The 57,671-nt window shown below is 57.5% G+C and carries 50 protein-coding genes and 1 riboswitch (1 of these 51 running past the window's edge); of the genes, 21 read left to right on the top strand and 29 right to left on the bottom strand.

Annotation, left to right across the window (positions count from 1 at the left end; genetic code table 11):
• A protein-coding gene (locus MKS11_RS19150) for a TonB-dependent siderophore receptor (RefSeq protein ID WP_087771147.1) crosses the window boundary here: on the bottom strand, positions 1 to 1,513 show its 5' portion. 746 nt of this gene lie to the left of the window's left edge; only the first 1,513 of its 2,259 coding nucleotides appear in the window; it begins with the start codon at positions 1,511 to 1,513; its stop codon lies beyond the left edge, outside the window.
• Between MKS11_RS19150 and MKS11_RS19145 the strand changes: the two genes are divergently transcribed.
• On the top strand, positions 1,503 to 1,670 hold the full coding sequence (locus MKS11_RS19145; protein ID WP_158238013.1) for a hypothetical protein: 168 nt from the start codon (positions 1,503 to 1,505) through the stop codon (positions 1,668 to 1,670). The genes MKS11_RS19150 and MKS11_RS19145 overlap by 11 nt on opposite strands.
• A gap of 432 nt (positions 1,671 to 2,102) precedes the next feature.
• A complete protein-coding gene (locus MKS11_RS19140; protein WP_087771148.1) occupies positions 2,103 to 3,683 on the top strand; it encodes a lytic transglycosylase F in 1,581 nt (526 codons plus the stop codon).
• Positions 3,684 to 3,804: 121 nt separating this feature from the next.
• On the opposite strand, the gene ssb1 is transcribed toward MKS11_RS19140, so the two are convergent.
• Positions 3,805 to 4,329 (bottom strand): single-stranded DNA-binding protein SSB1, encoded by a 525-nt coding sequence (ssb1, locus tag MKS11_RS19135; RefSeq protein ID WP_004151744.1) that lies wholly within the window; start codon positions 4,327 to 4,329, stop codon positions 3,805 to 3,807.
• A gap of 251 nt (positions 4,330 to 4,580) precedes the next feature.
• Between ssb1 and uvrA the strand changes: the two genes are divergently transcribed.
• Positions 4,581 to 7,406, top strand: coding sequence for an excinuclease ABC subunit UvrA (uvrA, locus tag MKS11_RS19130; RefSeq protein WP_023291635.1), 2,826 nt, complete (start codon positions 4,581 to 4,583; stop codon positions 7,404 to 7,406).
• On the opposite strand, the gene MKS11_RS19125 is transcribed toward uvrA, so the two are convergent.
• From MKS11_RS19125 to dnaB, 6 genes are all read right to left on the bottom strand, one after another.
• Positions 7,407 to 7,763: an MmcQ/YjbR family DNA-binding protein gene (locus MKS11_RS19125; RefSeq protein WP_004206305.1), complete on the bottom strand. Its 357-nt coding sequence runs from the start codon at positions 7,761 to 7,763 to the stop codon at positions 7,407 to 7,409.
• Positions 7,764 to 7,766: 3 nt separating this feature from the next.
• Positions 7,767 to 8,183 carry a secondary thiamine-phosphate synthase enzyme YjbQ gene (locus MKS11_RS19120; RefSeq protein ID WP_004206303.1) on the bottom strand — a complete coding sequence of 139 codons (417 nt, stop codon included), beginning with the start codon at positions 8,181 to 8,183 and terminating at the stop codon, positions 7,767 to 7,769.
• 131 nt (positions 8,184 to 8,314) lie between these two features.
• The gene (gene aphA / locus MKS11_RS19115) at positions 8,315 to 9,028 is read right to left on the bottom strand and encodes an acid phosphatase AphA (RefSeq protein ID WP_284109653.1); all 714 of its coding nucleotides are present in this window, start codon (positions 9,026 to 9,028) and stop codon (positions 8,315 to 8,317) included.
• 191 nt (positions 9,029 to 9,219) lie between these two features.
• The gene (gene tyrB / locus MKS11_RS19110) at positions 9,220 to 10,413 is read right to left on the bottom strand and encodes an aromatic amino acid transaminase (protein WP_043519217.1); all 1,194 of its coding nucleotides are present in this window, start codon (positions 10,411 to 10,413) and stop codon (positions 9,220 to 9,222) included.
• 177 nt (positions 10,414 to 10,590) lie between these two features.
• A complete protein-coding gene (gene alr / locus MKS11_RS19105; RefSeq protein WP_064151094.1) occupies positions 10,591 to 11,670 on the bottom strand; it encodes an alanine racemase in 1,080 nt (359 codons plus the stop codon).
• Between the two features lie 31 nt (positions 11,671 to 11,701).
• Positions 11,702 to 13,117, bottom strand: a complete 1,416-nt coding sequence (gene dnaB, locus MKS11_RS19100) for a replicative DNA helicase (protein WP_002884942.1) — start codon at positions 13,115 to 13,117, stop codon at positions 11,702 to 11,704.
• Between the two features lie 169 nt (positions 13,118 to 13,286).
• On the opposite strand from dnaB, the gene MKS11_RS19095 reads away from it, so the two are divergent.
• Positions 13,287 to 14,270 (top strand): quinone oxidoreductase, encoded by a 984-nt coding sequence (locus MKS11_RS19095; RefSeq protein WP_004206298.1) that lies wholly within the window; start codon positions 13,287 to 13,289, stop codon positions 14,268 to 14,270.
• A 205-nt stretch (positions 14,271 to 14,475) separates the two neighbouring features.
• Here the strand turns inward: MKS11_RS19095 and pspG are convergent, their stop codons facing one another.
• The 3 genes from pspG to MKS11_RS19080 all read right to left on the bottom strand — a co-directional run bounded on the left by pspG (position 14,476) and on the right by MKS11_RS19080 (position 16,446).
• Positions 14,476 to 14,718 carry an envelope stress response protein PspG gene (gene pspG, locus MKS11_RS19090; RefSeq protein WP_087771149.1) on the bottom strand — a complete coding sequence of 81 codons (243 nt, stop codon included), beginning with the start codon at positions 14,716 to 14,718 and terminating at the stop codon, positions 14,476 to 14,478.
• A 140-nt stretch (positions 14,719 to 14,858) separates the two neighbouring features.
• Entirely contained in the window at positions 14,859 to 15,857 is a 999-nt protein-coding gene (dusA, locus tag MKS11_RS19085; RefSeq protein WP_017900120.1) for a tRNA dihydrouridine(20/20a) synthase DusA, read from the bottom strand.
• Between the two features lie 100 nt (positions 15,858 to 15,957).
• A complete protein-coding gene (locus MKS11_RS19080; protein WP_004206295.1) occupies positions 15,958 to 16,446 on the bottom strand; it encodes a cupin domain-containing protein in 489 nt (162 codons plus the stop codon).
• A gap of 248 nt (positions 16,447 to 16,694) precedes the next feature.
• Between MKS11_RS19080 and zur the strand changes: the two genes are divergently transcribed.
• Positions 16,695 to 17,210, top strand: coding sequence for a zinc uptake transcriptional repressor Zur (zur, locus tag MKS11_RS19075; protein WP_004206294.1), 516 nt, complete (start codon positions 16,695 to 16,697; stop codon positions 17,208 to 17,210).
• A 95-nt stretch (positions 17,211 to 17,305) separates the two neighbouring features.
• Here zur and MKS11_RS19070 read toward each other — a convergent pair whose 3' ends face one another.
• From MKS11_RS19070 to MKS11_RS19055, 4 genes are all read right to left on the bottom strand, one after another.
• Positions 17,306 to 17,515, bottom strand: coding sequence for a CsbD family protein (locus MKS11_RS19070; protein WP_004206293.1), 210 nt, complete (start codon positions 17,513 to 17,515; stop codon positions 17,306 to 17,308).
• Positions 17,516 to 17,750: 235 nt separating this feature from the next.
• Positions 17,751 to 19,067 (bottom strand): MATE family efflux transporter DinF, encoded by a 1,317-nt coding sequence (gene dinF / locus MKS11_RS19065; protein WP_043519212.1) that lies wholly within the window; start codon positions 19,065 to 19,067, stop codon positions 17,751 to 17,753.
• Positions 19,068 to 19,136: 69 nt separating this feature from the next.
• A complete protein-coding gene (gene lexA, locus MKS11_RS19060; RefSeq protein WP_004206291.1) occupies positions 19,137 to 19,745 on the bottom strand; it encodes a transcriptional repressor LexA in 609 nt (202 codons plus the stop codon).
• A gap of 122 nt (positions 19,746 to 19,867) precedes the next feature.
• Positions 19,868 to 20,236, bottom strand: a complete 369-nt coding sequence (locus MKS11_RS19055; RefSeq protein ID WP_004206290.1) for a diacylglycerol kinase — start codon at positions 20,234 to 20,236, stop codon at positions 19,868 to 19,870.
• A 129-nt stretch (positions 20,237 to 20,365) separates the two neighbouring features.
• Between MKS11_RS19055 and plsB the strand changes: the two genes are divergently transcribed.
• The gene (gene plsB, locus MKS11_RS19050) at positions 20,366 to 22,789 is read left to right on the top strand and encodes a glycerol-3-phosphate 1-O-acyltransferase PlsB (RefSeq protein WP_004206289.1); all 2,424 of its coding nucleotides are present in this window, start codon (positions 20,366 to 20,368) and stop codon (positions 22,787 to 22,789) included.
• Between the two features lie 58 nt (positions 22,790 to 22,847).
• Here the strand turns inward: plsB and ubiA are convergent, their stop codons facing one another.
• The 5 genes from ubiA to malK all read right to left on the bottom strand — a co-directional run bounded on the left by ubiA (position 22,848) and on the right by malK (position 27,943).
• Complete coding sequence (gene ubiA / locus MKS11_RS19045) at positions 22,848 to 23,714, bottom strand: 4-hydroxybenzoate octaprenyltransferase (protein ID WP_002884808.1); 867 nt, start codon at positions 23,712 to 23,714, stop codon at positions 22,848 to 22,850.
• Between the two features lie 12 nt (positions 23,715 to 23,726).
• Positions 23,727 to 24,224 (bottom strand): chorismate lyase, encoded by a 498-nt coding sequence (ubiC, locus tag MKS11_RS19040; RefSeq protein ID WP_017900123.1) that lies wholly within the window; start codon positions 24,222 to 24,224, stop codon positions 23,727 to 23,729.
• 187 nt (positions 24,225 to 24,411) lie between these two features.
• Positions 24,412 to 25,341, bottom strand: coding sequence for a maltose operon protein MalM (gene malM, locus MKS11_RS19035; protein WP_008807310.1), 930 nt, complete (start codon positions 25,339 to 25,341; stop codon positions 24,412 to 24,414).
• A 114-nt stretch (positions 25,342 to 25,455) separates the two neighbouring features.
• A complete protein-coding gene (locus MKS11_RS19030) occupies positions 25,456 to 26,748 on the bottom strand; it encodes a maltoporin (RefSeq protein WP_284109652.1) in 1,293 nt (430 codons plus the stop codon).
• Between the two features lie 85 nt (positions 26,749 to 26,833).
• Positions 26,834 to 27,943 (bottom strand): maltose/maltodextrin ABC transporter ATP-binding protein MalK, encoded by a 1,110-nt coding sequence (gene malK, locus MKS11_RS19025; RefSeq protein WP_002884743.1) that lies wholly within the window; start codon positions 27,941 to 27,943, stop codon positions 26,834 to 26,836.
• A 370-nt stretch (positions 27,944 to 28,313) separates the two neighbouring features.
• On the opposite strand from malK, the gene malE reads away from it, so the two are divergent.
• The 3 genes from malE to malG all read left to right on the top strand — a co-directional run bounded on the left by malE (position 28,314) and on the right by malG (position 32,213).
• A complete protein-coding gene (malE, locus tag MKS11_RS19020) occupies positions 28,314 to 29,504 on the top strand; it encodes a maltose/maltodextrin ABC transporter substrate-binding protein MalE (protein WP_004206285.1) in 1,191 nt (396 codons plus the stop codon).
• Between the two features lie 117 nt (positions 29,505 to 29,621).
• Positions 29,622 to 31,166 (top strand): maltose ABC transporter permease MalF, encoded by a 1,545-nt coding sequence (gene malF / locus MKS11_RS19015; protein ID WP_017900124.1) that lies wholly within the window; start codon positions 29,622 to 29,624, stop codon positions 31,164 to 31,166.
• A gap of 156 nt (positions 31,167 to 31,322) precedes the next feature.
• A complete protein-coding gene (gene malG, locus MKS11_RS19010) occupies positions 31,323 to 32,213 on the top strand; it encodes a maltose ABC transporter permease MalG (protein ID WP_002884725.1) in 891 nt (296 codons plus the stop codon).
• 191 nt (positions 32,214 to 32,404) lie between these two features.
• Here the strand turns inward: malG and psiE are convergent, their stop codons facing one another.
• Positions 32,405 to 32,815: a phosphate-starvation-inducible protein PsiE gene (psiE, locus tag MKS11_RS19005; protein ID WP_284109651.1), complete on the bottom strand. Its 411-nt coding sequence runs from the start codon at positions 32,813 to 32,815 to the stop codon at positions 32,405 to 32,407.
• 370 nt (positions 32,816 to 33,185) lie between these two features.
• Between psiE and MKS11_RS19000 the strand changes: the two genes are divergently transcribed.
• From MKS11_RS19000 to MKS11_RS18975, 6 genes are all read left to right on the top strand, one after another.
• Positions 33,186 to 34,463 (top strand): serine dehydratase subunit alpha family protein, encoded by a 1,278-nt coding sequence (locus tag MKS11_RS19000; RefSeq protein WP_004206279.1) that lies wholly within the window; start codon positions 33,186 to 33,188, stop codon positions 34,461 to 34,463.
• Positions 34,464 to 34,525: 62 nt separating this feature from the next.
• Positions 34,526 to 35,266, top strand: a complete 741-nt coding sequence (locus tag MKS11_RS18995) for an AzlC family ABC transporter permease (protein WP_004206277.1) — start codon at positions 34,526 to 34,528, stop codon at positions 35,264 to 35,266.
• Positions 35,259 to 35,579 carry an AzlD domain-containing protein gene (locus MKS11_RS18990; protein WP_004206276.1) on the top strand — a complete coding sequence of 107 codons (321 nt, stop codon included), beginning with the start codon at positions 35,259 to 35,261 and terminating at the stop codon, positions 35,577 to 35,579. The genes MKS11_RS18995 and MKS11_RS18990 overlap by 8 nt, the downstream gene beginning before the upstream one ends.
• 19 nt (positions 35,580 to 35,598) lie before the next feature.
• Positions 35,599 to 35,979 carry a RidA family protein gene (locus tag MKS11_RS18985; RefSeq protein WP_043519204.1) on the top strand — a complete coding sequence of 127 codons (381 nt, stop codon included), beginning with the start codon at positions 35,599 to 35,601 and terminating at the stop codon, positions 35,977 to 35,979.
• Positions 35,980 to 36,087: 108 nt separating this feature from the next.
• Positions 36,088 to 36,597, top strand: a complete 510-nt coding sequence (locus MKS11_RS18980) for a GNAT family N-acetyltransferase (protein ID WP_087771152.1) — start codon at positions 36,088 to 36,090, stop codon at positions 36,595 to 36,597.
• A gap of 8 nt (positions 36,598 to 36,605) precedes the next feature.
• Complete coding sequence (locus MKS11_RS18975; protein ID WP_032454553.1) at positions 36,606 to 37,061, top strand: acyltransferase; 456 nt, start codon at positions 36,606 to 36,608, stop codon at positions 37,059 to 37,061.
• Between the two features lie 47 nt (positions 37,062 to 37,108).
• Here MKS11_RS18975 and pgi read toward each other — a convergent pair whose 3' ends face one another.
• A complete protein-coding gene (gene pgi / locus MKS11_RS18970) occupies positions 37,109 to 38,758 on the bottom strand; it encodes a glucose-6-phosphate isomerase (RefSeq protein ID WP_004206271.1) in 1,650 nt (549 codons plus the stop codon).
• 348 nt (positions 38,759 to 39,106) lie between these two features.
• Positions 39,107 to 39,342: riboswitch (Lysine riboswitch) on the top strand.
• Positions 39,343 to 39,521: 179 nt separating this feature from the next.
• Between pgi and lysC the strand changes: the two genes are divergently transcribed.
• The 3 genes from lysC to MKS11_RS18955 all read left to right on the top strand — a co-directional run bounded on the left by lysC (position 39,522) and on the right by MKS11_RS18955 (position 42,328).
• Positions 39,522 to 40,871 carry a lysine-sensitive aspartokinase 3 gene (lysC, locus tag MKS11_RS18965; RefSeq protein WP_017900129.1) on the top strand — a complete coding sequence of 450 codons (1,350 nt, stop codon included), beginning with the start codon at positions 39,522 to 39,524 and terminating at the stop codon, positions 40,869 to 40,871.
• Positions 40,872 to 41,009: 138 nt separating this feature from the next.
• Positions 41,010 to 41,939 (top strand): ketopantoate/pantoate/pantothenate transporter PanS, encoded by a 930-nt coding sequence (gene panS / locus MKS11_RS18960; RefSeq protein ID WP_017900130.1) that lies wholly within the window; start codon positions 41,010 to 41,012, stop codon positions 41,937 to 41,939.
• A 116-nt stretch (positions 41,940 to 42,055) separates the two neighbouring features.
• Positions 42,056 to 42,328, top strand: a complete 273-nt coding sequence (locus tag MKS11_RS18955) for a DUF3811 domain-containing protein (RefSeq protein ID WP_004177859.1) — start codon at positions 42,056 to 42,058, stop codon at positions 42,326 to 42,328.
• On the opposite strand, the gene rluF is transcribed toward MKS11_RS18955, so the two are convergent.
• The gene (gene rluF / locus MKS11_RS18950; RefSeq protein WP_087771153.1) at positions 42,325 to 43,200 is read right to left on the bottom strand and encodes a 23S rRNA pseudouridine(2604) synthase RluF; all 876 of its coding nucleotides are present in this window, start codon (positions 43,198 to 43,200) and stop codon (positions 42,325 to 42,327) included. The genes MKS11_RS18955 and rluF overlap by 4 nt on opposite strands.
• A gap of 198 nt (positions 43,201 to 43,398) precedes the next feature.
• Between rluF and pepE the strand changes: the two genes are divergently transcribed.
• Positions 43,399 to 44,088: a dipeptidase PepE gene (pepE, locus tag MKS11_RS18945; protein ID WP_004895000.1), complete on the top strand. Its 690-nt coding sequence runs from the start codon at positions 43,399 to 43,401 to the stop codon at positions 44,086 to 44,088.
• Between the two features lie 112 nt (positions 44,089 to 44,200).
• Here pepE and MKS11_RS18940 read toward each other — a convergent pair whose 3' ends face one another.
• Entirely contained in the window at positions 44,201 to 45,832 is a 1,632-nt protein-coding gene (locus MKS11_RS18940; protein ID WP_004206824.1) for a Na/Pi cotransporter family protein, read from the bottom strand.
• A 129-nt stretch (positions 45,833 to 45,961) separates the two neighbouring features.
• Positions 45,962 to 49,645: a methionine synthase gene (gene metH / locus MKS11_RS18935; RefSeq protein ID WP_049093091.1), complete on the bottom strand. Its 3,684-nt coding sequence runs from the start codon at positions 49,643 to 49,645 to the stop codon at positions 45,962 to 45,964.
• A 194-nt stretch (positions 49,646 to 49,839) separates the two neighbouring features.
• On the opposite strand from metH, the gene iclR reads away from it, so the two are divergent.
• On the top strand, positions 49,840 to 50,670 hold the full coding sequence (gene iclR / locus MKS11_RS18930; protein ID WP_004206826.1) for a glyoxylate bypass operon transcriptional repressor IclR: 831 nt from the start codon (positions 49,840 to 49,842) through the stop codon (positions 50,668 to 50,670).
• Between the two features lie 50 nt (positions 50,671 to 50,720).
• Here the strand turns inward: iclR and aceK are convergent, their stop codons facing one another.
• The 4 genes from aceK to metA form a co-directional block, all read right to left on the bottom strand.
• Positions 50,721 to 52,505 carry a bifunctional isocitrate dehydrogenase kinase/phosphatase gene (gene aceK / locus MKS11_RS18925; protein ID WP_087771155.1) on the bottom strand — a complete coding sequence of 595 codons (1,785 nt, stop codon included), beginning with the start codon at positions 52,503 to 52,505 and terminating at the stop codon, positions 50,721 to 50,723.
• 102 nt (positions 52,506 to 52,607) lie between these two features.
• Positions 52,608 to 53,912 (bottom strand): isocitrate lyase, encoded by a 1,305-nt coding sequence (gene aceA, locus MKS11_RS18920; RefSeq protein ID WP_004206828.1) that lies wholly within the window; start codon positions 53,910 to 53,912, stop codon positions 52,608 to 52,610.
• Positions 53,913 to 53,991: 79 nt separating this feature from the next.
• Positions 53,992 to 55,593, bottom strand: coding sequence for a malate synthase A (gene aceB, locus MKS11_RS18915; protein WP_032456808.1), 1,602 nt, complete (start codon positions 55,591 to 55,593; stop codon positions 53,992 to 53,994).
• Between the two features lie 260 nt (positions 55,594 to 55,853).
• Positions 55,854 to 56,783, bottom strand: coding sequence for a homoserine O-succinyltransferase (gene metA, locus MKS11_RS18910; RefSeq protein ID WP_004206830.1), 930 nt, complete (start codon positions 56,781 to 56,783; stop codon positions 55,854 to 55,856).
• 156 nt (positions 56,784 to 56,939) lie between these two features.
• Here metA and MKS11_RS18905 point away from each other — a divergent pair, with 156 nt between their 5' ends.
• Positions 56,940 to 57,395, top strand: coding sequence for an acetyltransferase (locus tag MKS11_RS18905; RefSeq protein WP_004206832.1), 456 nt, complete (start codon positions 56,940 to 56,942; stop codon positions 57,393 to 57,395).
• Positions 57,396 to 57,671: the final 276 nt, after the last annotated feature.

Genomic DNA, 57,671 nt, shown 5'->3' with positions numbered 1-57,671 from the left:
AGTTCGGGTTCAACTGGTAGAGGTTAGGCGCCTTGTAAGCGCGGGCAATGCCCAGCTTCAGCGTCCAGTCGTCCGTCAGCTCCTGGGACAGGTTCAGTGAGGGGCTCCAGTTATTGCCGACGATGCTGTGGTGGTCGAAGCGCAGAGCGGATGTCAGCATGGTACTGTCCGTTAGCGCCATATTATCTTCGGTAAACAGCGAGAAGATCTCGGCGCTGGAGTACGGGCTACGACCGGTAGCCGATACGCCATCGATAGTTCCGTAAGAGAGCGCCTGGGTTGTCGATACGCCATCTTTCATCCGCTGCTGATTCCATTCTGTCCCCAGCGTCAGATTCTGATCGACCCCCAGCGTAAACGGAATATTCACTTCGCTATGTAGCAGAACATCGGCCAGATCGATATCTGAAAACTCGCTACTGGAGAAGATCCCTTCCGTCCCCCCCGCCAGCCCTTCATTCATTCGCGAGTTGCGGGTGTGTTCGTACTGGGCATAGCTGTTGCTGGTCACGCCATTATCCCAGCCGCCGGTCCATGTCACGCCATAAGTTTGCCGGTAGAGACGGTTAGTCTCTTTCCCGTACATACTCTTCACCAGCGTACTGGTATTGGTGTTTTGTGTGTCGCCGGCATAGAGGTTGCCCTGTCGGCTGTAGCCGGCCTCAAACTCCAGGGCCTGCATCGGGGCGAACTCCCAGCGCAGCTTACTGTGAATATCTTTGTTCACCACCCCTTCACGTCCGGCAGGATAAGAGCCCGCGTAGGAGCCTGTACGCTCGGCTTCATGCCCGGCGTTAATGTCCTGAGCATCGGCCTGGGTTTTACTCAGATTACCCCAGAGATTGAAGCTGACACTGTCTGACAGCGGACCATTGAGGCTAAAGTTGGTACGTTTCGTCGACCCTTCTTTACGATGCTGCGGAGCATTCATATAGGTATTCCACGACCCATGCCATTCAGGCGTGGTCGGTTTGGTCACGATGTTGACGACCCCGCCCATCGCGCCATTACCATAGCGCGCCGCCGCCGGGCCGCGGATCACATCGATATGATCGATCATCTCTGCCGGCACCCAGTTGGTATCGCCACGGGAATCACGATCGCCGCGCCAGCCATACCGCACCGAGTTACGGCTGGTGACCGGTTTTCCATCGACCAGCACCAGAGTGTTCTCTGGTCCCATCCCACGGATATCAATTTGCCGGTTGTTGCCTCGCTGACCGCTGGTGGAGTTACCGGTCAGATTGACTCCGGGTTGCGTGCGAATTAACTCCGACACATCGCGGGCGGGGGGATGTTTGCGAATCTCGTCCGCAGTAATGGTCGACACGCCCGGCGCCTGCAGGTTCTGCCTGGCGGCAGTCACCACCATCGTTTCCTCGTGATGTTCAGCAGTGGGGGTGCTCTCGTCAGACGTCGATGGTTCGATAACGCTCTCTGTCGCCTGCAGCGGCACGCTACAGGCAAACAGAGGAATGGCGATCCCCAGCGGGAAGAGAGACGTGTATTTCATAGAATATGCCCTGTTTTCTGTTGCTGTCGGGCATAACGCCTTCCCCCAATTGAAAAAACAATGGGATAAAATACTTGCCTCAGCGCCTCACCAGATTTTGGCGCAGGCCAGCGCCTTCCCGGCATTAATGGGAATAAGAAGACAGCGTGAGGCATAATAAAATTAAGTGCCCTGTTTCATCATTAGAGAAAAAGCGCTGCGCGCTATTCTTTGATAGCGTAATCCAGACAGCGTGTCATTAGAGTAATGTGCCGTGTTACGGTAATAAAAATGAGATTCATTATCAAGATGATAATAATCAATATCAGAGAAAAATAAAATAACATTTACCAATCAGCTGGTTACCAAAAAACAAACGGAAGAGAATAAAGTAAAAATAAAATCATCACTTTCTATTCATCATTAAAAAAACATATTTTTATCATATTATCTCCATAGTTAAATTAAAGACAAAAGCACATTAATAGTAAGTAATACTATTTGCGAAAGACTCTTTGTCGGTATCGTTACACCTTTTCCCCCATGTCATACCCAGCTAACGGCGGCCGTTCTGCTAAAATAAACACATCCCCCTGCGGAGTGCTCCTCCATGAACGCCAATTCGCTATCACGCCTGTTTATCGCCTGGCTTACCTGCCTCGCGACGCTGTTATTCGCCCCTTTTCTGCCGGCGGCGGAGGCGGAAATCGCGCCGCCGGTGGCAACCGAAGACAACACGCTGTCGATCCATATCGACGACATGCTGCAGCCGTGGAAAGGCGATCTGCCTGGCATGCTCGATCGGCGCACCATCCGGGTATTAACCACCTACAGCAAGACCTTCTTTTTTATTGATAAAGGCACCCAGCGCGGGGCAACGCACGACATTTTTATCGCGCTGGAAAACGATCTGAATAAACAGCTGGCGAAAGATAAAAAGCTAAAACAGCGCCACCTGAAGCTGCATATCGTTTTTGTGCCGGTCAGTCGGGATAATCTCTTTACCGCGCTTAATGAAGGTAAAGGGGATATCGCCGCCGCCAACCTGACTATCACGCCCTCGCGGGAAGCCCAGGTCGATTTCGCCCAACCGCTCTACAGCAACGTGAAAGAATTACTGATCTCCGGCCCGGCATCGCCGAAGGTCGACAGTCTGGAGCAGCTCTCCGGTCAAACGGTCTTTGTTCGCCGCTCCTCCAGCTATTACGAAAGTCTGCAAGCGCTGAACGCCCGATTTGCCAGCGAGTCACGACCGCCGGTTACCCTGGAAGCGGCGCCGGAAGCGCTGGAGGATGAAGATCTGCTGGAAATGCTCAACGCCGGGCTGGTGCCGTTGATCGTCGTCGATCAGCATAAAGCGGTTTTCTGGAAACAGGTATTTCCGAAAATCCAGGTCCATGACAACGTGGTGCTGCGCGACGGCGGCAACATTGCGTGGGCGGTACGCCAGGACAGCCCGCAGCTGCTGGCGCTGCTGAACAACTTCGTGAAAAAGAATCGTCAGGGCACCACGCTGGGTAATACCCTGCTGCTGCGTTACCTGAAAAATGACCAATATGTTAAAAATGCCGCAGCGAGTAAGGAACGGCGCAAGTTCCTCGCCATGGTGGACGTCTTCCGTAAATATGGCGATCGCTATGATGTCGACTGGCTGCTGATGGCAGCCCAGGGATACCAGGAGTCGCGGCTGAACCAGTCGGTTCGAAGCCACGTTGGCGCCGTCGGAGTGATGCAGGTGATGCCCCGCACCGGAAAAGAGCTGAAGGTGGGCGATATTAAACAGCTGGATCCCAATATTCATGCTGGCGTGAAATATATGCGCTGGATGATAGATCGTTACTATGCTGATGAGCCCATGACCCGGCTGGATAAAGCGCTATTTGCCTTTGCCTCCTACAACGCCGGTCCGGCGCGTATCGCCCGCCTGCGCACCATGACCAAACAGCGCGGGTTTGATCCAAACGTCTGGTTCGGTAACGTCGAAAATCTGGCGGCAGAAAAAATCGGCGCGGAAACGGTGACCTACGTCAGCAATATCTATAAGTATTACATCGCCTATCGGCTGATCGTCGATGACATGGCCCGCAAACAGAAAGCGACGGCGGCGCCGCGGCAGGAGCCGGTGGCGCCGCCAGCCAAACCGCAGCCCAGCGTGGCGATGCCCGCGACCGCTCAGGTGCCCGCGGCCTGAAGCGCTTGCGGCCAGCGGTCAAAACCACTTCTGAGGCGGTGGTGAAATAATCATAAAAAAAGCCCCGGCGAAACCGGGGCTTTCTGTGTTAACTACGTGGATATTGCGTTTAAGGCAGGCCTTAGAACGGGATATCGTCGTCGAAGTCCATCGGCGGTTCGTTGGAAGGCGCTGCCGGAGCCTGCTGCTGCGGACGGGACTGCGCGCCGCCGCTGAACTGGTTGCCGCCCTGCGGCTGCTGAGGCTGACCCCAACCGCCCTGCTGCTGTCCGCCGCCTGCCGGTGCGCCGCCGCCCTGACGGCCGCCCAGCATCTGCATGGTGCCGCCAACGTTTACCACCACTTCAGTGGTGTATTTGTCCTGACCGGATTGATCGGTCCACTTGCGGGTACGCAGTTGGCCTTCAATGTACACCTGAGAGCCTTTACGCAGATACTCACCAGCGACTTCAGCCAGTTTGCCGAACAGCACAACGCGGTGCCATTCAGTCTGCTCTTTCATTTCGCCGGTCTGCTTGTCACGCCAGGATTCGGAAGTTGCCAGCGTGAAGTTGGCGACTGCGCCGCCACTTGGCATGTAGCGTACTTCCGGGTCCTGCCCCAGATTACCGACGAGAATCACCTTGTTTACGCCTCTGCTGGCCATGTTCGTGTCTCCTGAATACGTTTCTTAATAGTGTAAACGCGCGAGTGTACCATTTCCACGTAGCATTTTAATAGCTGCGAGGCTGATTCCAGAGATAGTACCCGGCTACGACATTGTTGCACACTCGACCTGAATTTGCATTCCGATACTGTATATTCATTCAGGTTAAATTGTGTCATAATTAGCCGTTTCTGCCGTTTGTCCTTCAAGCAAACCAGGCAATCCGTGTATCTACCTACCGGGAAAGGTGAATGGATAAGATCGAAGTTCGGGGCGCCCGCACCCATAATCTCAAAAACATCAACCTCGTTATCCCGCGCGACAAACTCATTGTCGTCACCGGGCTTTCCGGGTCTGGCAAATCTTCACTGGCTTTCGACACCCTGTATGCCGAAGGCCAGCGTCGCTACGTCGAATCGCTCTCCGCCTATGCGCGACAGTTCCTGTCGCTGATGGAGAAGCCGGACGTCGACCATATCGAAGGGCTGTCGCCGGCGATTTCCATCGAACAGAAATCAACCTCTCACAACCCCCGCTCGACGGTGGGTACTATTACCGAAATTCACGACTACCTGCGTCTGCTGTACGCCCGCGTCGGCGAGCCGCGCTGTCCGGACCACGACGTGCCGCTGGCGGCGCAGACCGTCAGCCAGATGGTCGATAACGTCCTCGCCCAGCCGGAAGGCCTGCGTCTGATGCTGCTGGCGCCCATTATTAAAGAGCGTAAAGGCGAGCACACCAAAACCCTGGAAAACCTCGCCAGCCAGGGCTATATCCGCGCACGGATCGACGGCGAAGTCTGCGATCTCTCGGATCCGCCGAAGCTGGAGCTGCAGAAGAAACACACCATCGAGGTGGTCATCGACCGCTTCAAGGTCCGCGACGATCTGGCGCAACGTCTGGCCGAGTCGTTTGAAACCGCGCTGGAGCTCTCCGGCGGTACCGCCATCGTGGCCAATATGGATGATGAGAAAGCGGAAGAGCTGCTGTTTTCCGCCAACTTCGCCTGCCCGATCTGCGGCTACAGCATGCGCGAGCTGGAGCCGCGCCTGTTCTCCTTCAACAACCCGGCGGGTGCCTGCCCGACCTGCGACGGTCTCGGCGTGCAGCAATATTTCGACCCCGATCGCGTGGTGCAAAATCCGGAGCTGTCGCTGGCGGGCGGCGCCATCCGCGGCTGGGATCGGCGTAACTTCTACTACTTCCAGATGCTGAAGTCGCTGGCGGAGCACTATAAGTTTGACGTTGAAGCGCCGTGGGGCACCCTCAGCGCCAGCGTGCAGAAAGTGGTCCTGTACGGTTCCGGTAAAGAGAATATTGAATTCAAATACATGAACGACCGCGGCGACACCTCGGTGCGCCGCCATCCGTTCGAAGGCGTGCTGCATAACATGGAGCGCCGCTACAAAGAGACGGAATCCAGCGCGGTGCGCGAAGAGCTGGCGAAGTTCATCAGCAATCGCCCGTGCGCCAGCTGCGACGGTACGCGTCTGCGCCGTGAGGCGCGCCACGTGTTTGTGGAAAACACCCCGCTGCCGACCATTTCCGATATGAGCATCGGCCACGCGATGGACTTCTTTAACAATCTGAAGCTCTCCGGCCAGCGGGCAAAAATCGCCGAAAAAGTGCTGAAAGAGATTGGCGATCGCCTGAAGTTCCTCGTCAACGTCGGCCTCAACTACCTGACGCTCTCCCGCTCGGCGGAAACGCTCTCCGGCGGCGAGGCCCAGCGTATCCGTCTGGCGAGCCAGATTGGCGCCGGACTGGTTGGCGTGATGTACGTCCTGGATGAGCCCTCCATCGGCCTGCACCAGCGCGATAACGAGCGCCTGCTCGGGACCCTGATCCACCTGCGTAATTTAGGCAACACGGTGATCGTGGTTGAGCATGACGAAGACGCCATTCGCGCCGCCGACCATGTGATCGATATCGGCCCCGGGGCCGGAGTCCACGGCGGCCAGGTGGTGGCGGAAGGGCCGCTGGAGGCCATTATGGCGGTACCGGAATCCCTGACCGGCCAGTTCATGAGCGGCAAGCGCAAAATTGAAGTGCCGAAGCAGCGCGTGCCCGCCGATCCGGAGAAAGTCCTCAAGCTAACCGGCGCGCGCGGCAACAACCTGAAAGACGTGACGCTGACCCTGCCGGTGGGCCTGTTTACCTGCATCACCGGCGTCTCCGGCTCGGGTAAATCCACGCTGATCAACGACACCCTGTTCCCCATTGCCCAGCGTCAGCTTAACGGCGCGACCATCGCCGAACCGGCGCCGTATCGCGATATTCAGGGGCTGGAGCACTTCGATAAAGTCATCGATATCGACCAGAGCCCGATCGGCCGCACGCCGCGCTCCAACCCCGCGACCTATACCGGGGTGTTTACGCCGGTGCGCGAGCTGTTCGCCGGGGTGCCGGAATCACGTTCCCGCGGCTATACGCCGGGCCGTTTCAGTTTTAACGTCCGCGGCGGTCGCTGCGAAGCCTGCCAGGGCGACGGGGTGATCAAGGTCGAAATGCACTTCCTGCCGGATATCTACGTACCGTGCGACCAGTGCAAAGGTAAGCGCTATAACCGCGAAACGCTGGAGATTAAGTACAAAGGCAAAACCATCCACGAAGTGCTGGATATGACTATCGAAGAAGCGCGCGAGTTCTTTGATGCCGTACCGGCGCTGGCGCGTAAACTGCAAACCCTGATGGACGTGGGTCTGACCTATATCCGTCTCGGCCAGTCGGCGACGACCCTGTCCGGCGGCGAGGCGCAGCGCGTCAAGCTGGCGCGCGAGCTGTCCAAGCGCGGTACCGGCCAGACGCTGTATATCCTCGATGAGCCGACCACCGGTCTGCACTTCGCCGATATCCAGCAGCTGCTGGAAGTGCTGCACCAGCTGCGCGATCAGGGCAATACCATCGTGGTGATTGAGCACAATCTCGACGTGATAAAAACGGCCGACTGGATTGTCGATCTCGGCCCGGAAGGCGGCAGCGGCGGCGGCGAAATTCTGGTTTCCGGTACCCCGGAAACCGTCGCCGAGTGCGAAGCCTCGCACACCGCGCGCTTCCTGAAGCCGATGCTAAAATAATTAGCGAGAAAGCTGCTGCCGGACCGGCTCCGGCAGCATTTTCACCGCCTGCTGATAAGACGCATCGACCAGGTAGTAGATTTGCGAATCCGGCAGCGAGCCATCCAGAAAGACGGTGCTCCAGTGCGCTTTATTGAGATGCTGGCTGGGCCGGACGTCGCGATGCTGCTGCCGTAGCAGCTCCGCCAGCTCCGGGCTCGCCTTCAGCGCAACCGCCGGCCGCTGGTCTTCGACCTCCTTCACCATGGCAAACAGCACGTCCGAGACCTTAATCTGCGTGGCTTTCCAGTCGCTGTGGACGCTCTGCTCTGCTCCCGGCTTCGCCATGCAGTACTGCAATAACTCCGAAATTGTCATCTTTTATTCCCCCATGAGCGTCGCAACGATGTGCCGCGAACCGCCGTGTATCCGATGCTCCCCCAGCCAGATGCCCTGCCAGGTCCCCAGCCTGACGCGTCCGTCCTCAACCGGCAGCATCAGCGACACGCCAAGCATCGATGATTTGATGTGCGACGGCATATCGTCAGGGCCTTCATAATCATGTTCGTACGGCGCATTGTCCGGCACGGCGTTAAGAAAATACTGCTCCATGTCATACCGGACGGTGGGATCGCAGTTTTCGTTGAGCGTCAGGGAAGCGGAAGTATGCTGGAGCAGGAGGTGTAGCAGGCCGACCTTCACCCCGGACAGCCCGCGGATCTGGCCGAGGATTTCGTCGGTGACCAGATGAAAACCACGGGATTTAGGCCCAAGCGTCAGGGTTTGCTGATACCACATCATCGACTCCTTTTTGCGAATGAATCCCTCTAAGTGTGCAGCAATACGTGAAAAGGTAAAACCTTCCACCCCGGATTTTGCATAAAAAAACGGCAGCGTCACCGCTGCCGTTTATCACGTTCTGACGCCTGTCAGTATTCGGAATTGACGATCACTTCTTCGCCCAGCGCGCCGGCCATCGGCAGCGGCTTATAGGAGGAGTTGGCGGCACGCAGCACGCGGATCCCGCGGGCGCCCGCCTCGCGGGCGGCGGTAATATCGTTATCCGAGTCGCCATAGAAAACCTTTATCTGCTTCGTCTGCAGCCACTGGGTCTTGGTATTCTGACCCGGCTTATCGCCAGCGAAAATCACCGGGTTCATATTGGCGGCGGGGATAAGAAAATCATCCTGCAGGGTTTTAGAAACGGTTTCTGTTTTGGTCTGGCTGCGGCCGGTGAGGAACCAGATGCTGTCGCCACGCTTCACATGCATGGCAATCAGCTGGCGCGCCACCTCTTTTGGCATGCTGAATTCGTCCCAGCCGTTGTTCATTTTTTCCCAGAACTGCGGGTTTTTCAGGTAATCCTCACTGCCGGGAGAGAAGGTTTTTTGCCCGCGCCAGAAACCAGGACTGGAGAAGAGAACGGTGTCATCGATATCAAAGCCGACGGCCATCGGCGGACGCCCCAGCAGGCTGTTCTCAATTTGCGCCACCGAAACCCAGTGGATCGGCGCCTGCTCGGCCAACTGGGCCACGTTGGTGCCGACCCACAGCGGCTGTGGCGTGGAGGCGCGCGCGACTACGGCGCTGTTCAGCGTGAACAGGAGAGAAGCCGCCGCAAGGGCGAGAGTAAGTTTGCGCATATTTATCCCTAAATCTATCAATCATTATTGTTTTCAATAATGTGCATGCTTAGTAACGCCCCGACCTTACCCGCAGGCGACAGGGATGAAAAGCCTTTTTCGCGTAGATGTCATAGAAAAAGAGGATGATCACAATCAGAGGGGGTTGCCCCTGCCCGTTGACCGGCAGAGACAACCTGCTGGAGAGCGGCTTACATTACCGCGGCAAAGGCTTTCGCGACCTGCTGAACATTACGTGAGTTTAACCCCGCCACGCACATGCGTCCGCTGGCAATCAGGTAGACGCCAAACTCGTCGCGCAGGCGATCCACCTGCGCCGCACTGAAGCCGGTGTAGCTGAACATCCCGCGCTGCTTGAGCAGGTAATCCACATCGCTGCCCGGGGCAACCTGCTGCAGCGCGTCGACCAGCGCCTGACGCATAGTCAGGATATGCGCGCGCATGGCGTCCACTTCCGCCTGCCAGGTGGATTTCAGCCCGGCATCGTTCAGCACCGTCGCCACCACCTGCGCGCCAAAGCTCGGCGGGCTGGAGTAGTTGCGGCGCACGGTGGCCTTCAGTTGGCCAAGCACGCGGCCTGCGGTTTCACTGTCTTCACAGACCACCGACAGGCCGCCGACGCGCTCCCCGTACAGGGAGAAAATTTTGGAGAACGAGTTGCTGACCAGCATCGGCATCCCGGCGCTGGCGATGGCGCGAATGGCGTAGGCATCCTCTTCCAGCCCTGCGCCAAAGCCCTGGTAGGCGATGTCGAGGAACGGGATCAGCTGACGCGCTTTCAGGATCTCCACCACACGATCCCACTGTTCCGGCGTCAGGTCGGCGCCGGTCGGGTTGTGGCAGCAGGGGTGCAGCAGCACAATGTCGCGCGCCGGCAGCGTTTGCAGCGTCGCCAGCAGCGCTTCAAAGCGCACGCCGTTGGTGGCTTTATCAAACCAGGGGTAAGTACTTACTTCGAAGCCAGCCCCTTCAAATATGGCAATGTGGTTTTCCCAGGTCGGGTCGCTGACCCAGACATGAGACTCAGGAAAGTAGCGTTTGAGGAAGTCGGCCCCGACCTTCAGCGCGCCCGAACCGCCGACCGTCTGAATGGAGGCGATGCGGTTTTGCTTAAGCGCGCTATGCTCCGCGCCAAACAGCAGCGGCGCAATTGCCTGGCGGTAGCCGCTCAGCCCTTCCATCGGCAGATACAGCGAGGCGCCGTGCGGCTCGGCGTTCAGGCGCGCTTCCGCTTCCGCCACCGCCTGCAGCTGCGGGATAATGCCGTCATCGTTGTAATACAGCCCGATACTCAGGTTGACTTTGTCGCTTCGCGGGTCTTCTTTGAAGCGTTCCATCAGAGAAAGAATAGGGTCGCCGGCGTAGGCGTCAACTTTTTGAAACACGCGATGTATCTCCAGGTTTACATGGGGCAGGTTCTTACACAATAAACCGGATATGACGGCAGGTCGAGAGGATGTTGAGGGGAAAGTGACCGCGCAGCGGTATAAACCGCTTTTTTGTCCGCGGCTATACCGATAGCGTACCGGATAAGCGTCTGAGCTATCCGGTACGAACAAGGCTTAGTCGAGGTATTTCATGGCGACGCGGGAGGTCAGTCGCGTAATAAGTTCGTAAGCACTCACTTTCGTGATCTCGGCGATGCGCTCTACCGGGAGTCCCTCTCCCCACAGCACCACCGCGTCGCCGGCTTTATCCTGGGCCTGCGGGCCGAGGTCAACGCAGATCATATCCATCGCCACCCGGCCGACAATCGGCACTTCGCGGCCATTGACCAGCACCGGGGTGCCCGACGGCGCGGCGCGCGGATAACCGTCGCCATAGCCCATCGCGACCACGCCGAGACGCGTGTCGCGTTCGCTGATCCAGGTGCCGCCGTAGCCGACGGACTCCCCTGCTTTATGTTCGCGCACAGCAATCAGGCTGGACGTCAGGGTCATCACCGGCTGACAGCCAAAATCTTTCCCGGTGGAGCGATCGTCCAGCGGCGACACGCCATACAGGATAATGCCCGGACGCACCCAGTCATAATGCGACTGCGGCCACAGCAGGATACCGCCCGAGGCGGCGATCGAGCGCAATCCCGGCTTGCCTTCGGTAAAGGTGGTGAAGATATCCAGCTGGCGTTCGGTTGCGCCGCAGGTCGGCTCATCGGCGCGGGCGAAGTGGCTCACCACGTTAACCGGCTGGCGGACGTTTTTGCACTGGCTCAGACGCTGATAAAACGCCTCGGCTTCCTCCGGACGCACCCCTAAGCGATGCATGCCGGTATCCAGCTTCATCCACACGGTCACCGGCTCGGGGAGATCGGCTTGCTCCAGGGCCGCCAGCTGTTCGGGGCTATGCACCGCGGTATGCAGACGCTGAGCGGCGATCACCGCCAGGTCTTCCGCCGCAAAAAAGCCTTCCAGCAGGAGGATCGGCTGCGCGATCCCCCCCGCTCGCAGGCGCAGCGCCTCTTCCAGGCGGGCGACGCCAAAAGCGTCGGCGTCGGTCAGCGTTCGCGCGGTCTCAAGAAGACCGTGTCCGTAGGCGTTCGCTTTCACCACCGCAACCAGTTTGCTGGCAGGCGCCAGTTCACGCAGACGTTGCAGGTTGTGTCGCAGAGCGCGGCGGTTGATAACTACAGTTGCCGCTTGCATTTGAATTCCTTAATAAAAGAAGGAGGAAGGGTTACTCATCATCATACTGAGGACCGGCATAATTATCGAAACGCGACCACTGACCGTTGAAGGTCAGTCGCACGGTGCCGATCGGGCCGTTACGTTGTTTACCAATGATAATTTCCGCGATGCCCTTAAGATCGCTGTTCTCGTGATAGACCTCATCACGGTAAATGAACATGATTAAGTCGGCATCCTGTTCGATAGAGCCGGACTCACGCAGGTCGGAGTTGACCGGACGTTTATCGGCACGTTGTTCCAGTGAGCGGTTCAGCTGCGACAGCGCCACCACCGGCACCTGTAGCTCTTTGGCCAGCGCCTTCAGCGAGCGGGAGATTTCGGCGATCTCCAGGGTACGGTTGTCAGAGAGCGACGGCACGCGCATCAGCTGCAGGTAGTCGATCATAATCAGCCCGATGCCGCCATGCTCGCGGGCGATACGCCGCGCGCGGGAACGCACTTCCGTCGGCGTCAGGCCGGAGGAGTCATCGATATAGATGTTACGTTTTTCCAGCAGAATGCCCATTGTGCCGGAGATCCGCGCCCAGTCTTCATCGTCCAGCTGACCGGTACGAATGCGGGTCTGATCGACGCGCGACAGCGAGGCCAGAGAACGCATCATGATCTGCTCGGAGGGCATCTCGAGACTGAAGATGAGTACCGGTTTGTCCTGCAGCATCGCTGCGTTTTCCACGAGGTTCATCGCGAAGGTCGTTTTACCCATCGACGGACGGGCGGCGACGATAATCAGATCCGACGGCTGCAGGCCGGCGGTCTTTTTGTTGAGGTCGTCGTAGCCGGTGTTGACCCCGGTAACGCCGTCATGCGGCTGCTGGAACAGCTGTTCGATACGGGCGACGGTGGCGTCGAGGACATCGGCGATGTTTTTCGGCCCTTCGTCTTTATTGGCCCGGCTTTCAGCGATTTTAAAGACGCGGGACTCGGCGAGATCGAGCAGATCTTCGCTGGTTCGCCCCTGCGGGTCGAAGCCGGCCTCGGCGATCTCATTGGCCACCGAGATCATCTCGCGCACGACCGCGCGTTCGCGCACGATGTCGGCATAGGCGCTGATGTTCGCCGCGCTGGGGGTATTTTTGGACAGTTCCGCCAGATAGGCAAAGCCGCCCACGCTGTCCAGCTGTCCCTGACGCTCCAGCGACTCCGCAAGGGTGATCAGGTCAATCGGGCTGCCCGACTCCTGCAGGCGCGCCATCTCGGTAAAGATATGACGATGCGGACGGGTATAAAAGTCGTCGGCAACGACGCGTTCGGCGACGTCGTCCCAGCGCTCGTTATCCAGCATTAAACCGCCCAACACCGACTGCTCCGCTTCAATCGAGTGCGGCGGGACTTTCAGCCCGGCGAGCTGCGGATCGCGTTCGCGGGTTTCTGTCTGTGGTTTGTTGAAGGGTTTATTTCCTGCCATAGCCTAACATTTCACCGATACGGAAAAGAGCGTGACAGTATAGCGAGAAAGCCATTGCCGCTAAAGAACCCATTAAGCGTGGCTGGCCTGAGGCGGGTAAGAAAATCCGTCGCTGCCGCCGCAGGCTGTTAAGCTTACTGGATAATCTCAGAACAACACAGGAGCGAACATGGCAACACGCATCGAATTTTCAAAACACGGGGGGCCGGAGGTGCTTCAGGCGGTTGAGTTTACCCCTCGCGATCCTGCGGAGCATGAAATTCAGGTCGAAAACAAAGCTATCGGCATCAATTATATCGACACCTATGTTCGCAGCGGCCTCTATCCGCCGCCGTCGCTGCCGAGCGGTCTGGGCACCGAGGCGGCCGGCATCGTCAGTAAAGTCGGCCATGGGGTGACGCACATTAAGGCAGGCGATCGGGTGGTGTACGCCCAGTCGGCGCTCGGCGCCTACAGCACGGTGCACAATGTGCTGGCCGATAAAGCGGCGGTCTTGCCGGACGCCATCTCTTTCGAACAGGCCGCCGCGTCGTTCCTCAAAGGATTAACGGTCTGGTATCTGTTGCGTAAAACTTACGAAATTAAGCCTGATGAGATGTTCCTGTTTCATGCCGCCGCCGGCGGCGTGGGGCTGATTGCCTGTCAGTGGGCGAAAGCGCTGGGGGCGAAACTTATCGGCACCGTCGGCAGCGCGCAGAAGGCGCAGCGCGCCAAAGCGGCGGGCGCCTGGCAGGTGATTAACTATCGCGAAGAACCTATCGCGGAGCGGCTCAAAGCGCTCACCGACGGTAAGAAAGTCGCCGTAGTCTATGACTCGGTAGGGAAAGATACCTGGGAAGCCTCTCTGGACTGTCTGCAGCGCCGCGGCCTGATGGTCAGTTTTGGCAACTCCTCCGGCCCGGTGACCGGCGTTAATCTGGGGATCCTGAATCAGAAAGGTTCTCTGTACGTCACCCGCCCATCGCTGCAGGGCTATATCACCAACCGGGAAGAGCTGGCTGAAGCCTGCAGTGAGCTGTTTTCGCTGATCGCCAGTGGAGTAATCAAAGTGGACGTGCCGGAGAGTCAGACCTATCCGCTGATCGAAGCGCGACGAGCGCATGAAGTTCTGGAGAGCCGGGTGACACAGGGGTCGAGTCTGCTGCTGCCGTAAGCGGTCAAAAGGACAAAAGGACAAAAGGACAAAAGGACAAAAGTTTAGGGCTTCCACCTGGGAAGCCCTTACTTTTTTTTAGTTCGGCTGTATGTAGGGTACAGCGCGATGAATTCGTTAACGCGCTAATAGTGACAGATTTGCATAGCGATGCCTACGCGGTTCTGTGCAAAATTGTTCAGGTTGTGACACACCCCTCAATACCTTAGTAACGCCAACGGTTATTGTCGCGAAAAGCGTTTCCGTCCGGGGTTTTCAGCGCCCCAATAACCCACACCACCACCACCGCCAACAGCAGCCACGGCAGCAATTTGATCATTAAAGCAAACAAACCGCCGACGAACATCAGCGCCGTAGCCACCACGATGGCGGCGATAATCCCCAACAGCGATACGCCGGTGACCAGCAGCATGACAAAAAATCCGATGACAAATAACAGTTCCAGCATGGCTCTCTCCCCACAGTCATTAATATGTCGCTCTGCAGGTATTACAAAAAACATGCCAACAATAACAAACTGAATTTAAAAGAAAACGCCCCGCAATAGTGTGCGAGGCGTGGTCAATTTCACCAGGTTTTGGTGAGAAACTAACGCTTATCGGCCACCAGCTTTAGGGCCTGCTCCAGCACCGCAATGTCGGCGCCGGGTTTATGCGCATTTTCGCTCAGGTAGCGACGCCACTGGCGGGCGCCTGGGATACCCTGAAACAGTCCCAGCATATGACGGGTGATATGGCCCAGATAGGTGCCCTTGCTGAGCTCGCGCTCAATATACGGGTACATGGCCCGCACGACGGCCACCGGATCGGCATCCGCGCCGGCGACGCCGAAAATCTCCCGGTCGACCGAAGCCAGAATACCCGGATTCTGATAGGCCTCACGCCCGACCATCACCCCATCCATATGCTCAAGCTGCATTCTGGCTTCATCCAGCGATTTGATACCGCCGTTAATCGCCATCGTCAGGTGGGGGAAGTCACGCTTCAGCTGCCAGACGCGGGGGTAATCCAGCGGCGGGATCTCGCGGTTCTCTTTCGGGCTCAGACCGGAGAGCCAGGCTTTGCGGGCGTGAATAATAAACATCTCACATTCGCCCTTGCCGGAGACCGTCTCAATGAAATCACAGAGGAATTCATAGCTATCCTGGTCGTCGATGCCGATACGGGTCTTCACCGTGACCGGGATCGACACCACATCGCGCATCGCTTTGATACAGTCGGCCACCAGCGGCGCGTTACCCATCAGGCAGGCGCCAAACATCCCGTTCTGCACGCGATCGGAGGGGCAGCCGACGTTGAGATTGATCTCGTCATAGCCGCGCGCCTCGGCCAGCTTCGCGCACTGCGCCAGGGCCTGCGGGTCGCTGCCGCCGAGCTGCAGTGCGACCGGGTGCTCTTCTTCGCTATACGCCAGGTAGTCGCCTTTGCCATGAATAATCGCCCCGGTGGTCACCATTTCGGTATACAGCAGCGTATGCCGCGACAGCAGCCGCAGGAAGTAGCGGCAATGTCGGTCAGTCCAGTCGAGCATCGGCGCGATGGAGAAGCGATGAGCAGGGAAAACAGGTGACGTTGATTCAGGCATCATGGCGAATAAATAAGCATCCGGGTAAAAAGGGGCGCTACTATAGCATAAAGATAAACCACAGGCGCGTAGTGCGCCGCGCTTCGCCCCTTCCCGGTGTCGATTACTTTATCCGCGGTTTGCCGTCATGTGGGCCAAAGAACTGCGGCGGATGGTCAACCCAGCGATCCTGGCGCGTCGCGGCATAGCCAGGATTGAGCGGGTAGTAAATTCGGTTGTACTTTTTGTTGGCCTCACCCACCACCAACAGACGAACCTCCTGCTCGGTGTTATTGAGAAAAGTGTGGCAGATGCCGGTACCAGCGGGAAAACCCACGCTGTCCCCCGGCTCCAGTTTCCAGAGATAGCCGTTTATCCACACTTCCGGATAGCCCTCCAGCACATAGATGAACTCTTCCTCATCGCTCTCCGCGTGCGGGTAAGAGGTGCGCCGCCCGGGCGGCAGTCTCTCGTGGTGGATCCCCAACCGATTGAGGCGTAAACCGCGCCCCAGCGGCGCGCCAATGGAAAAACGCTCCGGGCTGTCGGGATAAGTGGCATCGTCGGGCCCTTCCAGTTCGCGCCAGTGGCGAATGCAATCAGGTCGTTTCATCGTTTTCTCCCGAAAATGAGACACTTCAGATATAGCATACCTGGGTCAGGCGTGTTGCGATTAAATCGGGCATGACGGTTTTAGCGGCCGGCTAAGGCGCAGCCTCCACGAGCGTCAGCGGCCAGCACCCGGAACTGGCGCAGGCACCGACAACCTGAAGTATGACCCGCATCACCCGTCGGGTCTCGGCGTTTTCCGCGGAACGTGATAAAGTAACAGATTCAATTTCACGCAACCTGAGGATGCTCATGGATAAGACCCCTTCGCAAGAGATGTTAGCGCATGCTGAAAAGCTGTGTGCGCAACGCGGCGTACGCCTGACCCCACAGCGTCTGGAAGTGTTGCGCCTGATGAGCCTGCAGCAAGGGGCAATCAGCGCCTACGACCTGCTGGATCTGCTGCGCGAGAAAGAGCCGCAGGCGAAGCCGCCGACGGTCTACCGCGCGCTGGAGTTCTTACTCGAGCAGGGTTTTGTCCACAAGGTGGAATCGACCAACAGCTATGTGCTGTGTCATCTCTTTGACCAGCCGACCCACAGCTCGGCCATGTTTATCTGCGACCGCTGCGGCGTGGTGAAGGAAGAAGCGGCTGAAGGGGTGGAAGATATCATGCATACGCTGGCGGCCAGAATGGGCTTCGCCCTGCGCCACAACGTGATTGAAGCCCACGGCCTCTGCGCGAGCTGCGTGGAAGTAGAAGCCTGCAGCACGCCGGGACACTGCCACCACGATCATACTATTCAGCTCAAAAAGAAAGCCCGCTGAGCGGCAGCCGCAGCGGGAAAAAGGGTTAACGGCGCGTCCCTGCGCCATTCAGACAGGCACTAACACAAATGCTTCTTTCTTCGGATCAAGGAACGCTACCAGCGATAGTCGTTCTTATGCTCCCAGTCTGAGACTTCTTTCTCAGCCTGATCTTTCGCATAGCCGTAACGCTCCTGAATTTTGCCGACCAGCTGGTCGCGCTTCCCTTCGATTACGGTCATATCATCATCGGTAAGTTTGCCCCACTGTTCCTTGGCTTTACCTTTCAACTGTTTCCAGTTACCGCCGATTTCGTCTTTATTCATGATAACGTCCTCATCATTCGGTGGGTTTACAGCCCGTTTTGTGCCGGACATGGTATTAACTATAGATGAGAATGCTGGCGCCGATTCGTTATTCGGAATTTTTAACCACCATACCGATGGATAAGGCTGAGGAGATTTCCCCGGCTTGCGCTACGCTGAGCCGGGCTACTGAGTTGCCCCGGTAAGCGGTGCGCAACCGCGGGAATTCATGGATAGCCGTTATGAACGTCAATAACTAGCTAAACCAGGTGCCGCGTCGCCAGTGGCGGCGCCAGATCAGCGCCAGCGACAGGCCGCGCAGGGCGAGAAACACGGCCAGCGCCAGCCACAGGCCGTGATTGCCGAGCACCGGGACCGTAAGCAGCGTCACGGCGAAGCCGGCCGCGGCGACCGCCATGCTGTTCCGCATCTCCGCGCCGCGCGTCGCGCCGATAAACATGCCGTCCAGCAGATAGCACCAGACCCCGACCACCGGCAGGATCGTCTGCCAGATCAGATAGCGATCGGCCAGTTGCTGCAGGGAAGGCAGCGAGGTTAACAGCGCGATGATGTGCCCCCCCGCCAGGCTGTAAACCAGGGCAAACGCCAGCGCCACCATACCGGACTGCCGGCAGGCCGCCCGCCACACCTCCAGCAGCTGGCTGCCGTCGCGCGCGCCGTAGGCCTGGCCGGAGTGGGCCTCCACGGCATAGGCAAAGCCATCCAGCGCGTAGGCGGTAAAAGTCAGCATGGTCATCAGTACGGCGTTGACCGCCACGATATCGCTGCCCAGCCGGGCGCCGAAGACGGTCAGCGCGCCAAAGCACAGCTGCAGCAGCAGGGAGCGCAGCATGATGTCGCGATTCAACGCCAGCAGACGGCGCATGTCTCCGCGCCAGGCGTTTTTCAGCATCGCCAGCGACACGCCGCGCAGCGTTAGCACCCGCTTCGCCATCATCAGACCGATAATCAGGGTCGCGTACTCCGCGGTGACCGTGGCCAGCGCCGCCCCCTGGACGTTCATCCGCAGGCCCATCACCAGCCACAGGTCGAGCACAATATTCAACAGATTACCGACCACCAGCAAAATCACCGGCGCCCGGGCGTACTGGACCCCCAGCAGCCAGCCGAGCAGCACCAGGTTGGCCAGCGAGGCGGGCGCGCTGAGCCAGCGGATTTCGAGAAACCGTCTCGCCTGCTCGAGAACCGCCTCGCTGCCACCGACGATATGCAGGGCGAGGTTAATCAGCGGCAGGCGAAACAGGATAATTAACACCCCGGCGCCCAGCGCCAGGACCAGCGGCTGCACCAGCGCCCGCGCCAGTCGCAGCGGATCTTTGGCCCCCCAGGCCTGAGCGGTCAGCCCGGTGGTGCTCATGCGCAGAAACAGCAGCAGCATAAACAGGAAACTGGTGGCCGTTGCTCCGACCGCGACGCCGCCGAGGTATACCGGGCTGTCAAGGTGGCCGATCACTGCGGTATCCACCAGCCCCAGCAGCGGGACGGTGATATTGGAGAAAATCATGGGGAGTGCAAGGCGCCACAGCGCTTTATCGGCAGCGTTGAGCAGCATGTTCGGAGACCTGATAGAGGACAAACGTCGCAGCGTCATGCATCAGATGACGCTGCGCAGGGGCAGGCGTTACAGCCATTCTCCATTACGGATCACGCCAACGGCCAGACCCTCAATGGTAAAACTCTGCTGACGCAGATCGACAACGATAGGGGTAAACTCGCTGTTTTCCGGCAGCAGTTCGACGACGTTGCCCTGCTTTTTCAGGCGCTTGACCGTCACTTCATCGTCAATGCGCGCTACCACCACCTGGCCATTGCGCACATCCTGGGTTTTGTGGACCGCCAGCAGATCGCCATCCAGAATACCGATGTCTTTCATCGACATCCCGCTGACGCGCAGCAGAAAATCGGCGTTGGGCTTGAACATCGACGGGTCGACCTGATAGTGGCCTTCAATATGCTGCTGCGCCAGCAGCGGCTCACCGGCGGCGACGCGGCCGATCAGCGGCAGGCCGTGCTCTTCTTCCGTCAGCAGGCGGATACCGCGCGAGGCGCCGGAGACGATCTCGATTGCGCCTTTACGCGCCAGCGCTTTCAGGTGTTCTTCCGCCGCGTTTGGGGAACGGAACCCCAAGCGCTGAGCAATCTCCGCACGCGTCGGCGGCATGCCCGTCTGGCTGATATGATCCCGAATGAGATCAAACACCTCTTGCTGCCTGGTCGTTAACGCTTTCATTCCGCCCCCTGGGTGTATATACAGTTATGCTGTGAGTATATACAGCTAACGGTGATTTTGGAACCACATGGCACACAAAAATCGGCAGATTGTTTATATTTTGCGAGGGTTAGCGAAGAACGTTAGTGATAATGGCTCCACAGCAGCGTTCCCCAAGTGATCAGCGCGATGATAATCGCCAGCAGGACAGCCGCCGACCCCATGTCTTTGGCGCGCCCTGAAAGCTCATGATAATCCGAGCCAATACGGTCCACGACCGCCTCAATCGCGCTGTTGAGAATTTCGACTATCATCACTAGCAGGACCGAGCCAATCAGCAATACGCGGGTGATGGCGTCGACGTCCAGCCAGCAGGCTATTGCGACGGCCACAATGGCGGCGACGCCTTCCTGACGAAACGCGGCCTCGTTGATCCACGCCGCGCGAAATCCTTTCCAGGAGTAACCTGCCGCCTTAATGATTCGGGTTAACCCGGTGGTATTATTGGCCATCACAAAACCTTTTTTATGTAAATGACGTCGATGAGTGTACGCGTTTGCCGCGCGGTAACGGAAATTTTGCCCGCTTTCTGTTATTCTTGCCGCGCATTTGCATGATTAACCAGAGGCTTCACATCGTTTATGTCCGGCTGGCAACGAATTTACTATAAATTACTGAATTTACCATTACGGGTGCTGGTAAAAAGCAAGTCTATTCCGGCAGAGCCTGCTCAGGAATTAGGACTCGATACCTCGCGTCCGGTCATGTACGTCCTGCCCTATAACTCCAAGGCGGACCTGCTGACGCTGCGCGCCCAATGCCTGGCGCATGATTTACCTGACCCGCTAGAACCGCTGGAAATCGACGGCGCCCTGCTGCCGCGCTACGTATTCATCCACGGCGGGCCGCGCGTATTCACCTATTACACGCCAAAAGAAGAGTCCATCAAGCTGTTCCACGACTACCTCGATCTGCACCGCAACCATCCGGATCTCGATGTGCAAATGGTACCGGTGTCGGTGATGTTCGGCCGCTCGCCGGGTCGAGAGAAAGGGGAAGTCAATCCGCCGCTGCGGATGCTTAACGGCATTCAGAAATTTTTCGCCGTCTCCTGGCTCGGCCGCGACAGCTTCGTGCGCTTCTCGCCTTCCGTATCGCTGCGTCGCATGGCCGATGAGCACGGTACTGATAAGATCATCGCCCAGAAACTGGCTCGCGTCGCGCGGATGCATTTTGCCCGCCAGCGCCTGGCCGCCGTCGGCCCGCGTCTGCCGGCCCGCCAGGATCTGTTTAACAAGCTGCTGGCGTCGAAGGCCATTGCCCGTGCGGTGGAAGACGAAGCGCGCAGCAAGAAAATTTCCCACGAGAAGGCCCAGCAGAACGCGATTGCACTGATGGAAGAGATTGCCGCGAACTTCTCTTACGAGATGATCCGCCTGACCGACCGCATTCTCGGCTTCACCTGGAACCGCCTGTATCAGGGCATCAACGTGCATAACGCCGAGCGCGTACGCCAGCTGGCGCACGACGGCCATGAGATTGTCTATGTCCCCTGCCACCGCAGCCACATGGACTATCTGCTGCTCTCTTACGTCCTGTATCACCAGGGGCTGGTGCCACCGCACATCGCGGCGGGTATCAACCTTAACTTCTGGCCGGCCGGGCCAATCTTCCGCCGCCTCGGCGCGTTCTTTATTCGCCGCACCTTTAAGGGCAACAAGCTCTACTCCACGGTGTTCCGCGAGTACCTTGGTGAACTGTTCAGCCGCGGCTATTCCGTGGAGTATTTCGTCGAAGGCGGCCGCTCCCGTACCGGCCGTCTGCTCGATCCGAAGACCGGTACGCTGTCGATGACCATCCAGGCGATGCTGCGCGGCGGCACCCGGCCGATCACTCTGGTGCCGATCTATATCGGCTACGAGCACGTGATGGAGGTGGGGACCTATGCCAAAGAGCTGCGCGGCGCCACCAAAGAGAAAGAGAGTCTGCCGCAGATGCTGCGCGGCTTAAGCAAGCTGCGCAACCTTGGCCAGGGCTACGTTAACTTCGGCGAACCGCTGCCGCTGATGACCTACCTGAACCACCATGTGCCGGAGTGGCGGGAAGCAATTGACCCAATCGAAGCGGTCCGCCCCTCCTGGCTGACGCCGACGGTGAATAACATCGCCGCTGACCTGATGGTACGCATCAACAACGCCGGCGCGGCCAACGCCATGAACCTGTGCTGTACGGCGCTGCTGGCCTCCCGCCAGCGTTCGCTGACCCGTGAGCAGCTCACCCAGCAGTTAGAGTGCTACCTCGCGCTGCTGCGCAATGTGCCCTATTCTCCGGATGCGACCGCGCCGTCCGCTTCGGCCAGCGAGCTTATCGACCATGCGCTGCAGATGAACAAGTTCGAAGTGGAGAAGGACACCATTGGCGACATCATCATTCTGCCGCGCGAGCAGGCGGTGCTGATGACCTACTATCGCAACAACATCGCCCATATGCTGGTGATGCCGTCGCTGTTAGCCGCCCTGGTGACTCAGCATCGTCATCTCAGCCGCGCCGAAGTGCTGCGCCATGTGGAAACGCTCTACCCGTTCCTCAAAGCCGAGCTGTTCCTGCGCTGGGAGAAAGCGGAGCTGGCCGGAGTAATGGATGCGCTGATTGCCGAGATGCTGCGTCAGGAGCTGATCGTCATCGATGGCGATGTGATGAGCCTTAACCCGTCGCACTCTCGCTCCCTGCAGTTGTTGGCCGCAGGCGCTCGCGAGACGCTGCAGCGTTACGCCATCACCTTCTGGCTGCTGAGCGCTAACCCGTCGATCAACCGCAGCTCGCTGGAGAAAGAGAGCCGTACCGTGGCGCAGCGCCTGTCGGTGCTGCATGGCATCAACGCGCCGGAGTTCTTCGACAAAGCAGTGTTCAGTACCCTGGTGTTGACCCTGCGCGATGAAGGCTATATCAGCGATACGGGCGATGCCGAGCCGGAAGAGACCCTGAAGGTCTACCGGATGCTGGCGGATTTGATTACGTCGGATGTACGTCTGACGATCGAAAGCGTCACGCAGGACGACGCGTAACGCGGCGTTTGCCGTCCTCACCGCCCCCCGGAAAACCGGGGGGATGGGGACAGGGGTTTTACAGGTAGCTCATCGCCAGGCCGAGGAACAGCACCAGCCCGACGTAGTTATTGTTCATAAACGCTTTAAAGCAGTTGTCGCGGTCGCGATTGAAGATAAGCTTCTGCTGCCAGCCAAACAGACCCGCCGCCACGAACAGCGACCAGTAGTATTCCCAGCCCAGCCCATTCAGCCAGCCCACCGCGCCCATCAGCGCCAGCACGGCCACCTGCAGGATACCGATAATCAGACGATCGTTTTCGCCGAACAGGATCGCCGTCGATTTAATGCCGATCTTGACGTCGTCATCGCGATCCACCATCGCATACTGGGTATCGTAGGCCACCGCCCACAGAATGTTGGCGAGGAACATCAGCCAGCAGCTCAGCGGCAGCGATTCACTGACGGCCGAGAAGGCCATCGGGATCGACCAGCCAAAGGCCGCCCCCAGCACCACCTGCGGCAGATGGGTGTAGCGCTTCATAAACGGATAGACCCACGCCAGCGCCAGCGCCGCCACCGACAGCAAAATCGTCATGGTGTTGAGGGTAAGCACCAGCAGGAAGGAGAGCAGCACCAGAACGATAAACAGCGTTCGCGCCTCTTTCTCGGTGACGTCGCCGCTCGGCAGCGGACGGCGGGCGGTACGCTTTACGTGACCATCAAATTTTCGATCGGCATAGTCATTCACCACGCAGCCGGCGGCGCGCATCAGCCAGACGCCGGCGACAAAGACCGCCAGGATCCACAGCGGCGGGACGCCCGGCGAGGCCACCCATAGCGCCCACAGCGTCGGCCACAGCAGCAGCAAGGCGCCGATCGGTTTGTCAGTGCGCATCAGGCGATGAAACGCCAACAGCTTATTCTGCGACAGACTCCACTCCATTTTTTCTTCCTCTTAGTACAACGGCGACGCAGGCAAAAACAGCTCGGTCAGCAGCAGGGGTTTGCCGCTCAGCCGCAGGCGGGAACGACGTCCCCACAGCGCTGCATCGCGACCAATTTCAATAAAATCGCGGGTTAACGTCGACGACGTGAACAGGTATCGCCCCAGCGGGGTCTGCCCGAGCTGCTGTAGCGCCAGCTCCGGCCCACACAACGTCGACTCCGGCACCACCGTGCGCCCGGCCAGCCAGGGCTCACCGTCGGCATTGAGTATAATCTCTCGCAGCCAGTAGCGCGGCTCGTCGGGCAACAGCGCCGCTTCGTCAGCCAGCGCCTCACGCCCGATATACCCTTCGTTAACCAGGGTGACGGTGACCTGCTTTCCTTGTTGCTCAAAACGCTGGGTCATTGAGTCCTCCAGCAGCAGCCAGTCACTCAGAGGCGGCGCCAGGGGCGGCATAACGGCAAAATAGCGCAGCGCACGCAGTCGCGTAAGCGCAGGATGGGACATGCCTGATTCTCCGGTACATAACGTGCAAGCATTGTATCGCAGAATAGGCGGTTGGTGGCGGGCAAACGTCAATATACGATCATTCACGCAACAGCCATGCAACAGACCGCCGCGCGTGCAAAAAAAGGTGCATCCTAGAGGATGCACCTAAAGGCTGTGCCTAAACATCAGCATTGTGGGGAGACGATTACCCCTTGCCTTTTACACTGCTGATAAAGGTGGAACGAGCGGATTTCGAGCCGAGGCGCTCAGCTTCGTTCATCAATTTCAGGGCTTTATCGATGTCACCTTGTTTCACCGCCTGCTTAATACCGTTGTTGAAGTAGGTTTCGGTATCGCTGAGCATCGGTTCGCTTTTAGCGGCCGGCGCAGCAGCAGCTGCGGCGGCTGGCGCGGCTACCGGCGCCGCGGTGTTACCGACGGTGACCGGGCCCGGGCCGGAGGAGCCGAACAGCGGCCCCACCAGCACGCTGGAGGTGCTGTTGGTTTTCACTTTCAGCTTCAGCACGCCATCGGTGGTATGTTTGGCGATCGGATCCGGAATGTCCGGCGCCGCATTGCCTGCGCCTTTGGCATAGGCTTTCGCCGGATCCAGCAGGGTGGTGGTCTGCTGGAGATCTTTCTCAGTGGTAAACACCAGTACATAGAGCTTCTGCTGGCCCAGCGCCGGAGTCAGGCGCATCACGCCGCCCAGGCGATCGGCAGTCATCACGCCCGGCTGCTGATAGGTGAAGTAGTTGCTGGGGAAGAACGCCGCTGGCGTCATGTTCTGGTCGAGAATCAGCACGTTCGGCGCAAAAATCTGCTTATGTTTGTTCAGCTCGCTGTCGAGGGTCAGGGTCAGCTCACCGATATTGGCCGGCACGCTCCAGGCGGCGACCGGTCCGACGATCCCCGGTACATCCAGGCGTTGACCGCCGGTGGTTAAATCTACGCTCTGCGTCTTCGATTGATCGGCAGGCGTCCAGATCAGCTGCTGCAGCGCACTGGCTGGAATAGACGGCGCGGCGCTGGTGTTCTGCGGTACAAAGTTAACATCGGCAAGGCTCATCCCCGGCACGCATGCCAACATCCCTGCGGATAAACACAGAGCGACGAGAGTTTTCTTCATTTTCATTCTTCTCACCTTGGATAGCATCGGTTTAGCGGTAGCCAGGCAATAGCGCGCTAACCCTGAATAGTCAGGAGGGGCCGATGCCCCTCCCAGGTTACACCCGTCCTGCGGACGGTATTACCACCACACTTCCATCTGGGCACCGAAGGTAACTTCGCTGTCGTCACCGCGGCTGGAGGTGAAAGCGCCGCTTCCGCTGCTGTCTTTCGTCTGCAGACCAGAGGTGTTGCTGTAGCCCCAGTTTTCATCCCACTTCGCGTAGGTTGCGAAGATACGGATAGCCGGACGAGACCAGACGCTATTCCCTGCCTGCCATTGCTGAGCCAGAGTAATTTTGTACTGGTTGTTGTTTTCGCTGGTACGCTGGGATTTCACGTTGTCGTAACCGATTTCCAGCTGGGTGCTCATGATCGGCGTCCATTTGTACATCGGACGAACACCCACGGTGTACCAGGTGGAGCCGTTTTTGCTGTCCAGATCCACGTCCTGGTACATCGCAACGTACATCAGGCCCCAGTCATCGTTGAAGTCCATCGCGCCGTGATCCAGAACGCGGATCATGCTGCCGTTGTTATCGATGCTGGTCCCTTGAGAGTGGCCGCTGTTCCAGGAGGTCATTGCGTCAGTGGCGTACTGAACGACAAACTTGTTGAAGCCGCCCCAGATGGACTGAGTATGTTCACCGGTCCACATCCAGCCGTCTTTCGACGCGCCGTCTTCCAGACGGTAGTCATCCTGCGGGTTAGCACGGCCGTAATCGACGCCTAACTCCAGCACGCCGCCCGGGTTGGTTTCCAGGCCCGCCAGACGGATGTCAAAGACGTCGTTGGCAGTTTTTTTCGCAGCATATTTTTTGGTGTCATCGCTGGAGAAAGTATAAGAGCCGCCGCTTTCTGAGTTACGAGTAGCGGCCAGAGAGAGCTTACCGAAGCCAAGGTCAACGTTTTCCAGACCTGCACCCGGGCCGGAGATATCCCAGTAGTAGAAGTCGATCATGTGAACGTCATGACGCTGATAGAAGCGTTTACCCGCCCACAGCGTGGAGCCCGGCAGCCAGTCGATCAGGTTTTTACCCTGGATGTTGGCTTCACGGAACGCCGGAGAGGTGCTTTCCCAGTCATCTTCCTGATTCACGGAATAGGCAACGTTAGTATCGAAATAAAAACTCTTATCCCCTTCCTTCCACAGCTCCTGGCCCAGCTTCAGTTCCGCATAGGTTTCACATTCGTTACCAAGACGGTATTTACTTTGAGCGCCGGTCGCTTTGAAGCACTGTTGCTCGCCGCCGCTGCCGGTCCAGCCAATGCCGGAACGCGCGTAGCCATGGAAATCGACAGCCAGCGCCTGAGCAGACATAACGCCTGCCGCGACGGCGACCGCCAGTGGAAGTTTGCGCAGAGTAATCATCATTCTATCTCCTGAGATCATTGCTTTTCTTTGCACGCTTCGCCGGTGTACCGCCAGCCGGGTTCGCGCCTTTTTTTAATGGGAAGCCTTACACGCCCGGCTCTTTATGCAGCCGACGACAAGCGGTGCCATCCTCACGGAATAAATGGCAACGTTCTGGCGGCAAACCGATGGCGAATGTGGCTCCCTCTTCTACCAACACCACGTCGTTCTGGCGGTAAACCAGGTTCTGACGGATGGCGGGGATCTGGATATGAATTTGCGTTTCGTGACCTAACTGCTCGACGACCTGAACCTCACCTTCGAGGGTCACATCGGCGATATCGCTGGGCAGTAAATGCTCCGGGCGGATACCTAAGGACATGTTGGCGCCCGCCTGAACGTTGGCGCTGTCCACCGGCAGCCAGATTTGCTGACGGTTCGGCAGTTCAACCTGCACCTGATCGATAGCCGTCGCGGTGACTTTAACCGGCAGGAAGTTCATCTTCGGTGAACCGATAAAGCCGGCGACGAAGCGGTCAGCCGGATAGTGATAGAGTTCCAGCGGTTTCCCGACCTGCGCCACCCGGCCAGCGTCGAGGACCACGATCTTGTCCGCGAGGGTCATCGCTTCCACCTGATCGTGGGTGACATAGATCATGGTGCGGCCCAGTCGCTTATGCAGACGGGAGATTTCGATACGCATCTGGACGCGCAGGGCAGCATCGAGGTTGGAAAGCGGCTCATCCAGCAGGAAGACGCTCGGCTCAGCCACCAGGGTACGACCAATCGCCACGCGCTGACGCTGACCGCCGGAGAGGGCTTTCGGTTTACGCTCCAGCAGATGGGCCAGCTGCAGCACTTCCGCAACCTGGGTCACCCGCTGGTTAATCAGATCTTTTTTCGCGCCGGCCAGCTTCAGGCCAAACGACATATTTTCCGCAACGGAAAGGTGGGGATAGAGCGCATAAGACTGGAATACCATCCCAACGCCGCGTTCTGCCGGTGGGATCTCGTTCATGCGGGTGTCCCCGATAAACAGGTCCCCGCTGGTAATAGTTTCTAACCCGGCAATCATACGCAGCAGGGTAGATTTGCCGCAGCCCGATGGCCCGACAAACACGACGAATTCCCCTTCGTGGATATCGAGATTGATATCTTTCGATACCACCACGTCACCCCAGGCTTTCGTTACATTTCGCAGCTGTACGCTCGCCATGCCCTTCTCCCTTCGTTACAACCTGTCACTAACAGTCACATTCAAGATGGGTCGACTATGCGGCATTCATTAGCCGGGCAAATCCTCCACCCCCCGGCTTTTTTATGGGGGAGGAGATGGGAGGATGAGAGATTGGCTCTCGCCGCGGGGGATGGCGGGCGGCGCGTGATTTCGTGATGGAGGCGACAAAATTGGGCGCTTTTTTCTGTGCTCCAGGACGCAATACGGCCGTTTTTGCAATGGAGATCACACAACCAGCGGGTGGGGCGTAGACCTGGGGAGGATGGAAAGGGGTTGTTAAAAAAGGAAACTCATCATCGTTAAGCCACCGAAGTGTATCCACGAGTACAACACCAAAAAGGACGGGTATATGAAAATCAAAACTGGCGCTCGCATCCTCGCGCTGTCGGCACTGACCACGATGATGTTTTCCGCCTCTGCCCTCGCGAAAATTGAAGAAGGTAAGCTGGTTATCTGGATTAACGGCGACAAAGGCTACAACGGCCTCGCTGAAGTGGGTAAAAAGTTTGAAAAAGACACCGGCATTAAAGTTTCCGTAGAACACCCGGATAAGCTGGAAGAGAAATTCCCGCAGGTTGCGGCGACCGGCGACGGCCCGGACATCATCTTCTGGGCGCATGACCGTTTCGGCGGCTACGCGCAGTCCGGCCTGCTGGCGGAAATCACCCCGGACAAAGCGTTCCAGGACAAACTCTATCCGTTCACCTGGGATGCCGTTCGCTATAACGGCAAACTGATCGCCTACCCGATCGCGGTGGAAGCGCTGTCCCTGATTTACAACAAAGACCTGGTACCGAACCCGCCGAAGACCTGGGAAGAGATCCCGGCGCTGGATAAAGAACTGAAAGCGAAAGGTAAGAGCGCGCTGATGTTCAACCTGCAGGAACCGTACTTCACCTGGCCGCTGATCGCTGCCGACGGCGGATACGCGTTCAAGTTTGAAAACGGCAAGTACGATGTGAAAGACGTCGGCGTGGACAGCGCAGGCGCGAAAGCGGGCCTGACCTTCCTGGTTGACCTGATCAAGAACAAGCACATGAATGCCGATACCGATTACTCCATCGCGGAAGCGGCCTTCAACAAAGGTGAAACCGCGATGACCATCAACGGTCCGTGGGCGTGGTCTAACATCGATAAGAGCAAGGTTAACTACGGCGTGACCCTGCTGCCGACCTTTAAAGGCAAACCATCGAAACCGTTCGTTGGCGTGCTGAGCGCGGGGATCAACGCCGCCAGCCCGAATAAAGAGCTGGCGAAAGAGTTCCTCGAAAACTACCTGATGACCGATCAGGGTCTGGAATCGGTTAACAACGACAAACCGCTGGGTGCCGTGGCGCTGAAATCCTTCCAGGAAAAACTGGAAAAAGATCCGCGCATCGCCGCCACCATGGCGAACGCCCAGAAAGGCGAAATCATGCCTAACATCCCACAGATGTCTGCCTTCTGGTATGCCGTTCGTACCGCGGTTATCAACGCCGCCAGCGGTCGTCAGACTGTCGATGCTGCGCTGAAGGATGCCCAGAGCCGTATCACCAAGTAAGAAAACGGCGGGTGGCGCTTGCGCTTACCCGCCCTACCACTACGGCTCGGACCGTAGGTCAGGTAAGCGAAGCGCCACCTGACAAATAAGCTTTCACCGCTGTAGAGGATGATCCCCATGGATGCCGTTAAAAAGAAACACTGGTGGCAAAGTCCGCAACTCACATGGTCTGTGATTGGCTTACTGTGCCTGCTGGTGGGTTACCTTGTTGTTTTGATGTACGCCCAGGGGGAGTACCTGTTCGCCATCATGACGCTGATTTTAAGCTCAGTTGGCCTGTATATTTTCGCTAACCGCAAGGCTTATGCCTGGCGCTATGTCTATCCCGGCCTCGCCGGCATGGGTCTGTTTGTCCTGTTTCCGCTGATCTGTACTATCGCTATCGCGTTCACCAACTACAGCAGCACCAACCAGCTGACCTTTGAGCGCGCGCAGCAGGTGCTGATGGATCGCTCCTTCCAGGCCGGCAAAGCCTATAACTTCACGCTGATCCCGGCAGGCGACGAGTGGAAGCTGGCCCTGACCGACGGTGAGAGCGGTAAAAACTACCTTTCCGACGCCTTTAAATTCGGCGGCGAGCAGAAGCTGGCGTTAAAAGAAACCGACGCCCTGCCGGAAGGCGAGCGCGCCAACCTGCGCGTCATTACCCAGAACCGCACCGCGCTGAACCAGCTGACCGCCGTGCTGCCTGACGACAGCAAAGTGATCATGAGCTCGCTGCGCCAGTTCTCCGGCACCCAACCGCTGTATACGCTTGGCGAAAACGGCGTGCTGACCAACAATCAAACCCACGTCAAATACCGCCCGAACAACGACGTTGGTTTCTACCAGGCCATCAACGCCGACGGTAGCTGGGGCACAGAAAAGCTGAGCCCGGGCTACACCGTGACTATCGGCTGGGACAACTTTACCCGCGTCTTCCACGATGAAGGCATCCAGAAACCGTTCTTCGCGATCTTCGTCTGGACGGTGGTGTTCTCGGTACTGACCGTGGTGCTGACCGTCGCGGTGGGGATGATCCTTGCCTGCCTGGTGCAGTGGGAAGCACTGAAAGGCAAAGCGATTTACCGCGTCCTGCTGATTCTGCCGTATGCCGTACCGTCATTTATTTCGATTCTGATTTTCAAAGGTCTGTTCAACCAGAGCTTTGGTGAAATCAACATGATGCTCAGCACGCTGTTCGGCATTAAGCCGGCGTGGTTTAGCGACCCGACCACCGCGCGCACCATGATCATCATCGTCAACACCTGGCTGGGCTACCCGTACATGATGATCCTGTGCATGGGGCTGCTGAAGGCGATTCCGGACGATCTGTACGAAGCGTCGGCAATGGATGGCGCCGGCCCGTTCCAGAACTTCTTTAAAATTACCTTCCCGCTGCTGATTAAGCCGCTGACGCCGCTGATGATCGCCAGCTTCGCCTTTAACTTTAACAACTTCGTCCTGATTCAACTGTTGACCAACGGTGGTCCGGACCGTCTCGGCACCACCACCCCGGCCGGTTATACCGACCTGCTGGTGAGCTACACCTACCGTATCGCCTTTGAAGGCGGCGGCGGTCAGGACTTCGGCCTGGCGGCGGCTATCGCAACGCTTATCTTCCTGCTGGTTGGCGCGTTAGCGATTGTGAACCTGAAAGCCACACGCATGAAGTTTGATTAATTGGAATAACCAGGCGTTATTGGCGCGGGCAGTTTGGACTCGGCCAGCGCGGAAGAACCGGAGCGTACACGTAGTACGTGAGGATTCTGAGCACTGCCCGAGTTCAAAATGGCAAGCAAAATAGCCTGGTGCGAAGTCAAGGGGAGTAAAATTACAATGGCTATGGTCCAACCCAAATCGCAGAAGCTACGTTTATTTACCACGCATCTCCTGCTACTGATTTTTATCGCGGCGATTATGTTTCCGCTGCTGATGGTTATCGCCATCTCGCTGCGCGAGGGTAACTTCGCCACCGGCAGCCTGATCCCGGATACCATCTCCTGGGAGCACTGGCGTCTGGCGTTAGGCTTCAGCGTCGAACACGCGGATGGCCGCGTCACGCCGCCGCCGTTCCCGGTCCTGCTGTGGCTGTGGAACTCGATTAAGGTCGCCGGGATTACCGCGATCGGTATCGTCGCCCTCTCCACCACCTGCGCCTACGCTTTTGCCCGTATGCGCTTCCCGGGGAAAGCGACCCTGCTGAAAGGGATGTTGATTTTCCAGATGTTCCCGGCGGTGCTGTCGCTGGTGGCGCTGTACGCGTTGTTTGACCGCCTGGGCCAGTACATCCCGTTCGTCGGCCTCAACACCCACGGCGGCGTGATCTTTGCCTACATGGGCGGTATCGCCCTGCACGTCTGGACCATCAAAGGCTACTTCGAAACCATCGATGGCTCGCTGGAAGAAGCGGCGGCGCTGGATGGCGCGACCCCATGGCAGGCGTTCCGCCTCGTACTGCTGCCGCTGTCGGTGCCGATTCTGGCGGTGGTCTTTATTCTGTCGTTCATCGCGGCTATCACCGAAGTGCCGGTCGCCTCGCTGCTGCTGCGCGATGTGAACAGCTATACCCTGGCGGTAGGTATGCAACAGTATCTCAACCCGCAGAACTATCTGTGGGGCGACTTTGCCGCCGCGGCGGTACTCTCCGCCATCCCGATTACGGTCGTGTTCCTGCTGGCGCAGCGCTGGCTGGTGAACGGCCTGACGGCGGGCGGGGTGAAAGGTTAAGTTTTTTGTAACACCGGCCCCAAATTTCAGAGGAGGGCCGACGGTCTAGCCGCAATACACGACCCCAACCGGGTATTGTCGCCGTCGCCCTCAGCTGAAAAAGTAAGGCCAATGCCACTGCTATCCTCAACTGGACCCTACATAAATTCTATTTGTGACTGTTGGTCAGCGGCCCTGGAGGCCGCTTTTTTTTATTCGCGTTTCAGGCGATTAGAGCTACACAGCCAGAGCGTAATCACCAGGATCAGGATCGCGGCGGAATAAATAAGTACCGCCATCGGCGACTCATGGTCGATGATAATCAGGCGCACAATCGCGGTGATGCCGATATAGACAAAATAGCGCAGCGGGAAGTGGAACCCCGACTGAAAATACTTGACGATCAGCGCGATAAACTCGAAGTAGAGGAAGTAGACCACCAGACCTTCCACCAGCCGGTACTTACTGGTCGGCTCCGGGGTAAAGAGGACATCGGCCAGATGCAGCGTCTCTTTACCGAGAAAGACGATCAGGATAATCCCCAGGCAAAGCAGCCCAAGATTCAAAACCGTTTGCATCGCAGTGGCGATAAAATTCACCAGTGGGCGATAAACCAACGACATATTCACACCTCATAATCAGTCCTTGTTGCGTCCGGTATAGCGCAAAAGTGTGATCCAGATCTACAGTTACCCCTCACCGCGTGGGCTTTAAATTTTTGCGCCCTCAGGGCAGGATTTCGGCAAAAGAGAAAAATGCTCTCCTTAACGGCGTGTGATCGACATAACTGATTCCCATGATTTGCATAAAAATTTGCTTATACAACCATTGTTAATCAATAGCTTAATTTACATACAAGACTGCATGTTTAGATATAGCTAAAAATAAAACTTTTCTCCAGACCTTAATAAATAAAGGGTTATTTGAGAAAGTTTTTTTCTGCCGATTCCCTTAGCATATTTCCTCATCATCTTACGTCCAGGAATCATAATAATGTCTGACCAAACATCCTCTCTTTTTATTCGCTGGCTACAGCGAGAAGTCGCACCAGCATTAGGTTGCACTGAACCCGTTGCTATTTCATTTACCACCGCTTACGCCGCGAAACATTTAGCGATACCCTGCGAAAAAATTAGCGGTTTTATTTCTGCCAACCTGTATAAAAACGCCACGGGCGTCACGATTCCCGGCACGACAGTGAATGGCGTCGCGCTGGCCGCCGCCATCGGCGCCTTTGGCGGCGATGCCGATAAGGGATTACAGACCCTGGCAGGCATTACTTCACAGCATGTGGAACAGGCACAAGCGCTGGTGGACGCCGGCCACGTTAATATTGACGTCCAGGACACGCCTGACTTTATTCATCTCGATCTCACCCTCAGCGCCGGTGACCAGACCTGTCGCGTCGTGGTAAAAGGCACGCATACCAATGTGGTCGAGTTATATATTAATGGCGAACAGCAGCCATTACACGCCGGGGAAAATAGCGCCACAGCACAGGCCGAACTGCCAACTTTCTCTCTCCAGGAAGCGTATGACTTTATTATCTCCACCCCGGTTGAGAATATTACGTTTATTCTGGAAGCCGCCCGCCTCAATAGCGCACTGGCTGCAGAAGGAAAATCGAAAAAGTATGGGTTGAATATTAACGGAACATTCTCTGAAGCCGTTAAAAATGGTTTGTTAAGCAATGACTTAATGAGTGAGGTCATTATCAACACCGTCGCGGCTTCCGATGCGCGTATGGGCGGCGCCCCGGTGGTGGCTATGTCGAACTTCGGCTCTGGCAACCAGGGGATCGCGGCGACCATGCCGGTGGTAACCGTCGCCGAGCATCTGAATGCCGATGAAGAGACGCTCGCTCGCGCGCTGGCGCTCTCGCATCTGACGGCCATTTCCATCCATTCGCGCTATACCCGCCTGTCCGCACTGTGCGCGGCCTCCACCGCCGCCATGGGCGCCGCCGCCGGTATGGCATGGCTGTTTACCCGCAATATCGAAACCATCAACACCGCCATCATCAATATGATTAGCGATGTTACCGGCATGATTTGTGATGGCGCCTCCAACAGCTGCGCGATGAAGGTGTCCTCGGTGGTCTCCAGCGCCTTTAAATCTGTATTGATGGCGATGCAAAACCGCTGCGCCAGCGCCAACGACGGCATTGTCTGCGCCGACGTCGAACAGTCGATTAATAACCTGTGCCGCCTCGTGATTAAGCCTATGGCGCAAACTGATAAAGAGATCATTCGCATTATGGTCAGCAAATAAGACCAGCCCTTTTGTACCCTACGCAATAATGATTTATTGCCTGCACCAACAGGTATTTTACGATGAATAAAAAAGTCATATTACGCGGCGCCAGCGCCATTATGCCCCTGTGCATCGGGGACTTTCCTTTCTCGTTCATTGTTGGCGCGTTAAGCGTCAGCGCCGGAATGAGCGTCTGGCAAAGTACCGCGTGGTCGGCGATTGTGATTGCCGGCTCGGCGCAGATGCTGGCACTGAATATGTTAAAAACCGGCGCCACGCTCGGCGTGATTATTTTCACCACATTAATTATTAATCTTCGCCACGTGCTGTATAGCGCCTCTATTTCCGGTACCGTGCGCGAAGCCTCATTCTTTAAAAAATGCTTTATGTCCTATGCGCTCACCGACGAGGTGTATGCCACCACCGTTAAAGAGATGGAAGGAAATAAAAAGGAAAAATATCTGTTTTATGGCTCGGCGATGATCACCTTCTGGGCGATTTGGGTGCTGGCCGATTTTCTTGGCGCGCTGGTCGGCGCCTCGTTTCCCCACATTGAAAAATACGGTCTCGATTTCGCCATGGTCGCCGCCTTTATCGCCATCGTGGTGCCGCAAATTAAAAGCCAGGCCTGCACCGTCGCCGCGGTAGTGGCCGCCGTTTCCGGCGTGCTGTTAGTGGTCCTGCCCTACTCGCTGGGTATCGTCGTCGCCTCCGTGCTCGGCGTCCTCGCCGGCCTGTGCGTCGACCTGGCGGAAGAGCGCAAGCAGAGGGCAACAACCGAATCCGATATGCCGTTAGTGGAGGCGCTGGAAAATGAGTAATAGCTACTTTATCGCCCTGACGCTGGGCATGGCCGCGGTCACTTTTCTTATTCGTTTCTCGTTTATCGGCCTGGCCGGCAAGATCCAGATGTCTGAGCGGGTGACCAAAACATTGCGCTTCGTGCCGGTCACCGTCCTGCCGGCCATCATCACCATTCAGATCCTGAGCGTGAATTCCAGCATGGAGTTCGACTTAAAAAACCCGAAGGTGATCGCCGCTATTATCTGTACGCTCGCCAGCTTCCGTTTGGGTCTGGTGTGGGTGGTGGTCAGCGGCGTCGGCTCACTGGTGCTGTTGAATTATTTTCTGTAACTGTTTGAAGGGTAACCCCATGATTATTACTACCGCTGACGCGCCCGCCGCGATTGGTCCGTACGTTCAGGGCGTCAATCTCGGCGCGATGACCATCACCTCCGGCCAGCTGCCCATTAATCCGCAGGACGGCACCATGCCCGACGACATTGCCGAACAGGCGCGCCAGTCGCTGGAGAACGTGAAAGCCATCGTCGAAGCCGCCGGCCTCAGCGTTGGTCAGATCGTCAAAACCACGGTGTTTGTGAAAGACCTGGCGGATTTTGCCGCCATCAATGCCGCCTACGAGGCCTTCTTTACCGAACATCAGGCGGCCTTTCCGGCGCGCTCCTGCGTGGAAGTGGCCAGGTTACCGAAAGACGCTGGCGTCGAAATCGAAGCGATCGCTTTCGCCCGTTAACCCCCCGGCTGGAGGAAGAACCTCCAGCCCCTTCCCCACCGATTTTTGTCGTTCCACGTTGTTCATATTACAGGCACTATAGCCACTGAATGACCCGAGGAACGCAGCATGTTGACTATCCGAAAGGCATTACCCGACGACGCGCCACAACTGAGCGCGATGGGTTATGCCAGTTACCAGCACCACTTCGCCCATCTCTGGCGCAATGCCGATGAATTGGCGTTATTTCTTAAGCAAGAATATGCCGAAGATGCGCTACGTCGGAGTCTGACCGATGCCAACCATCATTGGCTCATCGCCGAAGCCGCTTCCCCCGTTGGTTTCGCTAAATATAGCTATCAGCAGCGAATGGCTGAAGATGGCACGATGGGTACGCTGCTGCATAAGCTCTACCTGATGCCGGGGGAGACTGGCCACCGCTACGGCGAGCAGATTTTTCACGCCATCGAGACGCGAGCAAAAACGGCCGGCGAACGCTGGCTGTGGCTGGAAGTACTCGCCGCGAATCCCGCCGCGCGCCGTTTTTACGAACGCCAGGGGATGCAGCACATCAGAGACACGACTTTCCATTCCGCCAGCCAGCAAAGCACCTTGCATATTCTGGCCAAACCGCTGTGAGAGGAACTATGCCTGAGCTTCGTGATACCGGCGTACGTAACGTCGTCTGTGGGAAAAATGTCGTTATTTACCAGCCCGCCAACCTGTACGACTGCACGCTGGGTGATAACGTCTTCGTTGGACCGTTCGTTGAGATCCAGGGGAATACCCGCATCGGCGCGGAGAGTAAAATCCAGTCGCATACCTTTATCTGCGAGTACGTCACCATTGGCCGGCGCTGTTTTATCGGTCACGGGGTGATGTTCGCCAACGACCTGTTTCGCGACGGCAAACCAAACGCCGACCGCGCCAGCTGGGGGCGGATTGAGATTGGCGATGACGTGTCGATCGGTAGCGGCGCCACGATTCTGGCCGTCAGCATCTGCGACGGCGTGGTGATTGGCGCGGGCAGCGTGGTGACGAAGTCCATCACCGAGAAAGGCGTGTGGGCGGGAAACCCAGCCCGCCTGCTGCGGAGGCTGTAAAAAAATGCCGACCATAAGGTCGGCATTTCGTCTTAACGGCGCAAGCGTTATGCGCGCCAGGCTTTATAACGGTTAATCAGACCGTTAGTGGAGCTGTCGTGGCTGCTGACTTCGCTGCCGTCTTTCAGCTCCGGCAGGATGCGGTTAGCCAGCTGTTTGCCCAGCTCAACGCCCCACTGGTCGAAAGTAAAGATGTTAAGGATCGCGCCCTGGGTGAAGATTTTGTGCTCGTACAGAGCAATCAGCGCCCCGAGGCTGAACGGGGTGATCTCACGCAGCAGGATGGAGTTAGTCGGGCGGTTGCCTTCGAACACTTTGAACGGCACCACGTGCTCCAGGGTCGCCGGATCTTTACCCTGATCGCGATATTCCTGCTCCACCACTTCACGGGATTTACCGAAGGCCAGGGCCTCGGTCTGGGCGAAGAAGTTGGACAGCAGCTTCGGATGATGATCGGAGAGCGGGTTGTGGGTGATAGCCGGGGCGATGAAATCGCACGGTACCATTTTGGTGCCCTGATGGATCAGCTGGTAGAACGCGTGCTGACCGTTGGTGCCCGGCTCGCCCCAGATAATCGGGCCAGTCTGGTAGTCCACGGCGTGGCCGTTACGGTCGACATACTTACCATTGGACTCCATGTTGCCCTGCTGGAAGTAGGCGGCAAAACGGTGCATGTACTGGTCGTACGGCAGAATCGCTTCGGTTTCTGCACCGAAGAAGTTGTTGTACCAGATACCGATCAGCGCCAGCAGCACCGGCAGGTTTTTCTCCGCCGGGGTGGTGGAGAAGTGTTTATCCATCGCATGCGCGCCGGACAGCAGCTCAACGAAGTTGTCGAAGCCCACGGAGAGAATGATGGACAGGCCAATCGCCGACCACAGGGAGTAACGGCCGCCAACCCAGTCCCAGAATTCGAACATGTTGGCGGTGTCGATGCCGAACTCGCCAACCGCTTTCGCGTTGGTGGAGAGCGCCGCGAAGTGTTTAGCCACGTGCTTGTCGTCGCCCGCGGTCGCCAGGAACCAGTCGCGCGCGCTGTGGGCGTTGGTCATGGTCTCCTGGGTGGTGAAGGTTTTGGACGCGACCAGGAACAGGGTGGTTTCCGGATTGACGCTCTTCAGCACTTCGGCAATGTGGGTGCCATCGACGTTGGAGACAAAGTGCATGTTGAGGTGGTTTTTATACGGACGCAGCGCTTCGGTGACCATGAACGGACCGAGGTCGGAGCCGCCGATACCAATGTTGACCACGTCGGTGATCGGTTTGCCGGTGTAGCCTTTCCAGCTACCGGAGATAATCGCTTCAGAGAAGGTTTTCATCTTCTCCAGCACAGCGTTCACTTCCGGCATCACATCTTTGCCATCAACCACAATCGGCGTGTTGCTGCGGTTGCGCAGCGCGACGTGGAGTACCGCGCGATCTTCGGTGCGGTTGATCTTTTCACCGGAGAACATCGACTTGATGGCGCCCGCCAGGTCGGTCTCTTTCGCCAGATCCTGCAGTTTAGCCAGCGTCTCTTCGGTGATGCGGTTTTTGGAGAAGTCCACCAGCATCAGATCGTCAAACGTCGCGGAAAACTTAGAAAAACGGTCGCTATCTTTGGCGAACAGCTCGCTGATAGTGACATCTTTCATTTCGTCGAAGTGTTTCTGTAATGCCTGCCAGGCAGAGGTCTGCGTTGGGTTGATGTTTTTCATTAGCAATACTCTTCTGATTTGAGATTGTGACTTCGGTCGATTGTAGCGCCGGTGACGGAAAATTGTGATGATTTTTGTGACTTGTCCCTGACGCCGGTCAGGAATCGGGTCAAAACGGAGTAAAAAGCCCCATTAGTATAGCTATCATAAGGCTTTTTTCTGTTAGCCGCAGGGGCATGAAAAATCCGCATAACCGCAGCGTTGACATAGCTGGCGTTAAGCCTTTATATATCCGCAGTGCTTACGTATTGTAAGTATCTATTGCTCGCGCATTTCACGCTACAGCGAAAGGGTATTCGCGGGGGATATAATGTCCTTATTCCCCCGGCCAGGTGAAAGACGTCGGTAATTGCCAGAAGAGGTGCGTTGCCCAGGTAACCGTATTGGAGGAACCAGTCCGGCGAAAATACGTGAGGGGGAGCAACGCCGAGGTGAAAGAGCGTCTGGTTACGCTCCTCACCGGCCACAGGGGCTGAATCCCCTGGGTTGTCACCAGAAACGTTCGCAGTCGGGCGTTTCATACCCGAACACTTCAGCGCCCAGAGCGGTGAGTCGGGTCTACAAGGTGGAGCACTTCTGGGTGACATCGTAGTTGTTTATCATTCTGCGCCACCCTGTTTATCGCTCTTCCCTTGTGCCATGGCTGAATAATTTGGCCTGGCTTATTAAGACATTTTGTTGCGATCCGGCGGCATCCAGCCCCTGCCAGGATCGGTGTTCAGGAATCGTTTTAATAAGTCAGGCCCCCTGACACGAGGTTGTTATGACAGATTTAGTCGTCGCCAAATTTGGCGGCACCAGCGTTGCTGATTTTGACGCGATGAACCGCAGCATTGATGTGGCGCTGCTTGATGCCAATACCCGTATTGTTGTGCTCTCCGCCTCTGCCGGCGTGACCAACATTCTGGTGGCCTTAGCGGAAGGGCTGGAACCCACCGAACGTTTTTCCCAGTTGGACGCTCTGCGCCAGATCCAGTTCAATATTCTGGAGCGTTTGCGCTATCCCAACGTGATCCGCGAAGAGATTGAGCGCCTGCTGGAAAATATCACCACGCTGGCGGAAGCCGCCGCGCTCGCCTCCTCTAGCGCGCTGACTGACGAACTGGTCAGCCATGGCGAACTGATGTCCACCCTGCTGTTTGTGGAGATTCTGCGTGAACGCGGAATTCAGGCGCAGTGGTTTGACGCCCGTAAAGTGCTGCGCACTAACGATCGCTTTGGCCGCGCCGAACCGGATATCGCCGCTGTCGCCGAACTGACCCAGCAGCAGCTGACGCCGCGTCTCGCGGAAGGCCTGGTGGTGACGCAGGGCTTTATCGGCAGCGAAGCGAAGGGCCGCACCACCACCCTCGGCCGCGGCGGCAGCGATTATACCGCCGCTCTGCTCGGCGAAGCGCTGAATGCCACCCGCGTCGATATCTGGACCGATGTGCCCGGGATCTATACGACCGACCCGCGCGTCGCGCCAGCGGCGAAACGCATCGACGTCATCGCCTTTGAAGAGGCGGCGGAAATGGCCACCTTTGGCGCCAAAGTGCTGCACCCGGCGACCCTGCTGCCTGCCGTGCGCAGCGATATCCCGGTATTTGTCGGCTCCAGTAAAGAACCGAAAGCGGGCGGTACGCTGGTGTGTAAAACCACCGAGAACCCGCCGCTGTTCCGCGCGCTGGCGCTGCGCCGCCGCCAGACGCTGCTGACGCTGCACAGCCTGAATATGCTGCACTCCCGCGGCTTCCTCGCCGAAGTGTTCGGTATTCTGGCGCGCCATAACATCTCCGTCGATTTGATCACCACCTCCGAAGTGAGCGTGGCCCTGACCATGGACACCACTGGCTCAACCTCTGCGGGCGATACCCTGCTGACCCAGGCGCTGCTGACCGAGCTCTCCTCGCTGTGTCGCGTGGAAGTGGAAGAAGACCTGGCGCTGGTTGCCCTGATCGGCAACGAGCTGTCGAAAGCCTGCGGCGTCGGCAAAGAGGTGTTTGGCGTCCTTGATCCGTTTAACATCCGCATGATCTGCTATGGCGCATCCAGCCACAACCTCTGCTTCCTGGTCCCTGGGGCCGATGCGGAGAAGGTGGTGCAGACGTTGCATCATAATTTGTTTGAATAAAATTCCTTAGCACGATAAACAATACCTATAGCTGGGCTCGAACCCGGCTTTTTTATAACAACATCAACACAACCAGCTGACCAGCTCGCCGCCCTACCGGTTCGGCGCGGCCGGTTTGCGTATCGCAAGGAACACAACATGCTCGCAACTCTGACGCGGCTGTTCCCGTTATGGGCGCTGCTGCTCTCCGTTCTGGCCTATTACACCCCCACCACTTTCACCCCGATCGGCCCGTGGGTTACCACCCTGCTGATGCTGATTATGTTCGGTATGGGGGTACATCTAAAGCTGGCGGATTTCAAACGCGTCCTGTCGCGTCCGGCGCCGGTCGCTGCAGGGATATTTCTGCACTATCTGGTGATGCCGCTCGCCGCCTGGCTGCTGGCGCTGCTGTTTCATATGCCGCCGGAGCTCTCCGCCGGGATGGTGCTGGTGGGCAGCGTCGCCAGCGGGACGGCCTCCAACGTGATGATCTTTCTGGCCAAAGGGGACGTGGCGCTGTCGGTGACTATCTCCTCGGTCTCCACCCTGGTCGGCGTCATCGCGACGCCGCTGCTGACCCGTCTGTACGTCGACGCGCACATTCAGGTCGACGTCATGGGGATGTTGCTGAGCATTCTGCAGATTGTGGTCATTCCCATCGCCCTGGGGCTGATTGTCCATCATCTGCTGCCGAAGGTGGTGAAAGCGGTGGAACCGTTCCTCCCCGCTTTCTCGATGGTGTGCATTCTGGCGATCATCAGCGCGGTGGTGGCGGGTTCCGCGGCCCATATCGCGTCCGTTGGCCTGGTGGTGATTATCGCGGTGATCCTGCATAACACCATTGGCCTGCTCGGCGGCTACTGGGGCGGACGTCTGTTTGGTTTTGATGAATCCACCTGCCGTACGCTGGCGATCGAGGTAGGGATGCAGAACTCCGGCCTGGCGGCCGCGCTGGGTAAAATTTACTTCGGCCCGCTGGCGGCGCTGCCGGGAGCCCTGTTCTCCGTCTGGCATAACCTGTCCGGTTCGCTGCTGGCCGGATACTGGTCAGGGAAGCCCATCGCCAAAAAAGCCAGCAAGCGCTGAGCGTGACACGTCCGGGCGCAGGCCCGGGCGTGTGCGTGCTTTAGTTGCCATACAGGCTATCAGTAAAATATTCATTACCGTACACTGGGTGCTCTGGTCTGACTGAGGGCACCATCATGGCACTCCCCCGAATTACACAAAAAGAGATGACCGAGCGCGAACAGCGCGAATTGAAAACGCTGCTTGACCGCGCGCGCATTGCGCACGGCCGCCCGCTGAGCAATGCGGAAACGAACAGCGTGAAAAAGGAATATATCGATAAGCTGATGGCGCAGCGCGAAGCGGAAGCGAAGAAAGCCCGCCAGGTGAAAAAACAGCAGGCTTATAAGACGGATAAGGAAGCAACCTTTTCCTGGTCGGCGAATACGCCGACCCGCGGCAGGCGTTAGCGCCCTTTCTTTTTACGTCCCGGCTGGGTGAAACGTTTGCCGTTGCCAGCCGGGCGGCCTTTATCGTTGCTATTTTCCACCTTCACCACCGGGCGCTTGATCCCGGGGGTCGCCGCTTTGGCCTTCGGCTTCGCTTTCGGCTTCGCTTCGGAAGAGGAGTTTTCAATCAGCTTGAACAGGTCGATCAGCTCGTCATCGGTCAGATCGCGCCACTCACCCAACGGGATCCCCGTCAGGCTGACGTTCATAATCCGCGTACGCTCAAGCTTCGTCACTTCATAGCCAAAGTGCTCGCACATGCGACGGATCTGGCGGTTTAACCCCTGCACAAGGGTGATGCGGAAAACGAACGGCGCTTCTTTCTTTACCTTACATTTTTTGGTCATGGTCCCGAGAATCGGTACCCCCGCGCCCATGCCGCGAATGAACTCATCGGTCACCGGCTTATCGACCGTAACCAGATACTCTTTTTCATGGTCGTTGCCGGCACGCAGGATCTTATTCACCAGGTCGCCATGATTGGTGAGGAAAATCAGCCCCTGGGAGTCTTTATCCAGACGGCCGATAGGGAAGATACGCTTGCTGTGGTTGACGAAATCGACAATGTTGTCGCGCTCGCCGTCTTCTGTGGTGCTCACAATGCCGACCGGCTTATTTAGCGCAATCAGCACCAGATCATCCGCTTCGCGCGGCTCAATCAACCGTCCGTTAACTTTGACCAGGTCGCCAGGCTTCACCTGATCGCCAATCGTGGCGCGCTTGCCATTGATAAAGACGTTGCCTTGTTCAATAAAGCGGTCCGCTTCGCGACGCGAGCAGATGCCGCTTTCACTGATGTATTTGTTTAATCGGGTTGATGAGTCGGGCAGCATAGATTCTCCTGTAAAAGCGAAATATACCCTACCTTGTGGGCGAGAAAAAACCTGGATTGTGTGATTCATTATCCAGAAGCTTCGTCGGGCTTGTGAACAGCATTCCGCTTACCTACATCATGCGCCATATCAGCGCGCCGGTATGGGGGCGATGCTAGAATTTCTGCTTCAATAATATTTTTAAAACAGGAAGAAAAGATGGAACTACTGTTACTCAGTAACTCCACGCTGCCGGGGAAAGCCTGGCTGGAACACGCCCTGCCGCTGATTGCCGGTCAGGTCAAAGGCCGCCGTAAGGCCGTATTCATCCCCTTCGCTGGCGTGACGCAATCCTGGGATGATTACACGGCCAAAGTGGCTGCGGTTATGGCGCCCATGGCGGTCAGCGTAACCGGTATCCACAGCGTCGACGACCCTATCGCCGCCATTGAAAGCACCGAGATGGTGATCGTCGGCGGCGGGAACACCTTCCAGCTGTTGAAAGAGTGCCGCAGTCGCGGTCTGTTGGCGCCGATTGTCGATGTCGTCAAACGCGGGGCGCTGTATATCGGCTGGAGCGCAGGTTCAAACCTCGCCTGCCCGACCATTCGCACCACCAACGATATGCCGATTGTCGATCCGCAGGGATTTGATGCGCTGGGGCTGTTCCCGCTACAGATTAACCCGCACTTCACCAACGCGTTGCCGACCGGGCATCAGGGCGAAACCCGCGAACAGCGTATCCGCGAACTGCTGGTCGTGGCGCCGGAATTAACGGTGATTGGTTTGCCGGAAGGAAACTGGATCCAGGTCACCGATGGTCACGCGACGCTCGGTGGCCCGAACCCGACGCTGTTGTTCAAAGCGGGGGAAGAAGCGATAACCCTGCCTGCGGGCCACCGCTTCTGAGGCTGGGTGGCTAACGTTTCCCGGATAGCGGCGCATTGCGCCTTATCCGGGCTGCCTCAACGGGACGTCCAAACGCAAAACCCCGGTTAGCACAGCGTCGCCGGGGAATGGCTCAGTAGTCATCCCGTTCGTCGTCTTCATCCGGTTGCTCCATCACGCTGTAAGCCACCGAGCAGAACAGGCTGTTCAGGCGCTTCATATCCCCCAGCAGCGCCAGATGCAACGTACTGGTTTCGATACTCTGCACGTTCTGCTGATGCAGACGGTCAACGTGCGCATGCGAGTAGCGGCGGTTAAGAATGCGGAACCGGTGTTTGCTGCGCCGCAGGCGACGAGCGCTCGGCACATCGCTGGAGAAGAAGACCGACATCGCCAGCTGCAGATTGCTGAGCAGCAGATCGTACAGGGCGTCCAGCTCCTTTAACCCTTCCACCGAGAAGGCGCGACGCGCCGCCAGCGATTTATCGGCGATCTCGCTGCCCATCCGCTCGACGATATCGGAGGCCTGCTCGAGGTTTAACGACATCTCAATAATTTCCGCCCAGCGCCGGGACTCTTCTTCCGCCAGCTCATCCTTTGGCATTCGCGCCAGATAGAGCTTAATGGCGGTGTAGAGGACGTTGATATCGTCCGCCATGCGGCGCAGTTCTTTCTCCTGACGCGGTTCGCCATGCATCACCTTATGCAGGCTCTCCAGCATTTGCTCCATCGCGTCGCCAATGCGCAGCGTCTCGCGCGCGGCGTTGGCTAGCGCCAGCGCCGGGGTGTCCAGCGCCGACGGGTCAAGATGCTTGGGTTTGAGATGGTTATCCAGCTCGGGTTCATCGCGGATCATGCGCTGGCACAGCTTCGCCATCGGTCCGGCAAAGGGCACCATCGCGATGCAGCGCAGCAGGTTATAAAAGACGTGAAAGTAGATAACCAGCTCGGACTCGGCCAACGGCAGCTTGTGCATCGCCGCGGCCAGCGGATGGACGAACGGCAGAATGATCAGGCTCCCCACCAGCTTAAACAGCAGGCTGCCCAGCGCCACCCGGCGCGCCGCCGCGTTCGCCGCGCTGTTGTTGAGCATCGCCAACAGCCCCGATCCCAGGTTGGCGCCAATCACCAGGCACAGCGCCACCGGGAAAGAGATCGCTCCCGCCGCGGTCAGCGTCGCGGTCAGCAGCACCGCCGCCAGGCTGGAGTAGCTAATGATCGCGAATACAGCGCCAATCAAGGCATCCAGCATGATATCCCCGGTCAGCGAGGCAAAAATCACCTGCACGCCGTTGGCCTGGGTAATGGGGTGGACGGCCTGCACAATCAGCTCCAGGGCCAACAGGATCAGCCCAAGGCCGATCCCTACTCGCCCCAGCTGCCCGGCGCGGGTCTGCTTGCGGCCGAGGAAGAAAATCACCCCGATAAAAATCAACAACGGCGACAGCCACGACAGGTCGAAGGTCAGTACCCTCGCCATCAGCGCCGTCCCAACGTCGGCGCCCAGCACCATCACCAGCGCCGGCGTGAGGCCCACTAAATCCTGGGCGACAAACGAGGTCACCAGCATGGTGGTGGCATTGCTGCTTTGTACCAGCGCAGTCACGCCAAGACCCGCGCAGAAGGCGAGCGGCTTTTTTTCTACGCTGCTACTGAGAACGGTACGTAGGCGAGCGCCATAGACGCGCATCACCCCGGTACGCACGATATGCGTGCCCCACACCAGCAGAGCGACCGCGGACAACAGGTGTAGCAGAGTTAACACGGAATCAGCTTCTCCTTATCGTTATAGGTGTTCCGACGTTCTGGAACCTATCTCAGTATAAGGGGTTAACCTCAATAAAGAGACAAGGCGCTCACAGAGCGCCTTGTTAGTTGTAAGGAAAAATGACGACTAGTCCGCATCATAGCCCAGATTAGGGGCTAACCAGCGCTCGACTTCCGCCGGGGTCATCCCTTTACGCCGCGCGTAGTCTTCGACCTGGTCGCGCTGGATCTGCGCCACGGCGAAGTACTTGCTGTCCGGATGGCTGAAATACCAGCCGGAAACCGATGCCCCCGGCCACATGGCGAACGATTCGGTAAGCTTCATGCCGGTATGGGCTTCGACGTCCAGCAACTGCCAGATGGTGCCTTTTTCAGTGTGCTCCGGACAGGCCGGATACCCCGGCGCCGGACGGATCCCCTGGTAATTCTCGCGAATAAGTTCCTCATTGCTGAGGTTCTCATTGGCCGCATATCCCCAGTAGACCTTGCGCACTTTCTCGTGCAGATACTCGGCGAAGGCTTCCGCCAGACGATCGGCGATGGCCTTGATCATGATCTTGTTATAGTCGTCATGCTGCGCTTCATAGGCCTCCGCCAGCGCGTCCTCTTCCAGGCCGCCGGTGACGGCGAAGGCGCCGATGTAGTCCGCTTTGCCGCTCAGCTTCGGCGCCACAAAGTCGGCGAGGCAGTAGTTGGCGAAGCCGACCTTCTCCGTCTGCTGGCGCAGGTGATGGCTCACCGTCAGCACGTGGGTGCGGGTTTCATCGCGATAGATTTCAATATCGTCGCCAACGCGGTTGGCCGGGAACAGGCCCACCACGCCGCGCGGGTTGAGGGTTTTCTCTGCGCTCAGTTTATCCAGCAGCTCGTTAGCGTCTTTGAACAGGCGCTGCGCCTCTTCCCCTACCACTTCATCTTCCAGAATGCGCGGATATTTACCCGCCAGCGACCAGGTCATAAAGAACGGCGTCCAGTCGATGTAATTGCGTAGCGTCTCGATACTGGCTTCCACCTCCTGAATCCCCAGGCGATGGGCCACCGGCGGCGTATAGCTCTCCCAGTCAAAGGCCAGATCGTTTTCCCGTGCGGCCGCCAGGGTCACCGGCGGGGTGCGCGGTTTTTTACGTCCATGCTGGATACGCACGGTTTCATACTCTTTGCGCGTGCGGGCGACAAACTCATCGCGCTGCGTATCCGAGAGCAGCGCAGCCACCACCCCGACGGTGCGCGAGGCGTTCTGTACGTAAACGGTCGGGCCGCTGTAGTTCTGCTCGATTTTCACCGCCGTATGCGCTTTCGAGGTGGTCGCGCCACCAATAAGCAGCGGGATGGTAAAGCCCTGACGCTCCATCTCTTTCGCCACGTTAACCATCTCGTCGAGCGACGGGGTAATCAGCCCGGAAAGGCCGATGAGATCCGCGTTTACCTCTTTGGCGGTTTTGAGAATTTTATCCGCCGGGACCATCACGCCAAGATCGATGATTTCGTAGTTATTACACTGCAGCACCACGCCGACGATGTTTTTGCCGATGTCATGAACGTCGCCTTTTACCGTGGCAATCACCATTTTGCCGTTACTGGAGCCCTGTTCTTTACTGGCTTCGATAAACGGCTCAAGGTAGGCCACCGCCTGTTTCATGACGCGAGCGGATTTCACCACCTGCGGCAGGAACATTTTGCCTTCGCCGAACAGATCGCCGACCACGTTCATGCCGTCCATCAGCGGCCCTTCGATCACCTCAATCGGGCGGGCAGCCTGCTGACGCGCTTCTTCGGTGTCCTGTTCGATAAATTCGGTAATGCCCTTCACCAGCGAATATTCGAGGCGTTTTTTCACCTCCCAGCTGCGCCACTCCGCCTGCTGGGCATTGGCGCCGTCGTCAACTTTACTGCCGCGATATTTTTCCGCCAGTTCGAGCAATCTTTCGGTGCTGTCATCGCGGCGGTTGAGGATCACGTCCTCCACCGCGTCGCGCAGCTCGCCCGGCAGGTCATCATAGATGGCCAGCTGACCGGCATTGACGATCCCCATATCCATGCCGTTGCGGATCGCATAGTAGAGGAATACGGCGTGGATCGCCTCACGAACCGGGTCATTGCCGCGGAAAGAGAAGGAGACGTTGGAGACCCCGCCGGAGATCAGCGCATGCGGCAGCTCGCGTTTGATGTCTTCGCAGGCGCCGATAAAGTCCTGGGCATAGTTATTGTGTTCTTCGATACCGGTCGCCACCGCAAAGATATTCGGGTCAAAGATAATATCTTCTGGCGGGAAGCCGACCTCTTCGGTGAGGATTTTGTAGGCGCGACGGCAAATCTCAATTTTACGTTCGCGGGTATCAGCCTGGCCCACTTCGTCAAAGGCCATCACCACTACCGCAGCGCCGTAGCGGCGAACCAGTTTCGCATGGTGGATAAAGGGTTCGACGCCCTCTTTCATCGAAATCGAGTTAACGATGCCTTTGCCCTGAATGCATTTCAGGCCTTTCTCAATAACTTCCCACTTGGAGGAGTCGATCATGATCGGCACGCGGGCAATGTCCGGCTCGCCGGCAATCAGGTTGAGGAAGCGCACCATCGCCGCTTCTGCGTCGAGCATCCCCTCGTCCATGTTGATATCGATAATCTGCGCGCCGCTTTCCACCTGCTGACGCGCGACGTCCAGCGCTTCGCTGTACTTCTCTTCTTTGATTAAGCGTTTAAATTTCGCCGAGCCGGTAACGTTGGTACGTTCGCCGACGTTAACGAACAGGCTGTCATCGCCGATATTGAGAGGCTCCAGGCCGGCGAGGCGGCAGGCCACCGCGATTTCCGGCAGCTGGCGCGGCGGCAGGCCCGCTACCGCCCGGCTCATGGCGGCGATATGCTCCGGGGTCGTACCGCAGCAGCCGCCGACGATATTAAGGAAACCGGCTTCCGCCCATTCGCGGATCTGCGCCGCCATGGTATCGGCATCCAGATCGTATTCGCCGAAGGCGTTGGGCAGGCCGGCGTTCGGGTGCGCGGTGACGTAGCATTCAGCGATGCGCGAGAGCTCCTGGACGTACTGGCGCAGTTCGTCCGGCCCGAGGGCGCAGTTCAGACCAAACGATAAGGCTTCGGCGTGGCGCAGCGAGTTATAGAAAGCTTCGGTGGTCTGCCCGGAAAGCGTGCGGCCGGAGGCATCGGTAATGGTGCCGGAGATCATCAGCGGCAGGTCAACGCCCAGCGCCTCCATCTCCTCTTTTACCGCATAGATGGCCGCTTTGGCATTCAGGGTATCAAATACCGTTTCAATCAGGATCAGATCCACGCCACCTTCCACCAGCGCCCGGGTGGATTCGCGATAGGCGGCCACCAGCTGGTCAAAGGTAATATTACGGAACGCCGGATCGTTCACATCAGGCGAAATGGAGGCGGTGCGGTTAGTTGGGCCAAGCACGCCCGCGACGTAGCGCGGTTTTTCCGGCGTGCGGGCCGTCCAGGCGTCGGCGCTGGCGCGGGCCAGCTTCGCCGCCGCAAAGTTGATCTCTGCCGACAGGGATTCCATCTGGTAATCCGCCATCGCGATGGTTGTCGAGTTAAAGGTGTTGGTCTCAATGATATCCGCGCCGGCCTCGAAGTAGGCGTCGTGGATCTCGCGGATCACCTCGGGCTTGCTGAGCACCAGCAGGTCGTTGTTGCCTTTCAGGTCGCACGGCCAGTCAGCAAAGCGCTCACCGCGAAAGTCCTGCTCACTCAGACGATAGCCCTGGATCATGGTGCCCATGCCCCCATCCAGAACCAGAATACGTTCTTTTAACTGCTGATGCAGTTGCTCAACTTTGCTGCTCACACTTGCTCCCGACAACGCTCAACTCAGGCCAAATAGCCAACAAACCATACTGGCATAAACCACCGGAGCGGAAAAGACAACAACGGGCAATATGAGACATGTTCAGCTTCACTCCTCCGATGAGTCCGGTTGTGATTGCATTATCGCCAAATAAAACGAAAATTATTTCCACGATACAGAAAAAGGAGTCCGCGATGGCCACTACCCCCGTTCCCGCGAAACGCGGCAGAAAACCCGCGGCTGCCACCGCCCAGCAGGCTGGCGGTCAGGTTCAGTCGCTGACCCGCGGCCTGAAATTGCTCGAATGGATTGCCGAATCCCACAGCAGCGTCGCGCTGACCGAGCTGGCGCAGCAGGCGGGTCTGCCCAACTCAACCACTCACCGCCTGCTGACCACCATGCAGCAGCTGGGTTTCGTCCGCCAGGTCGGCGAGCTGGGCCACTGGGCCGTCGGCGCGCATGCCTTCGTGGTCGGCAGCAGCTTTCTGCAAAGCCGCAATCTGCTGGCGATTGTCCACCCGATCCTGCGCCAACTGATGGAAGATTCCGGTGAAACGGTGAATCTGGCAGTGCTTGACCAGAGCGACCACCAGGCGATCATTATCGACCAGGTGCAGTGCACCCAGCTGATGCGGATGTCGGCGCCGATCGGCGGAAAACTGCCGATGCACGCCTCCGGCGCCGGGAAGGCGTTTCTCTCGCAGCTGAGCGAAGAGCAGGTTACCAGCCTCCTGCACCGTAAAGGGCTACATGCCTATACGCATGCCACGCTGGTCTCGCCGCTGCATCTGAAGGAAGATTTAGCGCAGACCCGCAAGCGGGGCTACTCGTTCGATGACGAGGAGCACGCGCTCGGCCTCCGCTGCGTCGCCGCCTGCATTTATGATGAACACCGCGAACCGTTCGCGGCAATCTCCATCTCCGGCCCCATCTCACGCATGACCGATGACCGGGTGACCGAGCTGGGCGCGCTGGTGATCAAAGCGGCGAAGGAAGTGACGCTGGCATACGGCGGGGTTAAATAAAAAAATGCCCCACCGGGGCATTTTAAGTAGGCCTGATAAGCGTAGCGCCATCAGGCAGATCGGCGCACCTTGCCGGATGGCGGCGTAAACGCCTTATCCGGCCTACTGTCGGCGCCATAGCGCACGCTAAAACGCTGCTTGCGCCGGTAGGCGTAGACATCTTCCACATGGCCGTTTTTAATCCGCGTCTGCAGTTCGCGCCAGTAGTCGGCGCGCAGCAGGTCGGCATGCATCTCCTCAAACAGCGGCCCAATGCGCGGGTCGGCACACAGCCAGTGGCGGAACTCCTCCGGGAACACATCCCCCGGCGAGACGCTGTACCACGGCTCGCTGGCCAGTTCATCCTCGGGATAGCGCGGCGGTGGGATCTGGCGAAAATTCACTTCCGTCATATAGCAGATTTCGTCATAGTCGTAGAACACCACCCGGCCGTGGCGGGTGACGCCGAAGTTTTTAAACAGCATATCACCGGGAAAGATGTTGGCGGCGGCCAGCTGGCGGATAGCATTCCCATACTCTTCTACCGCATCGCGTAGCGCCTGGCCGTTAACCTGCTCCAGCCACAGGTTGAGCGGCACCATTCGCCGTTCAATATACAGATGACTGATGACAATCCGGTCGCCGAGGTCGGTCAGTTTGTTCCCCGCCTCCGCCTGCAGCAGCGCCAGCAGCGCCGGCGCGATTTGTCGTTTCTCCAGCACGAAATTTTCAAACTCCTGCGTGTCCGCCATCCGCCCGACGCGGTCATGCTCCTTTACCAGCTGATAGCAGGCGCGCACGTGGGCGGCGGTCATCTCTTTCTGCGGCGCGAAGCGGTCTTTGATCACCTTAAACACCCGGTCAAACCCCGGCAGGGTAAACACCAGCATCACCATCCCGCGAATGCCCGGCGCCTCAATAAACTGCTCATCGCAGCGAGCAATGTAGTGCAGATATTCACGATAGCTTTCGGTTTTAGCGTGCTTCTGGCAGCCAATCGCCATATACAGCTCGGCCGTGGTTTTCCCCGGCAGGATCTCGCGCAGCCATTCCACCAGGGCGCCGGGCAGTGGCGCATAAACCATAAAATAGGAACGCGCGAAGCCAAACACGATGCTCGCTTCGGCATGGGTGGTCAGGCAGGTATCGACAAACAGCTCGCCCTCGTCGCTGCGATGGATCGGCAGCAAAAAGGGCAGCGTGGTCATCGGCATCACCAGTTTGCCCACCAGCCAGGCGGCTTTATTACGATAGAACAGCTCATTGGCGACCTGCAGATGACAGGTGGCGAGCAGTTCCTCCCCCAGCGCCTCCTGCAGACTGGCAATGATATAGCCGATATCCCGCGCTTTATTTTGCCACGGCAGCCGCAGCGGCAGATCGGACAGCACGTTACCCAGCAGGTGCGGCCAGCCGCGATCGGCAAAAAAATCTTTCGCCAGCGGTCGCGGAAGGGTGCGAAAAGGACGCTCGGGCTGCGAGCTGAAAATAAAGAGCCGCTCGGGGGTCAGCGAGCGGTGGTCAAACAGGCGGCAGTAGACCGAATTGAAAAAGCTCTCGGCAATTTCAAAACGAGGGTAATCCGGCAGCAAACGGGTGTAGTGGGCTTTCACCCGCAGCAAAAAGTCGGCATCCGTGCTCTTTCCTTCCGTGATGCAGCGCAGCTGCTCCACCACCAGACCCACATGGTGGTCATAGAGGTGGATCCGCTGTTTCATCGCCTGCTGCACCGAATGCCAGTCGGCCTGTTCAAAGCGCTGCTGCGCGCCGGAAGTCACTTCGAGAAAACGCCCATACTGAGCGTCAAATCCCTGCAATATCGTTTGGGCAATCAGTAATTCCAGACCACGCGTCATCGAACTCCCCCATCCGGCACCACGTCAGGCCGAATGGCGCGCTCGCTTATCCGGCCTGGATCCCTTCACTGGCCCGGTTAGCGTCGTGCCACCGGGCATGGCTCAAAACTGATCTTCTTCGGTCGAGCCGGTCAGCGCCGTCACCGACGAGGCGCCGCCCTGGATAATGGTGGTGACCTTGTCGAAGTAGCCGGTACCCACCTCCTGCTGATGCGAGACGAAGGTATAGCCTTCCGGCCCGGCGGCGAATTCCGGCTGCTGCACTTTTTCAACATAATGGCGCATCCCCTCACCCTGTGCGTAAGCATGGGCGAGGTCGAACATGTTGAACCACATGCTGTGGATCCCGGCGAGGGTAATAAACTGGTACTTGTATCCCATGTCCGACAGCTGCTGCTGGAAGCTGGCGATGGTTTTATCATCGAGATTTTTCTTCCAGTTAAACGACGGCGAGCAGTTATAGGCCAGCAGTTTGCCCGGGAAACGCGCATGAATGGCTTCAGCAAAGCGACGCGCCTGCTCAAGATCCGGTTTCGACGTTTCACACCACACCAGGTCCGCATACGGCGCATAGGCCAGCCCGCGGCTGATCGCCTGCTCGATCCCGGCATGGGTGCGGAAGAACCCTTCGCTGGTGCGATCCCCGGTAATAAACTCACGATCGTACGGATCGCAGTCTGAGGTAATTAAATCGGCAGCGTCAGCATCGGTACGGGCGATCACCAGCGTCGGGACCCCCATCACGTCAGCCGCCAGACGCGCCGCCACCAGTTTCTGTATCGCTTCCTGGGTCGGGACCAGCACTTTACCGCCCATATGACCGCACTTCTTCACCGACGCCAGCTGATCTTCGAAGTGAACAGCCGCTGCACCGGCTTCAATCATCGATTTCATCAGCTCGAAGGCATTAAGGACGCCGCCAAAACCGGCTTCCGCATCCGCCACGATCGGCAGGAAATAGTCGATAAAGCGCGGATCGTTCGGCTCGATGCCGGCTGACCACTGGATCTGATCGGCGCGGCGGAAGGTATTGTTGATCCGATCCACCACCGCCGGTACCGAGTTGGCCGGGTACAGCGATTGATCCGGGTACATGCTGGACGCCAGGTTAGCATCCGCCGCCACCTGCCAGCCGGAGAGATAAATGGCTTCGATGCCGGCCTTCGCCTGCTGCAAGGCCTGGCCGCCGGTCAGCGCGCCAAGGCTGTTGATGTATCCTTTCTTCGCTTCACCGTGCAGCAGACGCCACATTTTCGCCGCGCCAAGCTGCGCCAGCGTGCATTCCGGGTTCACCGAGCCGCGTAATTTCACCACCTCTTCCGCGCTGTACGGGCGGGTAATCCCTTCCCAGCGCGGGTTCGTCCACTCTTTGTTTAATTCTTCGATTTGTTGGGTACGGGTTTTCATGTGCAGATGCTCCATATAATTTCCTGGCTCTCCAGGCGCATTGGTGAAGGACTAAATGGCGAACCACACCATCTGGCGATTAGGCCAGCAGGCGGTAGCCCGGTAATGTCAGAAAATCAATCAGTTCGTCAGAGGTGGTGATCTGCTCCATCAGCCGCGCCGCATCGTCAAAGCGGCCATGGCTGAAGCGGTGCTCTCCCAGCTCTTCCTGAATCACCATCAGCTCTTCCGCCAGCCACTGGCGGAACAGCGCTTTTGTGACCGGCGTGCCGTCGTTCAGGGTTTTCTGATGATGGATCCACTGCCAGATAGAGGTGCGCGAGATCTCAGCTGTCGCGGCGTCTTCCATCAGGCCATAAATCGGTACGCAGCCGTTGCCGGAGATCCAGGCTTCGATGTACTGCACCGCCACGCGAATGTTGGCGCGCATCCCGGCTTCGGTGCGCTCGCCCTCGCAGGGGGCCAGCAGCTGTTCGGCGGTAATGGGCGCGTCCTCGCTACGGGTCACCGAGAGCTGATTCGGCTTGTCGCCGAGCACGCGGTTAAACACCGCCATGGCGGTATCCGCCAGCCCAGGATGGGCGATCCAGGTGCCATCGTGACCGTTGTTCGCCTCCAGCTCTTTGTCGGCGGTGACTTTATTCAGCACCTGACGGTTACGCTCGACATCTTTGCTCGGGATAAAGGCCGCCATCCCGCCCATCGCAAACGCCCCGCGTTTGTGGCAGGTCTTAATCAACAGCCGTGAGTAGGCGCTAAGGAAGGGTTTATCCATCGTCACCACCTGGCGGTCCGGCAGTACGCGGTCCGGATGGTTTTTCAGCGTCTTGATATAGCTGAAGATATAGTCCCAGCGGCCGCAGTTCAGGCCGACAATATGGTCGCGAAGCGCATGCAGGATCTCATCCATCTGGAACACCGCCGGCAGTGTTTCAATCAGCAGCGTGGCCTTGATGGTGCCGCGCGGCAAATCAAAGCGATCTTCAGTAAAGCTGAAGACATCGTTCCACCATGCCGCCTCTTGCCAGGCCTGGGTTTTTGGCAGATAGAAGTAGGGACCACTTCCTTTCGCCAGCAGCGCCTGGTAGTTATGAAAGAAATAGAGCGCAAAATCGAAAAGACTGCCGGGGATGGCCTCATTACGCCAGGTCACATGCTTTTCCGGCAGATGCAGACCGCGCACACGGCATACCAGCACAGCGGGATTGGGCTGCAGTTGATAGATTTTGCCAGCCTCATTGGTGTAGCTGATGGTCCCGTTCACGGCATCGCGTAGGTTGATTTGACCATCAATGACTTTACGCCAGTCAGGCGCCAGCGAATCCTCAAAGTCCGCCATAAAGACTTTTACGTTAGCGTTCAACGCGTTAATGACCATCTTGCGCTCGACGGGGCCGGTAATTTCAACGCGGCGATCCTGTAAATCCGCCGGGATACCACGAATGGTCCAGTCGCTATTTCTAATGGAAGCAGTTTCCGAAATAAAATCCGGCAGCTGTCCATCGTCAATAGCCTGCTGCTGCTGCAGACGCGCGGCCAGCAGTTTATTGCGCGCCGGCGTAAAGCGGCTCACCAGTTCCGTCAGAAATTCTACCGCCTCAGGCGTTAAGATCTGCTTCTCCTGCTCGCCATAGGGCTGACTAAAGGCCAGTTCATCGGTGATTGTCGCCTGCTGCGTCATTGTGCTGCTCCTCTTGGTTGATCCGCTGGAAGCGAGCGAAAGATCGTTGTGCAGTTTTCGCTCAGCACAATTAAGACTACTCAATTAATTTTCAAAATCAAAAACAATTTCCATTTTAATTTTAAAATGGCATTAACATATTGATAACAATGAAATTAAAGTTATCATCAGCTGTGAGGTGAATTTCGGAAATAAAAAAGGCACCCGAAAGTGCCAGAGGCAAAGTGCTGAAACGCTTTAGGATCGTTTCGTGCGGAGTATTACTCCAGTGTTGGATTCATATGCCGCAGATCGTATGGTGTAATCTGGTAGACGTAATAGTTCAGCCAGTTAGCGAACAGCAGATTACCGTGGCTGCGCCAGGTAGCGCGCGGTTTGTTCTGCGGGTCGTTTTGCGGAAAATAGTTGTGGGGAACCTCAGGGTTCAAACCGGCTTCCACATCGCGGAAATATTCACTTGCCAGGGTATTGGCATCGTACTCGGGGTGGCCGGTGACAAAGGCGATACGCTTATCTTTACTGGCGAACAGATACGCATCGCCCTCTTCTGTCTCTGCGAGGATCTCGAGATCGGTATAGTCACGGATAAGCCCTGCCGGAAAGTCAGCATAGCGTGAGTGTGGGGCGAGGAAAGAGTCGTCGAAACCGCGGGTCAGTAAGGCGTGTGGGTGTAGAATATGGTGTTCATAGACGCCAGAAATCTTTTCGGCGCGGGTTTGCTTGGGAATGCCGTACAGAATATTCAGCGCGGCCTGCACCGCCCAACAGACGAACAGCGTCGAAGTGACGTGATCCTTGGCCCACTCCAGCACCTGTTTGATCTGCGGCCAGTAAGCGACATCATTAAATTCAACCAGGCCTAAAGGAGCGCCGGTGACGATCAGGCCGTCAAAGTTCTGATCGCAAATCTCATCGAAATTGCAGTAAAAGTTATTCAGATGCTCCGCCGGCGTATTACGTGACTCACGTGCATCGATACGTAATAACTGGATGTCCACCTGCAGCGGAGAGTTCGACAGCAGACGCAGGAACTGATTCTCCGTCTCGATTTTCTTCGGCATCAGGTTGAGGATTAACACCTTCAGGGGGCGGATTTCCTGAGTTGTTGCACGCGTTGTCGTCATTACAAAGACGTTTTCATTGCGCAAGAAATTGACGGCTGGTAGCTCGTCCTGCACCCGAATTGGCATAACTCTATTACCTCATAGCATACGTATAAACGTTTAGACATCCAGATAGCTGAAGATAACCAGGAATCGGGTGAATGTCGAGTCTGCATGTTCACGGTGAGAAAATTTCACGGCGCGCATTGAGTGAGAATATAAGAATGAAGAAAAGGAGAAAATATGGTTATTAGCATCCGCCGTTCCCGGCCTGATGAAGGGGATAAACTGATTGCGATCTGGTGTCGGTCGGTCGACGCCACCCACGACTTTCTGTCAAAAGCGTATCGAAAGGAGCTGGAGGAGATGGTACGCGCATTTTTACCGGAGGCTCCGCTGTGGGTGGCGGTTAACACGGAGGACCAGCCGATCGCCTTTATGCTACTGACCGGAGATCATATGGATGCGCTGTTCGTCGATCCAGATGTCCGCGGCTGCGGCGTGGGGAGATTGCTGATTGAGCATGCGCTGTCGTTAACGCCGAAGCTGACGACAAACGTAAATGAGCAGAATGAACAAGCGGTCGGGTTTTATCAGAGAATGGGTTTTAGGGTGACAGGGCGGTCTGAAACGGACGATTTGGGGCAACCGTATCCGTTATTGAATTTGATACATGAGCAGCAGGCTGAAGCAGACTAAGATTGACGTCGCAACTGCTAACCCTTGGACAGGAGCCTCCCGCGGAGGCGGTGCTGCGCACCTTGTCCGGGCTACGGATCGTGTAGCCCAGGTAAGCGCAGCGCCACCGGGGAGGCATGCCGGCACCCTCGCCGGATGACACAAACGCAAAAAAGCTCAGCCTTCCGACTGAGCTTTCTGCTTTATTTGATGCCTGGCAGTTCCCTACTCTCACATGGGGAGACCCCACACTACCATCGGCGCTACGGCGTTTCACTTCTGAGTTCGGCATGGGGT

It is taken from the genome of Klebsiella sp. K5-45, from assembly GCF_030128605.1.
Classification (GTDB): domain Bacteria; phylum Pseudomonadota; class Gammaproteobacteria; order Enterobacterales; family Enterobacteriaceae; genus Klebsiella; species Klebsiella quasipneumoniae.
This window is presented reverse-complemented; position numbering and strand designations above follow the sequence as displayed.

Excerpts from the sequence above, each read along its gene's own strand:
- MKS11_RS19140 (WP_087771148.1), top strand. The coding sequence starts at position 2,103 with ATGAACGCCAATTCGCTATCACGCCTGTTTATCGCCTGGCTTACCTGC.
- ssb1 (WP_004151744.1), bottom strand. The coding sequence starts at position 4,329 with ATGGCCAGCAGAGGCGTAAACAAGGTGATTCTCGTCGGTAATCTGGGG.
- uvrA (WP_023291635.1), top strand. The coding sequence starts at position 4,581 with ATGGATAAGATCGAAGTTCGGGGCGCCCGCACCCATAATCTCAAAAAC.
- MKS11_RS19125 (WP_004206305.1), bottom strand. The coding sequence starts at position 7,763 with ATGACAATTTCGGAGTTATTGCAGTACTGCATGGCGAAGCCGGGAGCA.
- MKS11_RS19120 (WP_004206303.1), bottom strand. The coding sequence starts at position 8,183 with ATGTGGTATCAGCAAACCCTGACGCTTGGGCCTAAATCCCGTGGTTTT.
- aphA (WP_284109653.1), bottom strand. The coding sequence starts at position 9,028 with ATGCGCAAACTTACTCTCGCCCTTGCGGCGGCTTCTCTCCTGTTCACG.
- alr (WP_064151094.1), bottom strand. The coding sequence starts at position 11,670 with ATGCAAGCGGCAACTGTAGTTATCAACCGCCGCGCTCTGCGACACAAC.
- dnaB (WP_002884942.1), bottom strand. The coding sequence starts at position 13,117 with ATGGCAGGAAATAAACCCTTCAACAAACCACAGACAGAAACCCGCGAA.
- MKS11_RS19095 (WP_004206298.1), top strand. The coding sequence starts at position 13,287 with ATGGCAACACGCATCGAATTTTCAAAACACGGGGGGCCGGAGGTGCTT.
- pspG (WP_087771149.1), bottom strand. The coding sequence starts at position 14,718 with ATGCTGGAACTGTTATTTGTCATCGGATTTTTTGTCATGCTGCTGGTC.
- dusA (WP_017900120.1), bottom strand. The coding sequence starts at position 15,857 with ATGATGCCTGAATCAACGTCACCTGTTTTCCCTGCTCATCGCTTCTCC.
- MKS11_RS19080 (WP_004206295.1), bottom strand. The coding sequence starts at position 16,446 with ATGAAACGACCTGATTGCATTCGCCACTGGCGCGAACTGGAAGGGCCC.
- zur (WP_004206294.1), top strand. The coding sequence starts at position 16,695 with ATGGATAAGACCCCTTCGCAAGAGATGTTAGCGCATGCTGAAAAGCTG.
- MKS11_RS19070 (WP_004206293.1), bottom strand. The coding sequence starts at position 17,515 with ATGAATAAAGACGAAATCGGCGGTAACTGGAAACAGTTGAAAGGTAAA.
- dinF (WP_043519212.1), bottom strand. The coding sequence starts at position 19,067 with ATGCTGCTCAACGCTGCCGATAAAGCGCTGTGGCGCCTTGCACTCCCC.
- lexA (WP_004206291.1), bottom strand. The coding sequence starts at position 19,745 with ATGAAAGCGTTAACGACCAGGCAGCAAGAGGTGTTTGATCTCATTCGG.
- MKS11_RS19055 (WP_004206290.1), bottom strand. The coding sequence starts at position 20,236 with ATGGCCAATAATACCACCGGGTTAACCCGAATCATTAAGGCGGCAGGT.
- plsB (WP_004206289.1), top strand. The coding sequence starts at position 20,366 with ATGTCCGGCTGGCAACGAATTTACTATAAATTACTGAATTTACCATTA.
- ubiA (WP_002884808.1), bottom strand. The coding sequence starts at position 23,714 with ATGGAGTGGAGTCTGTCGCAGAATAAGCTGTTGGCGTTTCATCGCCTG.
- ubiC (WP_017900123.1), bottom strand. The coding sequence starts at position 24,224 with ATGTCCCATCCTGCGCTTACGCGACTGCGTGCGCTGCGCTATTTTGCC.
- malM (WP_008807310.1), bottom strand. The coding sequence starts at position 25,341 with ATGAAAATGAAGAAAACTCTCGTCGCTCTGTGTTTATCCGCAGGGATG.
- MKS11_RS19030 (WP_284109652.1), bottom strand. The coding sequence starts at position 26,748 with ATGATGATTACTCTGCGCAAACTTCCACTGGCGGTCGCCGTCGCGGCA.
- malK (WP_002884743.1), bottom strand. The coding sequence starts at position 27,943 with ATGGCGAGCGTACAGCTGCGAAATGTAACGAAAGCCTGGGGTGACGTG.
- malE (WP_004206285.1), top strand. The coding sequence starts at position 28,314 with ATGAAAATCAAAACTGGCGCTCGCATCCTCGCGCTGTCGGCACTGACC.
- malF (WP_017900124.1), top strand. The coding sequence starts at position 29,622 with ATGGATGCCGTTAAAAAGAAACACTGGTGGCAAAGTCCGCAACTCACA.
- malG (WP_002884725.1), top strand. The coding sequence starts at position 31,323 with ATGGCTATGGTCCAACCCAAATCGCAGAAGCTACGTTTATTTACCACG.
- psiE (WP_284109651.1), bottom strand. The coding sequence starts at position 32,815 with ATGTCGTTGGTTTATCGCCCACTGGTGAATTTTATCGCCACTGCGATG.
- MKS11_RS19000 (WP_004206279.1), top strand. The coding sequence starts at position 33,186 with ATGTCTGACCAAACATCCTCTCTTTTTATTCGCTGGCTACAGCGAGAA.
- MKS11_RS18995 (WP_004206277.1), top strand. The coding sequence starts at position 34,526 with ATGAATAAAAAAGTCATATTACGCGGCGCCAGCGCCATTATGCCCCTG.
- MKS11_RS18990 (WP_004206276.1), top strand. The coding sequence starts at position 35,259 with ATGAGTAATAGCTACTTTATCGCCCTGACGCTGGGCATGGCCGCGGTC.
- MKS11_RS18985 (WP_043519204.1), top strand. The coding sequence starts at position 35,599 with ATGATTATTACTACCGCTGACGCGCCCGCCGCGATTGGTCCGTACGTT.
- MKS11_RS18980 (WP_087771152.1), top strand. The coding sequence starts at position 36,088 with ATGTTGACTATCCGAAAGGCATTACCCGACGACGCGCCACAACTGAGC.
- MKS11_RS18975 (WP_032454553.1), top strand. The coding sequence starts at position 36,606 with ATGCCTGAGCTTCGTGATACCGGCGTACGTAACGTCGTCTGTGGGAAA.
- pgi (WP_004206271.1), bottom strand. The coding sequence starts at position 38,758 with ATGAAAAACATCAACCCAACGCAGACCTCTGCCTGGCAGGCATTACAG.
- lysC (WP_017900129.1), top strand. The coding sequence starts at position 39,522 with ATGACAGATTTAGTCGTCGCCAAATTTGGCGGCACCAGCGTTGCTGAT.
- panS (WP_017900130.1), top strand. The coding sequence starts at position 41,010 with ATGCTCGCAACTCTGACGCGGCTGTTCCCGTTATGGGCGCTGCTGCTC.
- MKS11_RS18955 (WP_004177859.1), top strand. The coding sequence starts at position 42,056 with ATGGCACTCCCCCGAATTACACAAAAAGAGATGACCGAGCGCGAACAG.
- rluF (WP_087771153.1), bottom strand. The coding sequence starts at position 43,200 with ATGCTGCCCGACTCATCAACCCGATTAAACAAATACATCAGTGAAAGC.
- pepE (WP_004895000.1), top strand. The coding sequence starts at position 43,399 with ATGGAACTACTGTTACTCAGTAACTCCACGCTGCCGGGGAAAGCCTGG.
- iclR (WP_004206826.1), top strand. The coding sequence starts at position 49,840 with ATGGCCACTACCCCCGTTCCCGCGAAACGCGGCAGAAAACCCGCGGCT.
- aceK (WP_087771155.1), bottom strand. The coding sequence starts at position 52,505 with ATGACGCGTGGTCTGGAATTACTGATTGCCCAAACGATATTGCAGGGA.
- aceA (WP_004206828.1), bottom strand. The coding sequence starts at position 53,912 with ATGAAAACCCGTACCCAACAAATCGAAGAATTAAACAAAGAGTGGACG.
- aceB (WP_032456808.1), bottom strand. The coding sequence starts at position 55,593 with ATGACGCAGCAGGCGACAATCACCGATGAACTGGCCTTTAGTCAGCCC.
- metA (WP_004206830.1), bottom strand. The coding sequence starts at position 56,783 with ATGCCAATTCGGGTGCAGGACGAGCTACCAGCCGTCAATTTCTTGCGC.
- MKS11_RS18905 (WP_004206832.1), top strand. The coding sequence starts at position 56,940 with ATGGTTATTAGCATCCGCCGTTCCCGGCCTGATGAAGGGGATAAACTG.